48 protein-coding genes, 5 tRNA genes and 1 other annotated feature (1 of these 54 running past the window's edge) are annotated in these 57,671 nt (G+C 51.2%); of the genes, 10 read left to right on the top strand and 43 right to left on the bottom strand.

What is annotated here, in order from left to right:
- Positions 1–232 (bottom strand) — a binding site (T-box leader) (it extends 41 nt beyond the left edge of the window).
- Positions 233–489: 257 nt separating this feature from the next.
- Positions 490–1,248 carry a sulfite exporter TauE/SafE family protein gene (locus tag DXA87_RS08880; protein WP_117469703.1) on the top strand — a complete coding sequence of 253 codons (759 nt, stop codon included), beginning with the start codon at positions 490–492 and terminating at the stop codon, positions 1,246–1,248.
- A gap of 343 nt (positions 1,249–1,591) precedes the next feature.
- Here DXA87_RS08880 and DXA87_RS08870 read toward each other — a convergent pair whose 3' ends face one another.
- Entirely contained in the window at positions 1,592–2,611 is a 1,020-nt protein-coding gene (locus tag DXA87_RS08870) for a glycosyltransferase family 2 protein (RefSeq protein WP_117503982.1), read from the bottom strand.
- A 545-nt stretch (positions 2,612–3,156) separates the two neighbouring features.
- Between DXA87_RS08870 and arcC the strand changes: the two genes are divergently transcribed.
- Positions 3,157–4,086, top strand: a complete 930-nt coding sequence (gene arcC / locus DXA87_RS08865) for a carbamate kinase (protein ID WP_117469705.1) — start codon at positions 3,157–3,159, stop codon at positions 4,084–4,086.
- Positions 4,087–4,426: 340 nt separating this feature from the next.
- Here the strand turns inward: arcC and DXA87_RS08860 are convergent, their stop codons facing one another.
- The 10 genes from DXA87_RS08860 to DXA87_RS08815 all read right to left on the bottom strand — a co-directional run bounded on the left by DXA87_RS08860 (position 4,427) and on the right by DXA87_RS08815 (position 16,166).
- Complete coding sequence (locus DXA87_RS08860; protein WP_117469706.1) at positions 4,427–5,221, bottom strand: RnfABCDGE type electron transport complex subunit B; 795 nt, start codon at positions 5,219–5,221, stop codon at positions 4,427–4,429.
- A gap of 13 nt (positions 5,222–5,234) precedes the next feature.
- Complete coding sequence (gene rsxA, locus DXA87_RS08855; RefSeq protein ID WP_117469707.1) at positions 5,235–5,810, bottom strand: electron transport complex subunit RsxA; 576 nt, start codon at positions 5,808–5,810, stop codon at positions 5,235–5,237.
- Positions 5,811–5,825: 15 nt separating this feature from the next.
- Positions 5,826–6,659, bottom strand: a complete 834-nt coding sequence (locus DXA87_RS08850) for an electron transport complex subunit E (protein ID WP_117469708.1) — start codon at positions 6,657–6,659, stop codon at positions 5,826–5,828.
- A gap of 13 nt (positions 6,660–6,672) precedes the next feature.
- Positions 6,673–7,290, bottom strand: a complete 618-nt coding sequence (locus DXA87_RS08845; protein ID WP_117469709.1) for an RnfABCDGE type electron transport complex subunit G — start codon at positions 7,288–7,290, stop codon at positions 6,673–6,675.
- Positions 7,277–8,221, bottom strand: coding sequence for an RnfABCDGE type electron transport complex subunit D (locus DXA87_RS08840; RefSeq protein WP_117469710.1), 945 nt, complete (start codon positions 8,219–8,221; stop codon positions 7,277–7,279). Before DXA87_RS08840 ends, DXA87_RS08845 begins: the two co-directional genes overlap by 14 nt.
- A gap of 12 nt (positions 8,222–8,233) precedes the next feature.
- Positions 8,234–9,562, bottom strand: coding sequence for an electron transport complex subunit RsxC (gene rsxC / locus DXA87_RS08835; RefSeq protein ID WP_117469711.1), 1,329 nt, complete (start codon positions 9,560–9,562; stop codon positions 8,234–8,236).
- A gap of 364 nt (positions 9,563–9,926) precedes the next feature.
- Complete coding sequence (locus DXA87_RS08830; protein ID WP_117503980.1) at positions 9,927–11,807, bottom strand: ABC transporter ATP-binding protein; 1,881 nt, start codon at positions 11,805–11,807, stop codon at positions 9,927–9,929.
- Positions 11,804–13,564, bottom strand: coding sequence for an ABC transporter ATP-binding protein (locus DXA87_RS08825; protein ID WP_117503993.1), 1,761 nt, complete (start codon positions 13,562–13,564; stop codon positions 11,804–11,806). The genes DXA87_RS08830 and DXA87_RS08825 overlap by 4 nt, the downstream gene beginning before the upstream one ends.
- A 58-nt stretch (positions 13,565–13,622) precedes the next feature.
- On the bottom strand, positions 13,623–14,972 hold the full coding sequence (locus tag DXA87_RS08820; protein ID WP_117484141.1) for an MATE family efflux transporter: 1,350 nt from the start codon (positions 14,970–14,972) through the stop codon (positions 13,623–13,625).
- Between the two features lie 201 nt (positions 14,973–15,173).
- Positions 15,174–16,166, bottom strand: a complete 993-nt coding sequence (locus DXA87_RS08815) for a DUF4397 domain-containing protein (protein WP_117503978.1) — start codon at positions 16,164–16,166, stop codon at positions 15,174–15,176.
- A 256-nt stretch (positions 16,167–16,422) separates the two neighbouring features.
- Here DXA87_RS08815 and DXA87_RS08810 point away from each other — a divergent pair.
- Positions 16,423–16,495: transfer RNA gene (locus DXA87_RS08810), tRNA-Thr, on the top strand.
- A gap of 219 nt (positions 16,496–16,714) precedes the next feature.
- On the opposite strand, the gene rlmB is transcribed toward DXA87_RS08810, so the two are convergent.
- From rlmB to DXA87_RS08785, 5 genes are all read right to left on the bottom strand, one after another.
- On the bottom strand, positions 16,715–17,461 hold the full coding sequence (gene rlmB / locus DXA87_RS08805) for a 23S rRNA (guanosine(2251)-2'-O)-methyltransferase RlmB (protein ID WP_015554667.1): 747 nt from the start codon (positions 17,459–17,461) through the stop codon (positions 16,715–16,717).
- Entirely contained in the window at positions 17,451–17,927 is a 477-nt protein-coding gene (locus DXA87_RS08800; protein ID WP_117503976.1) for a ribonuclease III domain-containing protein, read from the bottom strand. Before DXA87_RS08800 ends, rlmB begins: the two co-directional genes overlap by 11 nt.
- Positions 17,912–19,321, bottom strand: coding sequence for a cysteine--tRNA ligase (gene cysS / locus DXA87_RS08795; protein ID WP_117503974.1), 1,410 nt, complete (start codon positions 19,319–19,321; stop codon positions 17,912–17,914). Before cysS ends, DXA87_RS08800 begins: the two co-directional genes overlap by 16 nt.
- A 109-nt stretch (positions 19,322–19,430) precedes the next feature.
- Positions 19,431–19,982, bottom strand: a complete 552-nt coding sequence (gene ispF / locus DXA87_RS08790) for a 2-C-methyl-D-erythritol 2,4-cyclodiphosphate synthase (protein WP_117469717.1) — start codon at positions 19,980–19,982, stop codon at positions 19,431–19,433.
- A 20-nt stretch (positions 19,983–20,002) separates the two neighbouring features.
- Positions 20,003–20,926 carry a diacylglycerol kinase family protein gene (locus DXA87_RS08785; protein ID WP_117469718.1) on the bottom strand — a complete coding sequence of 308 codons (924 nt, stop codon included), beginning with the start codon at positions 20,924–20,926 and terminating at the stop codon, positions 20,003–20,005.
- A 388-nt stretch (positions 20,927–21,314) separates the two neighbouring features.
- On the opposite strand from DXA87_RS08785, the gene DXA87_RS08780 reads away from it, so the two are divergent.
- A complete protein-coding gene (locus DXA87_RS08780) occupies positions 21,315–22,226 on the top strand; it encodes a hypothetical protein (protein ID WP_117503972.1) in 912 nt (303 codons plus the stop codon).
- Positions 22,227–22,376: 150 nt separating this feature from the next.
- On the opposite strand, the gene DXA87_RS08775 is transcribed toward DXA87_RS08780, so the two are convergent.
- The 3 genes from DXA87_RS08775 to DXA87_RS08765 all read right to left on the bottom strand — a co-directional run bounded on the left by DXA87_RS08775 (position 22,377) and on the right by DXA87_RS08765 (position 22,625).
- Positions 22,377–22,450, bottom strand: a tRNA-Met gene (locus tag DXA87_RS08775).
- 4 nt (positions 22,451–22,454) lie between these two features.
- Positions 22,455–22,528, bottom strand: a tRNA-Met gene (locus DXA87_RS08770).
- A gap of 24 nt (positions 22,529–22,552) precedes the next feature.
- Positions 22,553–22,625 (bottom strand) — tRNA-Val (locus tag DXA87_RS08765).
- Positions 22,626–22,876: 251 nt separating this feature from the next.
- Here DXA87_RS08765 and DXA87_RS08760 point away from each other — a divergent pair.
- Positions 22,877–23,098 (top strand): hypothetical protein, encoded by a 222-nt coding sequence (locus DXA87_RS08760; RefSeq protein WP_015554672.1) that lies wholly within the window; start codon positions 22,877–22,879, stop codon positions 23,096–23,098.
- A 135-nt stretch (positions 23,099–23,233) separates the two neighbouring features.
- Here DXA87_RS08760 and DXA87_RS08755 read toward each other — a convergent pair whose 3' ends face one another.
- From DXA87_RS08755 to cdd, 3 genes are read right to left on the bottom strand one after another with little or no spacing between them, the layout of a single operon-like run.
- Positions 23,234–24,427, bottom strand: coding sequence for a phosphopentomutase (locus DXA87_RS08755; RefSeq protein ID WP_117503970.1), 1,194 nt, complete (start codon positions 24,425–24,427; stop codon positions 23,234–23,236).
- Entirely contained in the window at positions 24,414–25,088 is a 675-nt protein-coding gene (deoC, locus tag DXA87_RS08750; protein WP_015554674.1) for a deoxyribose-phosphate aldolase, read from the bottom strand. Before deoC ends, DXA87_RS08755 begins: the two co-directional genes overlap by 14 nt.
- A 31-nt stretch (positions 25,089–25,119) precedes the next feature.
- Entirely contained in the window at positions 25,120–25,536 is a 417-nt protein-coding gene (gene cdd / locus DXA87_RS08745) for a cytidine deaminase (RefSeq protein WP_015554675.1), read from the bottom strand.
- Between the two features lie 261 nt (positions 25,537–25,797).
- Between cdd and DXA87_RS08740 the strand changes: the two genes are divergently transcribed.
- Positions 25,798–26,445: a phosphatase PAP2 family protein gene (locus DXA87_RS08740; protein WP_345941803.1), complete on the top strand. Its 648-nt coding sequence runs from the start codon at positions 25,798–25,800 to the stop codon at positions 26,443–26,445.
- Between the two features lie 194 nt (positions 26,446–26,639).
- Here the strand turns inward: DXA87_RS08740 and DXA87_RS08735 are convergent, their stop codons facing one another.
- The 3 genes from DXA87_RS08735 to asnA form a co-directional block, all read right to left on the bottom strand.
- A complete protein-coding gene (locus DXA87_RS08735; protein WP_117503968.1) occupies positions 26,640–27,620 on the bottom strand; it encodes a D-2-hydroxyacid dehydrogenase in 981 nt (326 codons plus the stop codon).
- A complete protein-coding gene (locus DXA87_RS08730; protein ID WP_117503966.1) occupies positions 27,608–29,419 on the bottom strand; it encodes an aminopeptidase P family protein in 1,812 nt (603 codons plus the stop codon). Before DXA87_RS08730 ends, DXA87_RS08735 begins: the two co-directional genes overlap by 13 nt.
- A gap of 143 nt (positions 29,420–29,562) precedes the next feature.
- On the bottom strand, positions 29,563–30,567 hold the full coding sequence (asnA, locus tag DXA87_RS08725; RefSeq protein WP_117484152.1) for an aspartate--ammonia ligase: 1,005 nt from the start codon (positions 30,565–30,567) through the stop codon (positions 29,563–29,565).
- A 217-nt stretch (positions 30,568–30,784) separates the two neighbouring features.
- On the opposite strand from asnA, the gene DXA87_RS08720 reads away from it, so the two are divergent.
- Together DXA87_RS08720 and DXA87_RS08715 are read left to right on the top strand one after the other, a co-directional pair.
- A complete protein-coding gene (locus DXA87_RS08720) occupies positions 30,785–31,531 on the top strand; it encodes a LytTR family DNA-binding domain-containing protein (protein ID WP_015554680.1) in 747 nt (248 codons plus the stop codon).
- On the top strand, positions 31,512–32,810 hold the full coding sequence (locus tag DXA87_RS08715; RefSeq protein ID WP_158553058.1) for an ATP-binding protein: 1,299 nt from the start codon (positions 31,512–31,514) through the stop codon (positions 32,808–32,810). Before DXA87_RS08720 ends, DXA87_RS08715 begins: the two co-directional genes overlap by 20 nt.
- 102 nt (positions 32,811–32,912) lie before the next feature.
- Here the strand turns inward: DXA87_RS08715 and DXA87_RS08710 are convergent, their stop codons facing one another.
- The 4 genes from DXA87_RS08710 to DXA87_RS08695 all read right to left on the bottom strand — a co-directional run bounded on the left by DXA87_RS08710 (position 32,913) and on the right by DXA87_RS08695 (position 39,228).
- Positions 32,913–33,911, bottom strand: coding sequence for a hypothetical protein (locus tag DXA87_RS08710; protein WP_117503991.1), 999 nt, complete (start codon positions 33,909–33,911; stop codon positions 32,913–32,915).
- 135 nt (positions 33,912–34,046) lie between these two features.
- Positions 34,047–36,086, bottom strand: coding sequence for a hypothetical protein (locus tag DXA87_RS08705; RefSeq protein ID WP_117469725.1), 2,040 nt, complete (start codon positions 36,084–36,086; stop codon positions 34,047–34,049).
- Positions 36,070–38,400, bottom strand: coding sequence for an efflux RND transporter permease subunit (locus DXA87_RS08700; protein ID WP_015554682.1), 2,331 nt, complete (start codon positions 38,398–38,400; stop codon positions 36,070–36,072). The genes DXA87_RS08705 and DXA87_RS08700 overlap by 17 nt, the downstream gene beginning before the upstream one ends.
- Positions 38,401–38,475: 75 nt before the next feature.
- Positions 38,476–39,228: a hypothetical protein gene (locus DXA87_RS08695; protein ID WP_117503962.1), complete on the bottom strand. Its 753-nt coding sequence runs from the start codon at positions 39,226–39,228 to the stop codon at positions 38,476–38,478.
- Between the two features lie 153 nt (positions 39,229–39,381).
- Here DXA87_RS08695 and DXA87_RS08690 point away from each other — a divergent pair, with 153 nt between their 5' ends.
- Positions 39,382–39,975 carry a TetR family transcriptional regulator gene (locus tag DXA87_RS08690; RefSeq protein WP_117484129.1) on the top strand — a complete coding sequence of 198 codons (594 nt, stop codon included), beginning with the start codon at positions 39,382–39,384 and terminating at the stop codon, positions 39,973–39,975.
- A gap of 172 nt (positions 39,976–40,147) precedes the next feature.
- Here DXA87_RS08690 and DXA87_RS08685 read toward each other — a convergent pair whose 3' ends face one another.
- The 13 genes from DXA87_RS08685 to DXA87_RS08625 all read right to left on the bottom strand — a co-directional run bounded on the left by DXA87_RS08685 (position 40,148) and on the right by DXA87_RS08625 (position 56,045).
- Positions 40,148–41,686, bottom strand: a complete 1,539-nt coding sequence (locus DXA87_RS08685; RefSeq protein ID WP_165859970.1) for an amino acid carrier protein — start codon at positions 41,684–41,686, stop codon at positions 40,148–40,150.
- Between the two features lie 212 nt (positions 41,687–41,898).
- A complete protein-coding gene (locus DXA87_RS08680; protein WP_117503960.1) occupies positions 41,899–43,608 on the bottom strand; it encodes a S8 family peptidase in 1,710 nt (569 codons plus the stop codon).
- A 187-nt stretch (positions 43,609–43,795) separates the two neighbouring features.
- Positions 43,796–44,596, bottom strand: coding sequence for a hypothetical protein (locus DXA87_RS08675; RefSeq protein WP_117484126.1), 801 nt, complete (start codon positions 44,594–44,596; stop codon positions 43,796–43,798).
- A gap of 130 nt (positions 44,597–44,726) precedes the next feature.
- Complete coding sequence (locus tag DXA87_RS08670; RefSeq protein ID WP_117503958.1) at positions 44,727–45,758, bottom strand: alpha/beta hydrolase; 1,032 nt, start codon at positions 45,756–45,758, stop codon at positions 44,727–44,729.
- A gap of 61 nt (positions 45,759–45,819) precedes the next feature.
- Complete coding sequence (locus DXA87_RS08665; RefSeq protein WP_117503956.1) at positions 45,820–47,697, bottom strand: DUF6320 domain-containing protein; 1,878 nt, start codon at positions 47,695–47,697, stop codon at positions 45,820–45,822.
- A 67-nt stretch (positions 47,698–47,764) separates the two neighbouring features.
- Positions 47,765–47,835 (bottom strand) — tRNA-Trp (locus DXA87_RS08660).
- 160 nt (positions 47,836–47,995) lie between these two features.
- A complete protein-coding gene (radA, locus tag DXA87_RS08655) occupies positions 47,996–49,369 on the bottom strand; it encodes a DNA repair protein RadA (RefSeq protein ID WP_117503954.1) in 1,374 nt (457 codons plus the stop codon).
- 226 nt (positions 49,370–49,595) lie between these two features.
- Positions 49,596–50,009, bottom strand: coding sequence for a hypothetical protein (locus DXA87_RS08650; RefSeq protein WP_015554690.1), 414 nt, complete (start codon positions 50,007–50,009; stop codon positions 49,596–49,598).
- 114 nt (positions 50,010–50,123) lie between these two features.
- Entirely contained in the window at positions 50,124–52,613 is a 2,490-nt protein-coding gene (locus tag DXA87_RS08645) for an ATP-dependent Clp protease ATP-binding subunit (protein ID WP_117469789.1), read from the bottom strand.
- 170 nt (positions 52,614–52,783) lie between these two features.
- The gene (locus DXA87_RS08640) at positions 52,784–53,830 is read right to left on the bottom strand and encodes an ATP--guanido phosphotransferase (RefSeq protein WP_117503952.1); all 1,047 of its coding nucleotides are present in this window, start codon (positions 53,828–53,830) and stop codon (positions 52,784–52,786) included.
- A complete protein-coding gene (locus DXA87_RS08635; RefSeq protein ID WP_117469791.1) occupies positions 53,823–54,398 on the bottom strand; it encodes a UvrB/UvrC motif-containing protein in 576 nt (191 codons plus the stop codon). Before DXA87_RS08635 ends, DXA87_RS08640 begins: the two co-directional genes overlap by 8 nt.
- Positions 54,399–54,410: 12 nt before the next feature.
- On the bottom strand, positions 54,411–54,788 hold the full coding sequence (locus DXA87_RS08630) for a GntR family transcriptional regulator (RefSeq protein ID WP_015554694.1): 378 nt from the start codon (positions 54,786–54,788) through the stop codon (positions 54,411–54,413).
- Positions 54,789–54,986: 198 nt separating this feature from the next.
- Complete coding sequence (locus tag DXA87_RS08625; RefSeq protein ID WP_117503950.1) at positions 54,987–56,045, bottom strand: hypothetical protein; 1,059 nt, start codon at positions 56,043–56,045, stop codon at positions 54,987–54,989.
- Positions 56,046–56,346: 301 nt separating this feature from the next.
- Between DXA87_RS08625 and DXA87_RS08620 the strand changes: the two genes are divergently transcribed.
- The gene (locus DXA87_RS08620; RefSeq protein WP_015554695.1) at positions 56,347–56,544 is read left to right on the top strand and encodes a hypothetical protein; all 198 of its coding nucleotides are present in this window, start codon (positions 56,347–56,349) and stop codon (positions 56,542–56,544) included.
- Here DXA87_RS08620 and DXA87_RS08615 read toward each other — a convergent pair.
- Positions 56,541–57,665, bottom strand: a complete 1,125-nt coding sequence (locus DXA87_RS08615; protein ID WP_117503989.1) for a pyridoxal phosphate-dependent aminotransferase — start codon at positions 57,663–57,665, stop codon at positions 56,541–56,543. The two genes, DXA87_RS08620 and DXA87_RS08615, sit on opposite strands and share 4 nt — an antisense overlap.
- Between the last annotated feature and the right edge of the window lie 6 nt (positions 57,666–57,671).

Raw genomic sequence — 57,671 nt, 5'->3', positions numbered from 1 at the left:
CTATTTCATACAGGGCTTCACCCGTATGCACTCATTTTCCGATAACGGCGGAAACCGGCAATGCCTATCTGAGGATATCCGCAGACAGCGTTTCGTTTTCCCGCTGCTCTGCCTGCTCTTTCAGCATGCTGCTCCGAGGCGAGTTCGGAAAGCTTCTGGACTCTGCCTCGCACCGCCCGGCAGTTCTCTGTACCCCGTCTTCTCTCTTACTGTTCCTCTTCGACGCATTTTAACTCAATAAATTTACCATAGAATCCCGGTTCTGTCAAGGTGTCTTGTACGGTTCAATTCTGCCAGAAATGCGTTCATCGCACCGACAGGCAGGCTGCAGTGTGCAGCGCAAAGAAGCGCTCCTGCCGGAAAACCGGTTGACTTTTTGAGAGTTCTTATATAGTATGGAAGGACAGGTCTCAACCTGAATTTTATCAGAAAAAGCGGCATTGCAGCATTTTTTCATCTGCCCGCCGCAAAAATACAAGGGGGATATCCATGGAATACATCCATAATCTGATCTGGCTCTGCCCGCTCCTCTTCATTGCGGGATTTATCGACTCTATCGCCGGAGGAGGCGGCCTGATCGCGCTTCCGGCTTATATGATGTGCGGAATGCCGATCTACTATGTTTACGGCTGCAACAAGTTCCAGTGCGCCTTCGGAAGCACCGTGGCGGCATGGAAATACTTTAAAAATGGCTGTCTCGACCTTAAGATCACACTGATCAGCGCAGTGACCTCGTTCCTCTGCTCCATGCTCGGAACAAGGATCATCTTTTACCTCAAAGAGGAACAGATCCGCTCGATGTTAATGGTACTGCTTCCACTCACCGCGGTCCTCGTGGTCTTTATGAAGAATGCCTGGAACTATACCGATACGAAAAAACCGCTGATTCTGCCGAATGTGCTCCGCGCCCTCTTTATCGGAATGACCATCGGCCTTTACGACAGCCTCTACGGACCAGGCGGCGGCACAATCGCCATGCTGCTCTTCACGTTTCTTTTAAAATATGATGTCCGCACTGCCTCCGGAAACGCGAAGCTCACGTTGATCGTTTCCAACTACACAGCGCTTCTCTCCTATATCCTTTCCGGAAATGTGTTCTACATGATCGCGATCCCGTGTGCCGTAAGCAACGTTCTCGGAAACTATATCGGTGCCGGCTTCGCCATCAAAAACGGCGCGAAGATCATCCGGCCGGTGATGATCTGCGTAGTGACGGTGCTGATCGTGAAAATTGTTCTTGGAAAGTAAAACAAGTGAAAACACGTTTCGCGAGTTTCCCCTTGTCATCGCAATAGTCGCCACGGTCTCACGCATGCGCGGACTTTGGATCGTTCTTCGCGTAAATTATACGAGCGTGCTTATTTTACATAGGCACGCTCGTGTACTATCATCAATTCAGCCGTATCTTTTTCCCCTCTGTTTCCTTCTTACCACACCGGAAACTACCTGCTCTTTCCGTACCGGTTTCCGTCCTCTGTCACAAACCAGCCGTCCGGAGTCCTGCGGTTTGCGTAGAGGATGCCTTTTGTTCCGTCCGGGATCGGGTTGAAGTAGTACCACTTTCCATTGATCTCGATCCATCTCCCGGCATTTAGTTAAATCCGAAAAACTTCTGCGCGATCTTATATCCCGCGATGGAGAGGGATCTTCCGCCTTTTCCCGGAAGGTTCATGCCCTGTCCCAGGAAGCCCCAGCGGAGTCGCAGATAGAGCGCCGGATTGGATTTTTTCAGTTCTTCCCACAACGCTTTTTTCTTTTCCATATTCTCCTCACTGCCGGACTTGATCGCAAGGATCGAGCAGACGACCATCATGATCTCCAGATAGCGGACCATATAGTGGCGGAGCTTCCGGTTCTGGATCTTTGTCACATCGTAGTAGCCAAGCATCAGCTTCGTCACACGGATCTGCTGATCGATCCTTCCGATCATGACCTGTTCGTTGACAGACTGGTCCGAGCGGCCGATAAAGTAGCGGTAGAAGTTCACATCAAGATAGTACATCGTATGTACATGCGGGAGCGGCTCGTAGACAAAGATATTGTCCACATAGAACGTGTGCTCCGGGAGTTCCAGCTTACAGTCCCTTAAGAGCTCGGTGCGGTAGATCACGGAATGCATCAGGATATACTGTCCTGCTACGAACACCTTCACATCGTTCCAGCTAAAGAGCTCATCTTTCGGAAGCGCTAACTTGTAGCTCATGACCTTCTTGTGTCTTGCGCCCTGTTTCTCATAGACAAAGTTTGTGATCAGCATATCGAGGGTGTCTTTTCCGTAGACGAAGCGGCGCAGGGTGTCAAGCACCTGTCTGTATGCCTGCTCATTGACCCAGTCATCACTGTCCACGACCTTGAAAAAGATTCCGGAAGCGGCCTTTAAACCGGCATTGACGGCAGCTCCGTGGCCGCCGTTCTCCTGATGGATCGCCTTGCAGATCCCCGGATATTCTTTCTCATAGCGGTCAGCGATCTCGGCCGTATTGTCTTTTGTGGAACCGTCGTCCACGATCAGGATCTCCACTTCATTTCCGCCCGGAAGCAGAGACTTGATACAATTTTCCATATACGCCGCTGAATTATAGCACGGAATTGCTATCGATAACAGCTTCAAAATTGTTTCCTCCTTACGTTCCCCAGATGGGAAGTTTTTCGTTACCGGCTGTGTGGAACACGGACGGCAGCGATTTTCGACTCAGTTGTTCTTATTTTAGCATAAATTATCTGAAAAAGCAAAAAATTATTTCTTTCGATTCTCTTTCATTCCGGTACAGAGGTTACTGTACACGCATGCGTGTACAGTAACGTGATTTTGCCGATGCTTCGCATTCCAAATCGGCAAAATCTGCTACCAGAAGTGTATCGTACGGAATTTTCAGTGCAGAAAATTCCTACCCGTGTACAGTAACGTACAGAGTACATTCGGCTGCTGCCACCGTGGTGTCATGCAAAATTTTCAGTTCGGAAAATTTTTATATGTGTCAAACCATAAAACTTTGAGTTTTTTCTTCCCTAATTCCTCAATATATGGTAAAATATCTGAAAATACGTGGGCGCAGACCGTTTTGTACCGGTCCGCGGAGAAAACTTATCCGCGGCTCCCCTTTAAGCAGATCTGCCCCAACGATATCGGTATGTAATAGAAATGAGGGATTCGATATGGCAAAGAAAAGACTTGTTTTAGCACTTGGACATGACGCTCTCGGAACGAACCTTCCGGAGCAGAAGACAGCCGTTACAAAAACAGCGAAAGCCATCGCTGATTTTATTCAGGACGGCTGGCAGGTTGTGATCACCCACGGAAATACTCCGCAGCTCGGTATGATCCACACCGCGTTAAATGAATTTGCGAAAAATCATGAAGGTTACACTCCGGCTCCGATGTCCGTCTGCTCCGCAATGAGCCAGGGATATATCGGCTACGATCTCCAGAACGCTCTCCGCTCCGAGCTTATCAAACGTGGCATTTACAAGGCTGTATCTACGATCTTAACACAGGTTACAGTTGACCCGTACGATGAGTCCTCCTACACTCCGCTGAAGGTGGTTGGACGTGTGATGAACGCCGAGGAGGCAAAAGAGGAAGAGGCAAAGGGTAACTTCGTTGTGAAGGAAGGCGACGGCTACCGCCGTATCGTTGCGGCTCCGAAGCCGGTCGCAATCGTTGAGATCGACGCGATCCGCGCTCTCGCTGATGCTGACCAGCCGGTGATCGCTGCAGGCGGCGGCGGAATCCCGGTTATGGAACAGGGCTCCCACTTAAAGGGTGCCAGCGCTGTGATCGAGAAAGACCGCGCAGCCGGACTTCTCGCGAAGGAACTTGACGCTGATGTCCTGATGTTCATCACAGGTGTTTCGAATGTCGTATTAAATTACGGCAGTGATCACCCGATCAACATCGATAAGATGACAACGGCTGACGCAGCCCGCTATGCCGAGGAAGGCCATTTTAAGACAGGTTCCATGCTGCCGAAGGTTGAAAGCTCCATCGACTTCATCAACGCAGGAAAAGGACGGCGCGCGATCATCACTTCCCTTGACGGTGCAAAGAGCGCTTTAGCCGGTAAAGGCGGCACAACGATCCAGTAGGCAATATATTCTGATTTGACCCCGGTCAATCTGATTTAAACCCAGAACAAACAAAAGCATAATCCCAGGGAATTCTATATGAGAACTTCTCTGGGATCTTTTTTCAAATACTCCTCTCCCAACTGTCCTGATCATACAAATCTCTTTAGCGAAAATAATAAAGAATGCGCCAAGGTGCAGTCTCCTACGACAATCTACATCTTCACGCGAGTGTGTATCATTGGCTCGTTAGTGCCTTTTGTGTAATAGGAAATTCCGCGTAATCTCCTATTACACAAAAAAAGACCCGCCGGAAAGCATTTCTGCCTTCCGCGGGTCTTTTCTATATGTTGTTACCCAATCAGATAATAACATGTGCCGGGCACTTCGCCGCGCACTTGCCGCAGCCGGTACACTTTGTGTAATCGATCACAGCAACGTTGTTATCCATATGAATCGCATCGAATTCACACTGCTTTGTGCAGAGCGTACATCCGATACAGCCTGCCTCGCAGACCTTCTTGACAGCCGGTCCTTTGTCGTGGGAGCTGCACTGTACAAGGTGGTTTGCCTTATACGGAACGAGCTCGATCAGGTGACGCGGACAAGCCTCTGCGCACTTACCACAGGCAACGCACTTCTCCTTGTCGACAACGGCAACACCGTTTACAACATGGATCGCGTCAAACTGACATGCCTTTACACAGCTTCCGGAACCGAGACATCCAAAGGTACATCCCTTGGAGCCGCCGCCCGGAACTGCATCTGCGATTTTATGGCAGTCGTCAATACCATAGTAGTTGTATTTCACAGTTGCCTTATCGCAGGTACCTTTACATTTTACGAATGCAACCTTCTTCTCAGCGGAACCAGCTTCAACGCCCATGATCGCAGCGATCTTTTCTCCTACCGGAGCGCCGCCGACCGGACACTGGTCAACCTTTGCCTTGCCCTCTGCAATTGCTTTTGCAAGAGCGTCACAGCCTGCGTAACCGCAGCCGCCGCAGTTGTTGCCCGGAAGCTCTGCACGAACCAGAATTTCCTTCTCGTCTACTTCTACTTTAAACTTCTCGCTGGCGATTCCAAGGAGTACGCCGATGACGATACCGACGATACCGACAACCGCAGCAGCGATGATAATGCCTGTCATGTTCATCTCTCGTTCCTCCTTAAATCATTCCGGAAAATCCGAAGAGAGCGATCGACATTAAGCTTGCTGTGATCAGAACGATCGGAGATCCCTGAAAAGCGTGCGGCACATCATTGTGCTCGATCTTCTCACGGATACCTGCAAGCAGGACGATGGCGATCAGGAATCCAACGGAAATACCGATACCGTTTACGACACTCTGAATGAAGTTGTAGCTCTTCTGTACGTTTGTCAGCGCAACACCGAGAACCGCACAGTTTGTTGTAATTAACGGAAGGTATACGCCGAGTGCCTCATAAAGGCTCACCATGTTCTTCTTTAAGAACATCTCAACGAACTGAACCAGAGCCGCGATTACAAGGATAAATACGATCGTCTGTAAATACTCGATATGGAGCTTTACGAGAACGAAATCATAAACAAGGCTTGTGCAGGCAGACGCGATCGTAATAACGAATACGACTGCAGCGCCCATACCAGCTGCTGTCTCTGTTTTCTTGGATACACCAAGGAACGGGCAAAGACCGAGGAACTGGCTTAAAACAACGTTATTCACCAGGGCAGAACCGATGGCGATCAATAAAAGTTCTTTCATTTCTCCATTTCCTCCTTAATTTTCTTTGCCGGCGTCTGCTGCTTCAGTCTTAGCTGCCTCTGCCGCTTTTGCAGCCTCAGCTGCCTTCTTAGCTGCGAGAGCCTTCTCTGCTGCTGCCTTCTTTGCTGCCGCTGCAGCTGCTGCTTCCTCTGCCTTCTTCTCAGCGAGAGCAGCATGGTTTGTCATGCTGACACAGCCTGCACAGCTTGCGCAGTTACCGCCGCATACAAGGTCAGACTTCGGTGCGTCGCCGTTTGTCGCGCATGGAAGACGGAGCTTGTTCTGGATCGCGGAAAGCATAGCCAGAGTGAACAGAGCACCCGGTGCAAGGATGATGATGGAAATGTGGTAAGCTTCCGGAATAACGGTGTGTCCGAAGATCGCACCTGCACCGAAGAGCTCACGGCACATACCGATGACGGTAAGGGAAAGGGAGAATCCAAGTCCCATACCAAGACCATCGAAGAAAGATTCAACCGGACCGTTCTTGCAGGCATATGACTCTGCACGGCCAAGGATGATACAGTTAACAACGATAAGCGGGATATAAATACCCAAAGATGCATACAGGGACGGAACGTAGCCCTGCATTAAGAGCTGTACGACTGTAACCAGGCTGGCTACGACTACGATGAAGGCCGGAATACGGACTCTGTCCGGAATGATCTTACGCAGTGCAGAGATCAGCAGGTTGGAAAACATCAGTACGGCTGTTGTGGAAAGTCCCATGCCGAGACCATTGATGGCAGATGTTGTCGTCGCAAGAGTCGGACACATACCTAACATCAGGATGAAGGTTGGGTTTTCCTTGATAATACCGTTATATAAACGTTCTACGCATTTATTCATGAATGCCCACCTCCTAGTTTAAGCAGTTATGCAGATAGTATAAAGCTGCATTGACTGCGTTTGTTGTAGCGTTTGATGTGATGGTGGCACCGCTGATGGCATTGATCTCAGTGTCGGACGCGGAACCGGACTTTGTTACGCTTAAGCTCTCGCAGTTCTTGCCAACGTACTGATTTCTATAGTCATCATCTTTCGCCTTTAAGCCAAGACCAGGAGTATCGCTTGTCTCACGGATACCAACACCTGTGATGGCGCCGTCTGCATCAAAGCCGATAGAGAGCTTGACAGCTCCGCCATAGGAGTCGTTAGACAGGGAGTTGATCACATGTCCTACGACTGCTCCGCTTGCGTCCTTTGCCTCGAGAACGGACTCGATCGCAACGCCGCCGAAGCCGAGATTTGCGATCTCATCTGCTGTCTCAGCGATCTTTTCTGTGGAACCTTCCACATCATCGAAGCTCTCTGCCTCCGGAAGGACCTGTTTGTAGGTTGCGTTGTTGGCTGCGATGGTAGCCGCCTCGATCGGAGCTTTTGTCACATCATAGACAACGCCGAGACATAAACCGGAAACCAGGGTGATCGCACAAAGGATCAGGGCATCTTTCATAAATCCAGACTTACTTGCTGCCATTTTTCTTACCCCCTTTTCCGAATGCTGTCGGGAGAGTTACCTTCTCAATCAACGGAACAAGCATGTTGCAGAAGATGATCGCGTAAGAAACGCCCTCTGCACCGCTTCCGAAGATACGGAACAGTCCTGTTAAAATACCAAGGCAGATACCAAATACGATCTGTCCTTTTGCAGTGATCGGGCTTGTTACATAGTCGGTAGCCATGAAGAATGCACCGAAGATCAGTCCGCCGCCGCAGATCTCAGCAAGCACGTAGTTGATATTGTGCTGGCCAAAGATAAATGCGAATACTGCAAAGGAAAGGATATATGCTGCCGGGATGCGGATCGTAATTACTTTCTTAACGAGCAGGTATGCTGCACCGATTAAAAGGGCAATTACGGAAACCTCACCGATAGTTCCCGGGATCTTACCGATAAACATTGCTGCAAGATCATATGTATCACCGGCTTTGATCGCCGCAAGAGGAGTTGCGCTTGCAACTGCATCTGTTACCGGGTCTGTGAACTTTGTCATAGCCTGTGCAAAGGAGATCAGCATAAAGCATCTTGCCGCCAGAGCCGGGTTCATCCAGTTCTGACCAAGTCCGCCGTAAAGCTGTTTTACGACAATGATCGCGAATACACCGCCAAGGATCGGCATCCATAACGGAATTGCCGGCGGCATGTTTAATCCAAGGATCATACCTGTGACAAGGGCACTGCCATCACTGATGGTAACCGGCTTGTGCATCAGGGTTTCAAAAATGTACTCACTGAGTACGCAGGAAAGAACCGTTGCTACTACAACGATCAGGGAACGGATACCGAACTGCATCACACCCCAGATCGTAGCCGGCAGCATTGCGATCGCTACATCGTACATCAGGTTCTTTGTGGAAACACCGCAGCGTACATGAGGGGATGATGATACGTTTAATAATTTACTCATTTGTCACACCTCCTACGCTTTCTTTCTTCTGGCTGCCATGACTGCCTTACGCATCTCTTTGAATGCCTGGGTCAGCGGTCTGTGGGCAGGGCAGATGAAAGTACAGGAGCCGCATTCGCAGCACTCCATACCATTTAATTTTTCGAACAGGGCAAGATCATTTCTTTCTGCTGCCGCCATCATCATCTGCGGGACAACATGACCAGGACATACCTCGATACAGCGTCCACAGCGAATACACGGAGATTCCAGATTTGCCGCAACCGGATCTTTTATGAAGCAGGTCAGGGCAGAAGAGTTCTTCATGACCGGAATATCCAGAGAGAATAATGCCTGTCCCATCATCGGACCACCGGAGATCATCTTTTCCGGCTCTTCCTTAAATCCACCTGCAGCCTCGAGGATCTCCCGGTAGCACATACCGAGCGGAACCTGGAAGTTCTGCGGATTCTTAACCGCATCACCGGTAACGGTAATGATCTTACGAATTAACGGTGTGCTCTCGCAGACAGCGTTATAAATAGAAATAACAGTGTCTACGTTATCTACGATACATCCTGCATCCGCCGGAAGCATAGTGGAGTTGATCTCGCGTCCGCCCGTAACCGCATAGATCAGGAAACGCTCGCCGCCCTGCGGATACTTTGTCTTTAACGGACATACCGTGATCTTTGGCTCGTCTTTTACGAGACCTTCCAGAAGCTTGATCGCCTCCGGCTTGTTCTCCTCGATTCCGATCACGCCCTTCGCGTTCGGGAACATGCTTAACATGACTTTGATGCCGCCGATCAGTCTCTCCGGCTGCTCCATCATCAGGCGATAGTCACTTGTCAGATACGGCTCACACTCGGCCGCATTTACGATAATGTGATCGATCGCGTTGTCATCCTTCGGTGCAAGTTTTACGTTGGTCGGGAAACCTGCGCCGCCGAGACCTACGATACCGGCTTCTTTTACGATATTCCGGATCTCTTCCTTGGAAAGTTTTGTGTAATCGCGTTTTTCGCCAAAACCTTCGATTGCTGTGTACTCGTTATCGTTCTCAACGATAATGGACTGTACGATTGCTCCGTTCGCAACCAGACGCGGTTCGATTCCCTTTACTGTACCGGATACGGAACAGATAACATTTGCGGAAATGAAGCCGCCTGCTTCAGCGATCTTCTGGCCAACCAGGACCTTGTCACCCTTGGCAACAAGTGGTTTCGCCGGAGCACCGATATGCTGGGAGAGAGGATAAACCAGCTCACCCTTCGGCTGGATCACCTGAATCGGCTTATCTGCGGACAGTTCTTTTCCCTCATAAGGATGAACGCCGCCTATAAATGTGCTCAGACCCATTTAACAAACCTTCTTTCTATAAAATTTCATAGTACCCATCACACCGTAGTATAGCATATTTGGAATTTTTCTACAATTGGAAATCGGTTAACTTTTTAACAGAAATGGCCGTTTTCGGCGTTTGTATCAAAAAAAGAACAAAAACAGACATCTGATTTCTTTAAAAAATGAAGTTTTTACCAACTAACTCCCGCGCTTTTCTGCTCTCTCTTATGGAATTGCTACAAAATTTGAAAAAGCTTGTCTGGGTGCGTATGATCGATACGCAGTGCCTTTTTATGTAACAGGAAATTCCCCGGAATTTCCTGTTACATAAAAAACGGGCAGATTTCTTCATCTGCCCGTTTTTTCTTCTGTGATCGTCCTAACTCAGCTCCGCCATTCCCGTATATAACCGATAATAACGTCCTTTTTCTTTCAGGAGGTCTTCATGATCACCGCGCTCAATGATCTCTCCGTTCTCCAGAACCATGATGGCGTTGGCGTTCCGCACTGTGGAGAGGCGGTGGGCGATCACGAAGGTAGTCCGTTCTGCCATCAGACGGTCCATGCCCTGCTCGATGTGCTTTTCCGTTCTCGTATCGACGGAGCTCGTCGCTTCATCGAGGATCAGGATCGGTGCCCTGGATACCGCCGCTCTCGCGATATTAAGAAGCTGTCTCTGGCCCTGGCTCAAGTTCGCGCCGTCGCTCTCCAGAACCGTGTCATAGCCCCTGGGAAGCCGCATGATAAAGGAATGGGCAGATGCCATCTTCGCCGCCTGAACGACCTCCTCGTCGGTGGCATCAAGCCTTCCGTAGCGGATATTTTCCATGACCGTTCCCGTAAACAGATGCGTATCCTGAAGCACCATGGCAATGTGGCGGCGCAGCTCGTCCCGCTTAATATGGCAGATATCAACGCCGTCGATGGTGATGGTCCCGCTCTGGATATCGTAAAAACGGTTGATAAGGTTCGTGATCGTAGTCTTTCCGGCTCCCGTGGAGCCCACGAAGGCGATCTTCTGTCCCGGCTTCGCGTAGAGGCTGATATTCTTTAAGATGACCTTGTCCGAGTTGTAGCCAAAGGTCACATGATCTAATACCACTTCCCCGCGCATGCCGTCCATGGACACTGCGTCCTTATCATCCGCCGCCTCCGGCTCCTCATCCATCACGGAGAACACGCGCTCCGCTCCGGCGAGAGCTGAGAACACGTTGGAGACCTGCATGGAGATCTCGTTGATCGGCCTTGAGAACTGTCTCGAAAAGTTCAGGAATACCGTGAGCCCGCCGACATCGAAGTTTTTCACCACACAGAGGATCCCGCCGATGCACGCCGTCAGGGAATAGTTTACCTGACTTAAGTTGTTCATCACAGGTCCCATCATGCCCCCAAGGAATTGGGCGCGGATCTGTTTTTCGCGGAGATCCCTGTTTAATATATCAAATTCTTCCTCCGCGATCTCCTCATGACAGAAGACCTTTACCACCTTCTGTCCGGTGATGGTCTCCTCGATGTATCCGTTTAAAGCACCGAGAGCCGACTGCTGGGCACTGAAGTATTTCTGGCTCCGCTTCGCGACCTCTCCACCGGCCCGCAGCATGAGCGGGATCATGATCAGGGTCACGGCTGTCAGCCAGATGTTCGTGTAGAGCATGAGGAACAAGGTCCCGATGATGCTTAAGGTTCCGGAAAAGAGCTGCACAAGAGTACTGCTCAGCATATTTCCGATGGTGTCCACATCGTTTGTGAAGCGGCTCATCAGATCCCCGTTGGAATTTGTATCATAAAATCTCACCGGAAGCTTCTGCATCTTTGTAAAGAGGTCTGTCCGGATCCGCACAAGGGCGCTCTGGGCAACCTCTAACATCAGTCTTGACTGGAGATAATTTGCGATAACCCCCAGAAGATAGACGCATGCCATCATGGTCAGCCCTTTAAAAAGTCCTGCCACATTGCCGGGACTTCCGTCCGGCGGTGCAATAAATCGGTTGATGATCGGGCGCAGCAGATAGGAACCGGTCAGTGTCGCCACCGTATTTACAATGACACAGAAAAATGCGATCCCCATCCGGAGCCTGTCCGCTTCCAGATAGGACAGCAGGCGCTTTAAGGCCGCTCCCGTGCTCTTGGGGCGTCCTCCGCCTCTCGGAGCCCCCGGTCCCGGTCCTCTTCCCATCCCTCTCCTTTTCGGTGCGGCTGCCACGCGTCCGGCATATCGTTTTTTCAGACTCGCTTCGCGGTCTGCCCTCGTGACACTCATACTGCCGCCTCCTCTCCTGCCCTGATGGACTGATTTCCGATCTGGGTCGTATAGATCTCGCTGTATGCCTCACAGGTCTTTAAAAGTTCCTCGTGGGTTCCGTGACCAATGATCTTTCCGTCCTCCAGTACCAGAATCTGATCCGTCTCCTGAACGGAGGAGATTCTTTGGGCGATGATGATCTTTGTGGTATCCTTGAGATCATGGTAGAGACTCTCCCGGATCTTCGCTTCCGTTGCCGTGTCAACAGCGCTGGTGGAGTCATCCAGGATCAGAATCTTCGGGTGCTTTAAAAGTGCTCTCGCAATACAGAGACGCTGCTTCTGACCTCCTGAGACGTTGACGCCGCCCTGCCCCATCTCGGTATCATATCCGTTTTTGAAGGTCTTAACGAAGGGATCTGCCTGGGCGCTCTCCGAGAACCGGATGACATCCTCCATCGGCGCGTCCTCATTTCCCCATCGGAGATTTTCCTCGATCGTTCCCGAGAAGAGGATATTTTTCTGGAGGACCATGCCGACGCCCTCCCGCAGGTGTTTTAAAGAGTATTCTTTGACGTTCACGCCGTCGACAAGGACTTCGCCTCCGGTCACATCATAGAGTCTCGGGATCAGCTGCACGAGGGAGGTCTTTCCGCTTCCCGTGGAGCCGATGATCCCGATCGTTTGTCCCGGTTCTGCCGTAAAGGAGATTCCTTCCAGAACGAGATCCTTTCTCCCGTTCTCTCCGCCGTAGCCAAAGCTTACATCCTTGAACTCCACACAGCCTTCCGTGACTTTTTTATCCTTATTTTTCGCATGATCATCATTTAAGCCGATCTCTGTGTCGAAGATCTCATTGATCCGTTTCATAGACGCGCTGGCGCGGGAGCTCTGTAAGAATACCATGGAAAGCATCATGAGGGACATCAGGATCTGCACGATATACGTCGTAAACGCAGTGAGATCCCCCACCGGCATCTTTCCGGCAATGATGATATTTCCTCCATACCAGACGACAGCCAGTGTCGTCACGTTCATGGCAAACATCATCACCGGCATCGTGGCGATCACGATCCGGAGCGCACGGAGGCTGCTCTCCTTTAAGTCGTCATTTAATTTACTGAATTTTTCGATCTCATGGTCCTCCCGGACGAAGGATTTCACTACCCGGACATTCGTCAGGGATTCCTGAATTCCAGAATTCAAACGATCCAGTCTCCTCTGCATCTCCCCAAAGCGTGGGAATGCGGTCTTTAAGATCAGAAGGATCGCCGCGAGAAGAAGCGGGATCACGATGAGGATGATGACCGCAAGCTGACGATTCATCATAAACGCCATGATCAGGGCACCGAGGAACATTCCGGGCGCTCTAAGCGCCATACGAAGCCCCATCATCAGGACATTCTGAACCTGCTGGACATCGTTCGTGAGCCTCGTGACGAGAGAACCGGTGCTGTAGTCGTCGATATTCTCAAAGGAGAACTGCTGGACCTTCCTGAAGAGGTCGTTTCTCATGTCACTGGTAAAGGAGATGGACGCCTTCGCGGAAAAGTAGGCGCCGAGAATCCCACCCACCGCCATAAAAAGGACAGTCAGGACCATCAGCGTCCCCATCTTTCCGATATAGGCAACATTTCGACTCGCGACACCGTTGTTGATGATCATGGACATAAATTTCGGGAGCATGACCTCTCCCGCCACCTCGGTGAGCATCATCAGCGGACCGATCACGAAGGCGCTGAGATACGGGGTGATGTATTTTTTGTATCGTTTCAATTCTGTTGTTTCCTTTCTGATCAGATCTGCATTCGTTGGATTCTTCCGTTGCTGTTTATCACGCATCTTCCCTCGGAAGTTTTCTCCTCACGATATAGAAGCAGATCATATGGGCCGTCGCCGTGACGATCCAGGTAAACGGATAGGATAAGTATAACACTGTCAGGTTATGGTATACCTGAAACACCGTAAAGATCCAGACGATCCGGAGTCCACACGCTCCCAGAAGGGAGACGCACATCGGCATAACGGAGTATCCGAGACCGCGGATGCTGCCCACCATCGTATCCATGATCCCACAGAGGAAATATGTCGTTCCAAAGACCACAAGTCTTCTCATTCCGTATACAATGACCTCCGGGTCTGAGGAATAGATCCGGATCAGGGCATGTCCGCAAAGATAAGCCGGGATTCCCATCCCGAGTCCCACTGCCGTCACAACGCCGAGGCAGGTAACCATGATCCGGTTGATCCTCGAATACTTTTTGCCGCCGAAGTTCTGGCTCGTGAAGCTTAAGTTTGCCTGATAAACCGCATTCATGGCGTTATAGATGAATCCCTCAATATTCTGGGATGTCGTATTTCCTGCCATTGCGACAGAACCGAAGGAATTGACAGAGGACTGGATCAGAACATTGGAAATAGAAAATACTGCGCCCTGCATCCCCGCCGGAAGGCCTACCTGAATGATCTGACGGAATTTTGAGCGGTGGATCTTCAGATCTTTTAAATGAAGCTTCAGACCGCCCTCGCTCTCCATCAGGCAAAGGATCACCAGACACGCCGAGATCGCCTGAGAGATCGCGGTCGCCAGAGCAACTCCCGCCACATCCATCTGGAACATGATCACAAAAAAGAGGTTTAAGACCACATTGATCACGCCCGCCGCCGTAAGGAAATACAGCGGGCGCTTCGTGTCTCCCACCGCGCGGAGGATCGCGCTTCCAAAGTTGTAGATCATATTCGCAGGCATGCCGATAAAGATGATCCGCATATAAATCGTAGATTTATCGATCACATCGTCCGGAGTTCCCATGAGTTCCAGCATTGGCCTCGAGAGAAGCTGACCCACAATGATCAGAAAAAGACCGCTAACGATGCTGAGTGCCATGGCCGTGTGGATCGTATCCTGCACGTCTTTTTCCCGCTTCGCTCCATAATATCTCGCCACGATGACATTGACACCCACGGACAGTCCGATAAAGATATTGATCATCAGGTTGATCAGCGCCGTTGTGGAACCCACCGCCGCCAGAGACTGGCTACCCGCGAAACGTCCCACAACGATCACATCCGCAGCGTTGAACAGAAGCTGCAGGATTCCGGAAAAGATCAGCGGAATCGTAAAGGTGAGCAGTTTTCCGAGGATCGGACCGCTGCACATGTCCATTTCGTAATTTTTCTTCATAATACTCCTTTTTCCCGTACCTGTATTTTCTTTCCGGCAGCATCCGGAAAGAAAAGCAGACTGGCATTTCCCGCCCCTGTCCGTCTGCTCATTCTATCCACGGCTGCTCCCGGTGCCGGAATGCGTAAGGCACATTCCTTTTATCTATTACGCAAATTATAGACGATTTTTACAAATAATGCAATCCTGCCGCAACACGCTTCAGTCCTCGAGGACATACGCCCGGAAGAGACCGGACCACGGATTTCCGATAATATAGCAGGTGTAGGCTCTTCCAGCACGGACGTTGACGTTGAAGGTGAGAAGCGGATTCGCCACAGTGCAGGTCGGACAGGAAACGCCGACGATGGAGGAAAGGACAAGGACCGGAAGCTCGCCTAAGGCTGAAACTGCATACTGGGAACCTGTCACAAAGAAGGTATAGGTTCCGCTGGATGTCTGTTTATAGCTCGTCACTTCCTTGTATCCGATCCCCGCAAATGCTGTCTGGTTGTTGAAGGTCCGCACATCGTAGCTGGATCCCGCGTAGGACATGTTCGCTACACGGAGACAGCCGTAACCTGCCGGAACGTTCGTGCAGCCCATGTCGGAAACACGGGTCAGGGACACTCCGGAAACCGTGTCTAAGATCACCATCGTGAGTCTCTCACCGGACACAAAGGCAATCGTCTGCTGATAATAGATCTGACCGTTGGTCCTGCGCACAGTGACGGTGTGGAATCCGTCCGTCACGCGGATATAAGAAGAAATCGTGGCAAATTCAGAACCGGAGAAGATATTCCGGCCATCGATATAGACGTCCAGAGTTCGGCCTGATGTGCTGGCATTTAAAAACCGGACTCTGCTGTAGTAATTTTCTCCTGAGACCGTCGGATATGTGACCGGAAAAGAAATCGTCGGAAAGCCCGGGCGTCCGATGGTATTGTCGGGATAGACGGGGCGTCCGCCAGACGGCGCGACCGGTGTCGTCGGGATTCCAGCGAGATCGTCATCTCCGGGATAAACAGGTCTTCCGCCCGGTGAAGCGATGGGCGGCACAGGGATCCCCGCAAGATCATCGTCTCCCGGATAAACAAAAACTCCTCCTAATGGCTCGGCCGGTGTCTCCGGTACATTTGCGTCATTCTTCCCGGCTACGACCTCCGCCGTATTCTCTCCCGACGGTTCCGGCATTGATGTTGGATTCTCTGGCATATTAACACCTCAATATCTTTTTTACTACAAAATATGAAAGCAGAACGGAAAGTGTTCCCTGCACGTGTTTGAACGCAGATAAGCATTCCCCCGCTTCAAGTGCGCGGAGCACTAACCGCTTTACCCTCCATGGGCTTTCCGAGGAATTGATCTTTTTGTATGAAAAATTTATTCAAATTTTTTTGTTTTTATCGTTGACAAACCTGTTGATCCATGATACTATATTGGAGGTTCGAAAAACACAGTAAATGTGTTCGCTGCCTTGGCTCAGCTGGTAGAGCGTCGCCTTGGTAAGGCGGAGGTCGGCAGTTCAAATCTGCTAGGCAGCTTAAACCATGAGGCTTTCCGGAATATCCGGGAAGCCTTTTTTCGTGTTACAGGAAATTCCTGTTACGAAAAAGACGTGAACGCGACAATGATGCTCACTCACTCAGGACGACCGGGCTGACCGGAACAAATGTTTATTATGAAGGAAATCCTCCTCGAATAAAAAAGACCTACGGAACTCCTCTCCGCAGGTCTTTTTATCATAAGTAAAATTATAAATCCTATGCCTTCGCCAGTCTCTGTCTCACGATCTCATACGCGAGAACACCTGTCGCAACGGACGCGTTCAGGGAATCGATATCGCCCTTCATCGGGATCGACGCGATCATATCGCATTTCTCCTTCACGAGACGACTCACGCCCTCCCCCTCATTTCCAATCACAAGACCGATCGGTCCGGTGAGGTTTAAACGGTACATGCTCTCTCCGCCCATATCGGCGCAGACGAACCAGATGCCGCGTTTCTTTAAATCCTCGATCGTTGCCGCCATGTTGGTGACCTTTGCGACCGGCGTATAGTTTAACGCACCTGCGGAGGTTCTCGCAACCGTCGCGGTAAGTCCCACCGCGCGGCGTTTCGGAATGATCACTCCGTGAGCGCCCGCAAGGTTCGCGGTACGGATGATCGCTCCAAGGTTGTGCGGATCCTCAATTCCGTCAAGCAGGAATAAAAACGGCGGCTCGCCCTTCTCTTCCGCGATCTTTAAGATATCTTCCACCTCCGCGTACTCGTAAGCAGCGGCATACGCCATCACACCCTGATGATGTCCCGTCTCAGACATGGAATCCAGGCGTTCCTTCGGGACAAAATTTACGATCGTATCATGCTTTTTCGCCTCTCTCACGATCGTGCGCACCGGACCGTCCTGGCAGCCGTCAAGGACAAACAGCCGGTCGATGGTCTTTCCGGAGCGGAACGCCTCCAAAACAGCGTTGCGCCCTTCTATCGTCAGTTCTTCATATCTCATCGGAGTTCTCCTCTTTCTGTTTTTCCGTATCTCCGGACACTGCTTTTCCGGTCTTTGTCATCGCCAGTGCCACAAGATCCACCATTCGCTCCGTTCTTCCGGACAGGTAAAGATATCCCATCAGAGCCTCAAAGCCTGTCGCCATCCGGTAGTCCTTCATCGTTGCATTCTTGGCCATAGAGAAAGACTTCGCGTTTCTTCCCCGTTTGTAGACCGCATGCTCCTCCTCGGTAAGGTCACCCTCAATGGCCATCAGGAATTCTGCCTGGGCTGCAGCCTTCACAAGAGCCGAAGACTTCCTGTGAAGCTTATTCACCTGCATATTTCCCTCGCTGACCACGATGGTACGGATCAGGATCTCGTAAGCCGCATCACCGAGATAGGCGAGCACAAGCGGAGAGTACTGACCTGCATCCGTATCCTTTAAGTGGAATTTTTCCTTTAAAAGCATTAAGCTCTCTTCCATTTTACGCCCTCTCTTGTGTCCTCGAGGACGATTCCCATGTCGAGAAGTTTTCCTCTGATCTCATCGGCAAGGGCAAAGTTCTTTGCCTTTCTCGCTGCCTGTCTCTGGGCGATCAGGTCCTCCACCTCAGAGTCAAGGACTTCCGCCTTCTTTTCTGTAATAATCCCCATTACGTCGCAGAGTCTCTGGATCTCATTCTTCATCCAGGAAACATACTCCTTTGTGCTTGCCCCGGAGACTGTGGAGTTGGAGAGCTTGATGAGCTCGAAGATCGCGGAGATCGCGTCCGCGGTGTTGAAATCATCATCCATCGCCGCCTCATACTTTGCGACAAGCTCCATTGCCTTCTTCTGGTTTTCCAGTTCTTCCGCTGTCATTGTGCCGCCGGTTGCCTTTGCCTCCGCCTCACGGAGCTTTTCCATACCGGTGAGGATTCTCTCAAGACCGTTCTTGGAGGCTTCCATTAGGTCCGCACTGAAGTTTAACGGACTTCTGTAATGTGCGCTCAGCATAAAGAAACGGAGCACCTGAAGATCGTATTTTTCGCTGATCTCACGGACGGTAAAGAAGTTTCCGAGAGATTTTGACATTTTCTTATTATCAATATTTAAGAACGCGTTGTGCATCCAGTATTTCGCGAAGGGCTTTCCGTTTGCAGCCTCACTCTGGGCGATCTCGTTCTCATGATGCGGGAAAATTAAGTCCTCACCGCCTGCATGGATATCGATCTCGTCGCCGAGGTATCTCTTTGCCATAACGGAACACTCGATGTGCCAGCCCGGACGGCCCTCGCACCACGGAGACTCCCAGTACGGCTCTCCCTCTTTTTTCGGTTTCCAGAGAACGAAGTCGTTCGGATCCTGCTTGCCCTCCTCACCGGTTACCTTGATCTCACGGAATCCGGACTGGAGATCGTCAAGATTCTTATGGGAAAGCTTTCCGTAATCTTTAAATTTCCGGACACTGTAATAAACCGTTCCGTCAGCAGCCACATAGGCGTAACCTTTTTCGATCAGAGTGCTGATCATATTCAGCATGCCGCAGATCTCTTCTGTCGCCAGCGGGTTCTTTGTTGCCGGCTCGATATTCATGCCTTCCATATCCTTTTTGCACTCGGCGATGTAGCGCTTGGAGATCGTCTCTGCATCAACGCTCTCCTCGATGGCTTTTTTGATGATCTTATCATCGACATCCGTAAAGTTGGATACATAATTTACATCGTATCCTTTATATTCAAAGTACCGTCTTACCGTATCAAATACGATCATCGGTCTCGCGTTTCCGATGTGGATAAAGTTGTAGACGGTCGGTCCGCACACATACATTTTTACTTTTCCCGGCTCCACCGGAACGAACTCTTCTTTTCTCTTTGTGAGTGTATTGTAGATCTTCATAACTTAAGCTCCTTCATATATCTTTCTGTCCGAATTTTTCTGCCATGCAGCTTTGCGTAATGCACTTTTACTATCATCAAAGTAAACAGGCGCTTACTTCCGCATTCATTTATTGCTGCTGTCTACAGCCCGGACAGCCCCCGCATCCACCGGAAATAATTCCAACGCGGTCCTCCGGCGCGTAATCCGCCACCGAACTTAAAAGGGCGATCGCCTGAGCGGAGATCCCCTCCCCGGTACCGGTAAATCCAAGCCCTTCTTCCGTCGTCGCTTTCACGCTTACCTGTTCTTTTTCGATTCCTAACGCCGCCGCGATATTTTCCGCCATCTGCGGGCGGTACGGCAAAAGCTTCGGCCTCTGGGCGATCACGGTGGAATCGATATTTTCGATCATATATCCGTTTTCCTGCAGGATCTTCCCGACTTCCTTTAAAAGCGCGATACTGGAAATCCCTTTATATCTCTCGTCCGAATCCGGGAAGTGCTGGCCGATATCGCCGAGGGCGGCGGCCCCCAAAAGTGCGTCCATCACAGCATGAAGAAGGACATCTGCGTCAGAATGACCCAAAAGTCCTTTTTCATAGGGAATGTCCACGCCTCCAATAATCAGCTTTCTTCCTTCTACGAGACGATGTACATCATATCCCTGTCCGATTCTCATAGAATCTCCTCCTGTTTCTATTATGAGCCGATCACGCGCATCCGTTTCGGGATACAGCGCACCGCCAGATTCTCCTGACACATACAGCTCTCACCGTCCACGTGGACCGCCAACGGGCGCGCAAGGTGGATCTCCGCCTCACTGCACTCAAAGACACGGATCCCCCGCTCTTTTCTCCGGACCCCCATCACAAGGTCTCTTAAGATCGGGATCATCTTCGTCTTTCTCGCACTGTTTCCAACGTAAACGGTCATTTTTCCGTCATCATTTAAAATCCCGCCGTTCTTCTTTTTCTTCTCTTCCCGGCGTACCATAAACGTGATGAAATATATATGATTAAACTCCACTTTCTGCGTCCCGTCAAGCAAAATATATCCTTTTGTCGGCTTTGCAAGAAAAAGCTGCTTTAATCCGATCCCAAAACGAAGGATTTTTGTCAGATGAAGCCTCGTCATCTGGTTTCTCACAGGGCAGCATAAGAGATTGTGGCACAGTGCCGCGTCGAGTCCGATCCCACAGCGTCCGGCAAATCTGCGGCTCACGATCTCCTCGTTTCCGAACGTGATAACGCCATAGTCCAGCATCCTGTAATATTTCGGGTGAAGGATCCGCCTCGCCTGACGGTCCACCTTCCAGAAAGACTGGAATCCCTTCGAGAGTGCATTCCGGAATCCCACCGGGACATAGCCGAAGGTCAGGAGTCCCTTAAAGGAGACACCGTTTAAGACCTCATTGTAGGTACCTTCGCCGCCGACGATCACGATCACCTTCGCTTCATCCTTTTCCGCCGTCAGTACTCTCGCGATCTCCGCCGCATCCCCTTGATGTTCCGTAAAAAAGACACGGTATTCCTGACTGTTCATTTCCAGCTGATGTTCCAGTCGTTTCCAGATCCGGTATCCTCTTCCAGCACCGGCACCGGGATTTACGATAAACTGATACATAACGTCCTCCGAATCTTATATGTTCAGAATTTTCCGTGCAGCCATATGCATTCTGACCATGTCAGTGCCATATGGCATACGATATAGATTATAGTATATCACATAACCGCTAAAAAAAGGCTAAATTTTTTCTAAACTTCATGCATGTGCACTGCGATACATTCCTGTTCATGCCATGCGCAGACAACAGCTGATTTTGCCGATGCTTCGCATTCCAAATCAGCAAAATCCCTACCCGTGTACCGGACACATCCGCGCCAAAACGTAAGAAAATAGTAAACATCTCTTTCTTGTCAGACAATATTGGGGTCAATTATAATAAAAGCAGATACAAAGGGCAAAGATAATTGATTTTTATGAATCCAAGCTCTGAAAGGAGGTTCCTGGTATGAAAAAAAGAATGTATGTCGGGCTTTTCATGCTGCTGTTCTGCATGATCTTTGCAGTCACAGCACTTCCGATCACCGCGAAAGCTGATATGGGTCCAAAGCCCTCGGTGCGCATCCAGTTCAAAAATATGAGCGATGATCTGTGCTATGGCACGCTGCTTTCAAAGGAGAAATGTACAGGACCTGCACAAGTCTGGGACGGCACCGCCAGAAATGAGCAGCTCTATGATCTTGACCGGAACATCTGGAAAGCTTTTGTAGATTACAAGGATCCTGACGGATATTATTTCCTTCAGAGGGGCTGGACGGTAAGCGAAACCGGTGAGATCGCCTGGACCTATTATCCACCGGAGGATTTTAAGATCCTCCTGTATTATCCGGAAACCGGGACCTTTGTATCAAGCGGAAGCTATGAGCGTTATGCATTTGATACTTATTACACCGTTGACATGGAGGGCGTCTGGATCGGATCCGTGGAATACAATGAGGACCTGAGCACAAACGAGCGGATCAACGCGTATCGTTCCTATAATTATCGGATGGAGCTTTTATCGCTCGCGGTCCGTATCCTTCTTACGATCGCAATTGAAATGGTCGTCGGGCTGTTATTCGGCTTCCGGCAGAAAAAGCAGCTGCAGATCCTTGCGCTTGTAAATATCACGACGCAGCTTCTCTTAAATCTGCTTCTCAATATCATTCATTACAATGCCGGTCCGTTGGCCTTTATCACAAGCTATGTCTTTTTCGAGGTCATAGTCTTTGCGCTGGAGGCAGGTCTGTATTGCAGGTTTTTGAAGAGAGTGTCCCCCAAAAAGGAAAACGGTGACTTTGTTCTCTATTCGTTTATCGCGAATTCAGCATCATTCTGGGTCGGATATTATCTTGCGACAGTATTACCGGGAATCTTTTAAGTGAAAATCCAGACACCAACAGAGCCTTTCATATGTTTGCAGGATCATTGCAGATGTTCTTTTCTGTTTGGTACAGCAGAAAATTTCAGAAAAATTATTATAATCGAAAAAGTCCCGGGAACCTTCTCAGATTCCCGGGATTTTCAATCGTAGCGGAAGGGAGATTTGAACTCTCGACACCACGGGTATGAACCGTGTGCTCTAGCCAACTGAGCTATTCCGCCATAGTAGCGGAAGGGAGATTTGAACTCTCGACACCACGGGTATGAACCGTGTGCTCTAGCCAACTGAGCTATTCCGCCATAACATATGTATTTTCATATAAATGGGGCCTATAGGGCTCGAACCTATGACCCTCTGCTTGTAAGGCAGATGCTCTCCCAGCTGAGCTAAGACCCCATTGCTTCCGTCTGACGTTTCCGTCAAGCGCGATTGCTTTGACAGTTTAACCTATTTTTTCGAAATTGTCAACAGTTTTTTGAAATTTTTTTGTAATGGATTTTTCCTGTTCTATCTACACGATTTAAAAAAAAGACTGACATCTCCTATTTTTCTCTTGCATTCCCAATACATCTTGTTTATAGTATAGTGTATAAGAATCCGATTCGCGGATTCCAATAATATGAACCTGCACAGGAGGGATTGTAATTATGCCAAGAGGAAGAAAGAAGACTGACGTTGCTCCGCAGGATCTTTTAAATGAGGTCCTTGCTTCTATCGAAGAGACAGAGCAGAAATTAAAAGCATTAAGAACTCAGAAAAAGGACATTGAAAAACAGATCGAGGCCAAAGAAATGGCTGAATTATACGCGATCGTAAAAGAGAAGAACATGTCCATCGAGGATGTAAAAACGAAACTCGGCGCAGAATAAGTCTCGCACTTCTGTCTGAACATAAAAGGAAGATCCACATTTCCCGGATACCGGGGATGCGGATCTTCCTTTTTTATTCTATTTTACCTGCTCCACGAAACTATCGGATCCACGCAGATCTCAGGCAGATCCCGATCATTCTAATTCTTTTAAGATCGACTCCCCGATCATATTCTCCGCTTTTTTAAGCCCGAAGTTATCGAGCACCGTCGCGCCGATGACACCAAAGGTCTTCTGTTCCTCAAACATTCCCTTCTCTTTCATAGACGGGGAGTAGGCAATAAACGGAACCTTTTCTCTCGTATGGTCTGTTCCCGTGTAAGTCGGATCATTTCCATGATCCGCCGTGATCATCAAAAGATCACCTTCCCGGAGGTTTTCAAGGAGTTCGCCAAGCTTCGCATCAAAGCGCTCCAGCTCTTCCCCATATCCCACCGGATTTCTCCTGTGGCCCCAGAGGGCATCGAAATCCACGAGATTCACAAAGCAGAGTCCCTTGAAATCCTTATCTTTGCAGATCTCGATGGTCTGTTCCATTCCATGGACGGAGCTCTTGGATCGGAATGCCTCCGTGATGCCCTGTCCGTCGAAGATATCACGGATCTTTCCGACGGAAATCACATCGTACCCGTTGTCCTTTAAGATATCGAGCGCCGTCGTTCCTGTCGGCTTTAACGCATAATCGTGGCGGTTGCTGGTGCGGACAAATTCGCCTTTCTTCTTTCCGACATAAGGTCTCGCGATGACGCGGCCCACACGCCACTCTTCCTTCATCGTGATCTCCCTAGCGATCTCACAGCAGCGGTACAGCTCGTCAAGTCCGAATGTCTCCTCATTTCCGCAGATCTGAAGGACGGAATCGGCAGATGTGTACACGATCATGTGACCGGTAGCGATCTCTTCCTCTCCCAGTTCGTCCAGGATCGCGGTTCCGCTGGCGCTCTTATTTCCTATTACTTTGTGACCGGTGCGTTTTTCCAGCTCGTCGATCAGCTCCTCCGGGAAACCGTGATCCGTGAAGGTCTTGAACGGTTTCGTCGTGTAGATCCCCATCATCTCCCAGTGTCCGGTCATGGTGTCCTTGCCGTTGCTGGCCTCGGAGAACTTTGTGAAGCGGCCCGTCGGCTTTTCCACCGGGGCAACCCCCTTTAATGGTCTTAAGTTCGCGATTCCAAGCTTCTGGAGATTCGGGATATGAAACCCCTTCATGTGTTCCGCGATATGTCCCAAGGTATCCACACCCATGTCACCAAACTTTTCGGAATCCGGCATAGCGCCGGTTCCCAAGGAATCTATGACGATCGTAAAAATCCGATTATATTTCGGCATCTAAATCTCCCCCTTTCTTTTTCGCCTGTTCCACAAGGCGGCTCGTTCCGAGACGGTCAGCGCCGAGGAGGACAAACTCCCTCGCGTCGTTGAAATCGGCGATTCCTCCTGCTGCCTTGATCTTCTTTCCGGCAGTCATATGGGCCTTCATAAGCGCCACATCCGGCTTTGTAGCCCCTGCGGCAGAAAATCCAGTGGACGTCTTGATAAAGTCCGCTCCAGAAGCAGCTACAGTCTCACACATCTTTATCTTCTCCTCATCCGTGAGAAGGCAGGTCTCGATGATGACCTTTAAAATGTGATCTCCGCAGGCCTCTTTTAAGGCATTGATCTCCGCCAGGACCTTATCGTACTGTCCCATCCTGACCCAGCCGATGTTGATCACCATGTCAATCTCTTCCGCTCCGTCTTTTAATGCCTCTTTCGTCTCAAAGACTTTCACAGCCGTCGTGTTGTACCCGTTCGGGAATCCGATGACGGTACAGACGGGCATCTTCCCATCCAGATATTCTGCCGCCTGCTTTACGTAGGACGGCGGGATGCAGACGGATGCGGTTCCATATTTTACCGCGTCATCGCAGATCTCCCTGATCTGTTCCCAGGTGGACGGCTGTTTTAACAGTGTATGATCAACTTTCTTCAATATATCTCTGTATGTCATATTTTCTCTTACATCCTTTCCAGTGTGCCTTCTATTTTTCCAGTGCTTTCCCCGTAAAGCCTAACGGTAGCAACTCTTTCAGGAGGTAATCCCGGATCTCCCCGTCCCCATTCATAAGGACGATTCGAAAGGTCTCCGGGTCGCAAAACTCTGCCATCACCTGGCGGCAGACGCCGCAGGGCGCGCAGAAATCCTTCGGTTCTTTTCCCTTCGGACCTCCCACGATGGCGATCGCCCGAAAGTCCGTATTTCCCTCGCTGACAGCCTTAAACATCGCCGTCCGCTCCGCACAGTTTGTCGCCGGATACGCCGCGTTTTCAATATTGCAGCCGCGAAAAACTGTTCCGTCCCCGCATAGAAGCGCTGCTCCCACCGCAAAGCCGGAATATGGGCAGTAGGACTGTTTTCTTGCTTCCAAAGCTTCCCTTACCAGTTCCTTATTTCTCATGAATTTCCTCCCTCCCGGTTTGAAAATCCGAATATATTTTCTTCCTTTAACATACCATAAAGCCGAAACAATGTCAAAAGTCTTACCGCCTTCTTACATTTCTAACGTCTTCCTTACTTTTCGATAAAAATTTACCACTGGGGGTTGAAACCCCACTTTTAAAGTGATATAATTTGGCAACGCAAGGGAAATGTGACAAAAGTATTACAAAGCAGGACTTTAATGATGATGCCTGTTCAGAAAGGAAAGGAGGTCATCCTTTTGAAAAAGCTGATAAGAAAATATGGGCACGTATGGATGCTATCCTATGCATTCATCTATATCCCCTGGTTTACAAGACTTCAGGAGAACATAAACAAACCTTACCACGTCATGCACACGGCACTCGATGATATGATTCCTTTCGAAGAGATCTTTATCGTACCTTATCTGATGTGGTTTTTATATGTAGCAGCCACCATCGCATTTTTCTTCTTTCGGAATCGTGATGATTATTACAGGCTCTGCACCTTCCTTTTCACAGGAATGACGATCAGTCTTCTCGTCTGCTCCCTGTTCCCGAATGGAACGGACTTCCGTCCAGCAATCGATCCGGATAAAAATATTTTCTGTTACCTGGTATCGAGACTCTGGAGCATTGATCCGTGCATCAACGTCTTCCCGAGCATCCATGTATACAACTCCGTCGGTGTCCACATCGCGGTCTGCCGCAGTGAGGAGTTAAAGAAACATCCGATGATCGTCCGGGCATCCGGCATTCTGATGGTTCTGATCTGCCTGGCAACAATGTTCTTAAAGCAGCACTCCGTGATCGATGTGGTCGGCGCGCTTCTCATGGCATCCGTTATTTACCCGATCGCTTATGCGCCGGAGGCGGAAAAGAAGAAAAAGTACGAGACGAGCTTCTAAATATAATAACTTCAAGCCTATGCAGGACGGTTTTTACGACCGTCCTGTTTTTTGCTGTTTTCTCTAATTTCTATATTCACAGGAGCCCTTCACCGCCTGCCTTTTTTGAATGTGCGACAGCAAAAACAGCCGTCCTCTTTACCTGCCATATAAGCATGCAAAAGAACAACTGTCTTTACTTGTTTATCTTACTGTCACTTTCTATATCCTGTCGTAAAATCCACTACATTCCGGTACGGCGTCCCGTTCGCCCAGGCCGCAAGGTTTTCTCCCGCGATCCGGACGATCCGTTCAAAGGTCTCCGGAAGGAAAAAATTTCCTGCCACATGAGGCGTGATCACAAGGTTCTCAAGATCCCACAACGGGCTGTCCGCCGGAAGCGGTTCAGGCTCCGTCACATCGAGGCCACAGCCGCCTAGATGACCATCTTTTAAGGCTTTATAGAGTCCATCCGGATCGATGGCATTTCCGCGGCCCACATTGATGAGGTACGCGCCCTTTTTCATCAGGCGGAGTCTTCTCTCGTCCATGATGTGGTTTGTAGCGCTTCCGCCCGGAAGGACCATGGCAACAATATCTGCCCGGCCTAAGAGCATATCCAGATCATCCATCGTGTGCTGCTCATCCAGGTAATCCGGCTTATTCCGGTTCGTGCGGCGGACACCGATCACATGGGCGCCCAACGCGTGGACCTTTCTCGCGTAATCCCCGCCGATATCGCCCAGACCCAGGACAAGGATCGTGGAACCTTCCACGGAAATGATGTTTCCCATGGCTTTCCATACATGCTCTGCCTGGTTCGCGTGGTACTGGTTTAAACGTCTGATCAGGTCGAACGTAAGACCCAGCATATGCTCGGAGACCGCGAGTCCGTAAGCGCCTGTGGCGTTTGCGAGCACTGCTCCCTCCGGCATCACACCGGCCTTGATATAGAGATCTGCCCCAGCAGAGTTTAACTGGAGCAGCTCCAGGTTCTTCGCGCCGGAGATCAGGGATGGATCCACGTTTCCGACGATAACATCTGCCTGTTCCACGTCCTCCTTTGTGACTTCCCCGCCGTTCACATATCGGATGCAGCAGTTCTTGTCACCTGAGGCGGCTTTTTCTTCAAGGAACTTCTTGTGATCCTCGTTTACCGGGATCACCACCAGAATGTTTTTCTCTAAATCCGCCATGTGTAATCCTCTCCAATCGGTCTTGTCGCTTCTTTTAACCACTCGTTCTCTTCCTCAGTCATATACGGGGAAAGCTTCTCGCAGACTTCTTTATGGTACGCGTTCAGCATTCTCACATCAGACGGCTCCATCACGGAAATATCCACCGCATCGAGATCGATGGGCGCGAATGTCATGTTCTCGAAGCACATGAACTGACCGTACTCATTCTTCTCCGCCTTTCTGCAGAGGGACAGGTTCTCAGTACGGATTCCGTGGCTGCCCTCGATGTAAAGACCCGGCTCGTCGGATGTGAGCATGCCCTCCTCCAGAACGCAGGAATCCTGACGCTCCGGAACGATGCGCCAGCGGATGCCGTTCGGTCGCTCATGGACAGCGGATAAGAAGCCAACGCCATGTCCGGTACCGTGGTTGAAGTCGAACCCCCGCTCCCAGAGCGGTCCTCTCGCAAGGTAATCCACATTGAGACCCCGGCAGCCGTATAAGAATTTCGCGTTCATCAGGCGGAGCATTCCCATCATGACAAGTGTAAAGTGTCCCTTCATCTCGTCTGTCACATGACCGACCGCGATGGTTCTTGTGACGTCCGTGGTTCCCTCATAGTACTGTCCGCCAGAGTCTACCAAATAGAAGCCATCTGTTCCCACCGGGCTCTCCTGCTCCTTTGTCGCATGGTAGTGGCACATCGCCGCGTTGGAGCCGAATGCGGAGATCGTCGTGAAGCTCGGTCCGAGGTAACCTTCCTGGGCCTTGCGGTAATCCTCCAGGCGCTCTGCAGCCTCTGTCTCTGTGAGTTCCACTTTTCCCGCGTTCTTCTTCATCCAGCACAGGAATTTCGTCAACGCCACGCCGTCCTTTAAATGAGCTTTGCGAAGGTTTTCCATCTCCACCGGGTTCTTCACTGCCTTCATCCGGGAAGTCGGGTTCATAGCCTCCACAATGCGGTTGGAGGCATCGATTTTCTTATAGAGGGCAAAGTTTACCTTACCCGGCTCCAAGAGGACCGTCTCGTTTCTGATCCCTGCCACCGCGTCGTAGATCGCGTCGTATTTTTCGATGGCGACATGATTCTCCTCAAAATAAGCGCGGAGCTCCGGGGAGAATTTGCGACTGTTAATAAAAAGTCTCGCCTCATTCTCTGTGATCAGGGTGAATGCCGGTGCCAGTACATTTCCGTCGTCGGAATTTTTGCGGATATTAAAGAGCCATGCCACATCGTCAAGGCTTGACAGGATGTGCACGGTCGCGTGTTCCTTCTTCATCGCGGTTCTGAGGCGGGCAAGCTTCTCCGCAACGGTCTCGCCTGCGTACTTCACGTCGAGGACCCACACCTCCGGTGCCGGAAGGATCGGGCGTTCTTCCCAGACCTCACCCGCAAGGTCATCGCCGACGGAAAGTGTGGCATGTTTCTCTGCCATCATGGTCTCAAATTTTCTTCCTTGGGCAGCATTTACCACGCGGCCGTCAAAGCCTAAAACGCCGCCTTCCGGCATATGGTCCATCAGGTATTCCTCAATGGTCGGGACGCCCTCCTCGCCCATCGCCATCAGACGTGTGTCCTGGCCTTCCAGCTCTTTCTTCGCCTGGACAAAATATCTTCCGTCTGTCCACATGCCGGAAAAAGCCTGGGTGATCACCATGGTCCCCGCGGAACCTGTGAATCCGGACAGGAATGCGCGGCATTTGAAATAATCCTCCACATACTCAGAATCGTGGAAATCGGAAGACGGAACATAGTACGCGTCCACATTTCTCACTTTCATCAGGGTCCTGAGTTCCCTCAAACGTTCATTTGCCATTTTTTTACCTCCATAAGCAGGAAAAGTTACCGCACACACCTTTGTGGACCGTAACTGTTTTCCTGAATATTTAATACCGGTCAGGCTTGCGCCGCCGGGTCGTTCTCATAATAAGTCTGTGCAGATCCGCATCCGCCTGCTGCTTACAGCAGCGGAATTCCCGCCTTCTTCGCCTCCTCGCGGACCTCATCCGGCCACAAGGAAGACTGGATCTCACCGATATGGGCTTTCCTTAAGAAGAACATACAGATACGGGACTGTCCGATACCTCCGCCGATGGTGTATGGAAGCTCTCCGTTTAACAATGCCTTCTGGAATGCAAGCTTCTCGCGCTCCTCACAGCCTGCCGCCTTTAACTGCTCGTGCAGGGAGATCTCGTCCACACGGATACCCATGGAGCTTAACTCAAGGGCAATGTCGAGAACCGGATAGTAGACGATAATATCGCCGTTTAATTTCCAGTCATCATAGTCCGGAGCACGTCCATCGTGGGGCTCTCCGGATTTTAACTTTCCGCCGATCTGCTCGATAAACACAGCGCCGTGAAGCTTCACGATCTCATACTCTCTCTGCTTCGGGGTGAGATCCGGGTAGCGGTCCTCAAGCTCCTGGGATGTGATAAACTCGATGTGCTCCGGGAGAACACGGCCGATATAGTCGTACTCGTATGCCATATAGTCCTCTGTGATCTTTAATGCCTTATATACGGCACGGACAGTCTCTTCCAGTGTCTCGCGTGTTCTCTCCTCCTTCGTGATCACCTTTTCCCAGTCCCACTGGTCCACATAGATGGAGTGGATGTTATCGGTGTCCTCATCGCGGCGGATGGCGTTCATATCGGTGTATAAACCTTCACCCGGCTGGAAGCCGTACTGTTTCAACGCGTAACGTTTCCATTTTGCCAGGGAGTGGACAATCTCTGCCTTTCTTCCGCCTTCCTTGATATCAAAGGCAACCGGGCGCTCCACACCGTTCAAGTTATCATTTAATCCGGATTCCGGCGTTACAAATAACGGAGCGGAAACTCGGGTCAGATTTAACTGTTTTGTAAGTTCCTTCTGGAAGAAATCCTTCACGACCTTGATAGCGATCTGGGTCTCTTTTAAGTCAATATCCGGAGTATAACCGGCTGGTACAATAAAATTCATTGTCGTGCTCACCTTTCTATGCAGCATCCAATTTTCTGTCTTTTCCGCCGCCATAAAATGCCAAAACAGCGGCATTTTTCCTTTGCGCTTTATGCTGCCGGTATCCATCATATCATTATTTGGCGGAAAATGGAAGAAAAGTTTCATTCTTCCACACATTTCCCCAAAAACATGTTAAAATAGCTTTAACAGTTTAACATCAAAGGAGCGACCGAACATGAACATAGCGATCGTCGATGACCGAAAGACGGATTCTGACCGGCTTGTCGGATTTATTGATACATATGCGGAACAGCACAGGCTTCAGTGGGGGGCAATGGACCGTTTTTCCAGCGGGGAAGAGTTTTTGGGCGCGTTTACGGCCGGAAAGTATGATCTCATCTTCCTTGATATCTACATGGATGGCATCACCGGGATGGAGACGGCGAAGCGGATCCGGCGGGCGGATCATGGCTGCAGGATCATCTTTATCACCACCTCCCCTGAATTTGCCGTGGAGAGCTACGACGTGAGCGCATCCTTCTATCTCCTGAAACCTATTGAAAAGAACGGTGTGTTCGCTGCCCTCGACCGGTGCGGGCTCCAGGATGCTGAACGCACCAGGGCGGTGGAGGTTGCAACACATTTTGGAAAGACAGTTCTCCCGGTCCACGATATCTCCTACACCGAGTATGTCAGACGGCAGGTTCTCATACACCTTAAGAACGGGCAGGATATGGAAGTCTCCATGAGCCAGAAGGATTTCTCCGCCCTTCTGCTCCAGTATCCGTGGTTCTGCGACTGCATCAAGGGGATCCTCGTAAACTTTGAGGACGTGGATAAGCTTTTAGAAGACCGTTTTCTCTTAAAAAGCGGGATCCAGATCCCTATCAGCCGTCTGAAATACCGGAATGTGCGGGAGCAATTTCTTGAGTATTCCTATTCGAAAGTCCGGGGAGGTCAGTATGGCGGAACTGCTTATTAATGAATTTTTCAGCACTTATCCGTTCCACATATTCGCGTATCTTCCGTTTCACACGAATCTGCGTTATCCGGGAAAAATAACGATCCTGCTCTCTGCCCTTGCGGAGATCATATATCTGGCAGTCTTCGCGATACTGGTCCATGCGGGGTTTCCAGCCGTATCTGTACAGTATCTTGCGATTCCCATTCTGGGATTTTTTCTCTACCATCTGGTTCAGGCAAACATCGGAATCGTCACATTCCAGTACACCTTTGTCCTTGACTACCTCATGGTGATCCGCGCCTCCTCCTTTTTTATCTGCAGACAGTTTCTGCACTGCGGATTCTACACCTGGCAGTCCGGCGTCACTACGTTACTCCTGGTGCTCCTCACCACCCGGTTTATGATAAAGCGGCTCACAGAGATCATCGACAGTCTCTCCGCGATCCAGGCGCCTGCAATCTGGAAAACCGCATGGCTTCTTCCATTTTCCGCCACGATGATCATCTTCCTTCTCACCGGCAATATCCGGGATGGGAATTTTGATCAGGCAGACCTTTTCGCCAGAGTCCTGCTGCTCGTCTGCATGTTCCTCATCAGCCACACGCTGATCATGCTCCTGCGCTTCTTTAAGGACCAGGCAGAAGCCGCGGCAAAATCGGAGACCATGGAAAAGCTCCTGGAGATCCAGTCAGACCAATACAGCCTTCTCACCGCCAGGATCCAGGACAACCGCCGGGCAAGGCACGATTTCCGCCAGCATCTGGCCGTCATCAGGGACTGCGCCGACCGCGGGGATCTCGCCTCCCTGAAAAATTATCTGAACGATTACGAAAACATGTTCCCGATCCAGGAGGTCCGCACCTACTGCAAAAACTACGCAGTCAACGCGATCCTCTCCTTCTACGCGGAAAAGGCAGAAAAAAACGGGATCTCCATGCAGGTCACCATCCAGATGGCTGACCCGCCGGTGATCCCGGAAACGGAATTCTGTGTTCTAGTCGGAAATTTACTGGAAAACGCAGTGGACGCCTGCGCGGATACCGATGCGGAGATCCAGTCTTTCATCCGACTCCATGTAGTCCAGACCGGCTCCTCCATGCTCTCCATCACCGCCGACAACACCAGCTCCGGAAGTCCGAACTGGTCCGGAGATAAGCTGCTTTCCACAAAACACTCCGGCTACGGCATTGGAACGGAGTCTATCCGCATGATCGCAGAGCGGTACAGCGGGGACGCGAGATTTAGGTGGAAAGACGGAATATTCTACGCGTCTGTGATGTTAAATCCGCAGGTTTGACCGCTGAGACCGGATTTTCGACCTCTGTTATCTCCTGATGACAATTTCATATCAGTACCTTCAGCTTTTATATGCCCTGAACGGATCATCCCGATTTTGGTCTTACATCCCCGGCACATACACGCCGCTCTCATTCACATAGAGCCCGTCCGGCGTCCTCCCGCTCTTATACATGGCCCCGCTCACCGGATCCAGATAGTAGGACTTGTTGTACAGGCTGATCCATCCTGTGGCCATATATCCGTCCTCCCGGAAATAGTACCACTTTCCGCTGATGTAGAGCCACTCTGCCGCCGCCCATGTGCCATCACCGTAGTCCCACCACCATCTGCCGTCAGCGCTCTGCTTCCAGGAGCCTGCGGCGTAGGATCCGATCTCCCCTGAGCGGACCCAGGCGCTCTTCGTGTTGTTTGTGGACTTCACGGAGCGGACCTCAAAGCTGTAGGATCCAGAGGTTCCCATCAGTCTCGAAAAATCGTACTTCGTTCCGTAGATCGTAAACTCGTCCCCCGTGAGACTGCCGTCCTTTAAGAGGCGGAGCTGGTAATATTTCGCCCCGCTGACCGCTGACCATGTTCCCGTTCCGTAGGCGTTCGGAGACCAGGCCACACCTGTGGGCGCCTTGACGGTACTTGTGGTGGATGCGGTGGTTTTCTTATCGAATGTCAGGCGGAACGTCAGCTCGACGGTACTTCTGTCATTTTTCTTTACCGCCTTCACGTACTCCGCTTTTCCGTATCCGTTTTTTGCGGAATCGGACAGTGTCAGGCGGAAGTCCTTTGAGGCTGTCCCGGAGAAATAATAATGATCCTCGTCTGCTACCTCCAGCGTCACCGTGATCTTCGGTGGATTGGACTCCGTATAGCCGTTTCCGTCGTTATTTTCGATATAAATGTTATCTACATAGTAAAGATCTGTATTATCCCCGTAGGGCGTCACTGTGACGTCCTCAGAGTCATTTTTAAGTCCCACAGTGCTGTCGATGGTCAGGTATATCTTTCCGACCGCTGTCTTGCTGGCTGCAAAAGCCGGAAACGCCGCAGTCACTGCCAGAACCGCCGCCAGCAGAAATCCCGCAATCTTCTTTCCAAATTTTTTCATGTCTTCTCCTTCCCGTAAGAAGTTCTTCCACTCGCTTCTCTTTATCCCCTCATATACCAGTTTGTGCAGAAAAACGTCCATGCAGAACAATTCTGCCGTACATCCTCCTGCACAAATCCGTCAGATATTCTTTCATTATCTGTTCTTAAAGATCTCAATGATCGCCCTGACCATCTGGACCAGCATGTTCCACATTCTCTCAAGCGGGTTCACATCCGCCTTCGCTGTCTCCGCATCGAGAAGCTCCGCGTCATCGTCCACGCTGATCTCCTCGGTTCTCATGATGATCTGCAGGGTGTTCGGCTCCGCGTTCTCATCGGAAGTGAAGGAAACCTTCTCCGCGTTTGGATCCATATTTAAGAAATTGTTGTCGTCCTCCATGTCGTTCCACTCATTGTCCATGGTGTCCTTCATAGTCCGGCCGGCCTTTCTCATGGAGCTGGTGCTGTCGAGGACGCTTAAACTCTTGTCGAGGACATTCAAACTTCCCTTGATGGAGTCCTTCGCCGCCGCGTCAAGGCTGTCCGCGCTGGCACGGACGGTATTCTGTACCAGAGTCAGGGAATCCGTGCTCTTATTAAGGGCATCCGTGGTTCGGTTTACGAGCTCCCCGGAATCATCCAGGGCTGACTGGAGATCCGGGTAATACACATCCAGGGAGTCCTTTAACGCCTTCACATCCTCGATCAGATAGTCCATCTGGTCTGTGGTCTGTGCCAGGTATTTTGATGTATTGGATACATCGTCGAGCATATCTGCTGTATCTGCCACAAGGGCATTGCTGGAGGAAGCCACCTGGCGGAGCGCTTTCTCCTTCTGCTTTAAGATTCCGATAAGTTCCTGGGCATTCAGCATTCCCGCATGTCCGGCGGAGGTGTCTGCTCCCGCTGCTGCCGCTGCCAGTGCCTGGGTATCTTCATCCCCTGCCTCACCGTTGCAGTAATCTGCGATCGCGTCCTGCATGGACTCCTGGGCAGAAGCCAGGTTTTTGATAAACTCCAGAACGCTCTGCTGAAGCTGTGTGTCAAGCTTTTTGATCAGCTGAACGGAAGCGACTACGTTTCCAATACTGCCGGACGCGCCCTCAGAGCTATCCCTTAAGCCCCGTAAGCTCGTGTCCAGTCTGCGGATCGGCTCCTGCATGTTTCCGAGTGTGTTGACAACGTCTGTCATGCTGTTGTGGGCAACCTCGGAGGCATCCTTTGCAGTCTGGATATACGGAACGATGGTTCCAAGCTGCTCGGAGAGCGCCGTCAGGGAAGCCAGTGTCTGGTCATTGCTGTCCAGGATCTCGTCCTTGGAACCGCTGATGACGCCTCTCGCGCTCTCCGCCTCATTTAAGCCCTGGCGCAGCTCGTTGACGCCGCTTCTCATGGCCTCGACGGAAGCCGCCATCTGGTCCATGCTGTCGTATAACTGGTCACCGGCATCCTTCCAGGTGTCCTTGGCGTCCTTCAGGTCAACGATGTGCTCTAAGTCTTTTACCGTTCCCGGAACCATCGCCATGATGACACCGGAGGTCTCAAACTTGTCGCTGCCAATGCGGATCGTGTAATCGCCCTCCTCGCCCGGAAGCGCCGTGTACATGATCGCGGTCTGGGAACCGAGGCTCTGGGTCTGGGAATCTTCCGCTTCCACACTGTAGCACTTGCTCATATCAACAAGCATCGCTACCACTAACATCATATTGTTCTTATAGTAATCTCTCGCCGCCTCATTCGGTGTCGCTGTCACATGTACCTCCACCAGACCGGAAGCACCCGCAAGCTTCTCAGCGTCCGTCGGGACGCCGTTTAATTTGTAGGACACATCCATGGTCCACGGAAGTGTCACCGCGTCCTTATCGATCGCTCCCTTATAGTAGAAATATCCCTTGGTGTCCGCCGGGAGATTCCATGTGACCTTTCCGTCACTGATCTCCGGAGCTGTGTTGTTGGTCATATTTGTCACATCAAGATAATTTCCATAATCCGTAAAGCTTGTGAGACCATTTAAGCTCACACCCTTCACGACATTCACCTTATCAACGGAACCATAGTAATCCAGGTTCACGTACATCGCTTCATCGACGCTCACAGACGCCTCTGCCGCATAGACCGGCGCAGAAACAAGGCTGGTGCAGAGTGTGACAGCCGCCATGCCCGCTGCCATGATCCTTCTATTTTTCTGTCTCATCACCGTTCTCCTCCATTTCTTCTCTATCTGTCAATTCCGGCTCCGATTCCCTGCTGGCCGCCGCCTCGTTCTCATCGTCCTCGTAGGGATCTCCGCCTTCATCTGTACTCTCTTCTGTCTCGTCCCCGTTCTTTCCGGAACGTCTCTTCTCTCTCTGGTTCTTCACACGGCGGTGCAGGCGTCTCGCAAGAGCTGCCGCCGGTTTCTCGCCGACGATAAAATTGTCAAATAATGTTAACAGCAGCGGAAGCACCGTCAGTACCAGCACAAGGCTGAACAGTCCGCCTCGTCCGATCAGGTGTCCCAGGTCCGCGATGGCCGTTGTGGACGAGATCATATACACGATATATCCGGCCAGCGTGATGATGGATCCGGAAGTAAAAATCGAGGAACAGGACGCTGCGATGGCCTCCACACATGCCTTTTTCTTCGGCAGCGTCTTTCTCTTCGCCAGGTAGTTGTTTGCAAGCAGGATCGAGTAATCGACCGTGGCACCCAGCTGGATACTGCTGACGATGATATAACCCATGTACACCATCTCGACACCCTGGAAATACGGCATCGCCATGTTGATGAAGATCGCCACCTCGATGGGAATGATGACGAGGATCGGCATGACAGCCGACTTGAAGCTCATCATGACGACGAGGAATACGCCCGCCAGGGACAGAACATTTACATTCTCATAGTCCTTTACGATGAAGGACTTGATATCCTGGGTGGACGGAGTCTCACCGACGAGATAGCTTCCTTCCGGGTAATACTTCTTTACGATCTCCTGGATCGCGTCGGAGTCCTTGAATGCCTCGGCACTCTCGGTCTTCGTTCTCGTGTAGATCAGCATCCGGCAATAGCCGTCTTTATGTAAGAGCTCCACCGTGGACTTCGGGAGAAACTCTTCCGGGATCCCCTCCGGCAGCGTATCCGCTAAAGCTGTAACGTTCTTTACATAGGATAGATCCTTGATCTCCTTCGCCATGGCCCGCTCATTGACCTCCGATGTGTTCGGATAGAGGGCGAGCAGCATGTTGCTTCGGCCGAAGATCTTCGTGATCTGCTGGTCATCTTCATAAACCTGTGTTCCCTCCGAGGCACCCATGGAGTCGTTTCCGTAAAGGAAATCGTTCAGGCCCTGGGCCGTGTATGCAAGCGGTGTCACGAGGACGATCACCGCGAACACGATGGGACGGATCCGGTAGATCGCTTTTCCAAGTCCGTGGAAATCCGGCATAAAGGAACGGTGCTTTGTCTTCTCATTGAGCTTCGCGAACTTCAGGATCATCGCCGGCATGAAGAAGACGACTGTCAGCAAGCTGAATACGATACCTTTCGCCAGGACAAGACCCAAGTCAAATCCGATGGAGAACTTCATCGTCACAAGGGCCAAGAAGCCGACGACTGTCGTCAGGCTGCTGGCGAAGATGGAATTGATCGCCTCCTGAACGGCGTTGATGATCGCGTCCTCCTCGTTCATTCCCTGCTTTCTGTAGTTCATGAACGCGTCAAGCAGGAAGATCGAGTAGTCCATGGATGTTGCCAGCTGCAGGATGATCGACACGTTTTCCGTCAGGAACGAGACGGTTCCGATAAAGATGTTCGTTCCCTTATTAAGCAGGACAGCGACGCCCATAACCAACAGGAATAATATCGGTTCCGTCCATGCCGTTGTCGTCACGGAAAGCACAGCGAAGATCATGATCACCGCCACAACGAGGATCTTGCTCATCTCGCTTGCCATGGACTCTGTCATGGATTTGTTCTGGACCGCCATGCCGACGTAGCATCCTTTGTCCCCTAAGAGATCCTTGATCTCGTCGATGGCAGTGGAGGTTCGGGTGGAATCACTCTCCTCCACAAATGTGATATCGTAGACCGCATTCCGGTCTTTGTAATAATCCTTGATCTCACTCTCATCAATGAAGTCTTCACCGGCATAGATATTTACCGTGCTGTCGCACCATAAGACCTGGTCCACGCCATCGATATCGGCAATCTCATCTTTATATTGCTTCGCCTCGTACAGCGAGACGTCCTTCACCATGACCCGCGCCGTTCCGGGATAACCGAACTTATCACGCATAACGTCAAGTCCGATAGCGGATTCCGCCGTTTCCGGAAGATATTTCGTCAGGTCATAGTTTACATTTACAAAGTTCATCGTCAAAAGCGAGAGCAGGCAGCCGATCACGAAGACCGACTCGATCCAGCCGCGTTTATGGATGATAAATGACGCGAGCATGTAGGAAAAGCCGCCGTTCTGGTTCTTTTTCTTTTCTTTATGCCCGCGGAACATGTTTTTTATTTTCTCTCCCATGTCTTCTCTCCTTATATTCCCTGTCCGTAACTGTTCAGTCCCCACACAGGTCATTTTCCGTCACCGTCCACATTCCTACCGTTCCAGAACCACCATGTAATAGTCCTTTCCATTCTGGTTTTCATGGGCAATTCCCATTCTGCGGTAGTATTCCAGGGAATATTTTTTATCGTCCTTCCGGTCGAATTTTTCCTGCATCCGGATCATGACAGAATCATACGGATCGTATGTCTCCTCAGGGCCCCAGAGGTACATCTCAAAAAATGTGGCACTCTTTCGCTCCGGAAATGCTGTCTTTACGTAATCGCTTACGGTTCCCTCTCCCGGGATCGTATTTTTGCTCTTGGAATATCCCTTTTCCATCGCGGAAGAAAGTCTTGCCTTTGCGATATCGCGGAGATCCATGTCGAGGACAAATGTGGCGCGTCCATCATAAAACTCCACATCCCCGTTGTCGTAATCATCCTCCGCCTCCGGATAAGTGTCAAAAAACAGGTCGCTCTTCTCATCATTCATATCATCAAAGAGTTCCTGTTCCTTCTGATCCAGCACGTATACAGGATACGCGCCGCCCTGCGTATTCGGGGTTTTCCGCGCATAGGACAGCGTCCCGTCCTTTGTAAACGTGTAGCATGTATTCTCATCTTCTATAAAATCTGTGCTCCAGGCACCGTTTTCCATAAGGTAGTACCACTTTCCCGAGATCTGATTCCATCCCGGTACCGCTCCGAATGTCTCCGGAGCTGCCGCATATGCGGGAACTGCTGTCATTCCCGTGATCATGCAGAGGATCGCTGCCATTCTTCGTACTTCTCTTCTTCGGATCATATGATCGCCTCCGCTTTTTTCTTTCCTTTTCACTTGCAATATTATCTATGTTTATGCTAAAATACTCAAGAACCAATTTTTGAAAAGTGTACCAAATGAGACAAATTATCACTTTTTGTCCAATTTGGAATGGATAGAGGAGTTTTGTAGTTTATGATAAAATTACCGATCCAGGAAGAACATGTTTCTGTCCGCAGGACCTACCTGCTTTTGATGAAGGCGCTCCTGGACCTTCTGGCGGAAATGCCTTTTGAGAAGATCTCCCTCACTGATCTCTGCCGGGTCTCCATGATCTCCCGGTCCACGTTCTACCGGTATTTTGAGGACAAATATGATCTTCTGCACTACTGCGTGAACATGTACATTGAGGGACTCCGCCCGGTGGAGGATCTGATCTACTTTAAAAGCACCGATTCCCTGCGTCAGTTTTTAGAATATCTGATCGCTCAGGTGGATGAGAATATCACTCTCTACCGCCGGATCTACCAGACGAACAAAAACGGCTCCCTGATGTTCACGATCCAGGGAGACCTGGCGAAGATCCTCACGGAGAGCGGCTGGCAGGGCGAGAACCAGGGCGTTCGGTTAAAGATCCCGCTCCCACTCTATGTTTCGTTTATGTCCAGCTTTTATCTGACGACGCTAAGATCTTATTTAGAGCTGGCGGATGAATATGACGCGAAGACCTTCGTGGAAAGCGTCTGCCGCTTTGCGCTCAGGGATTTCTGGGAGAAGGCTGACGGCTGATCCGGCAGCCTCTTTTTCCACTGTCCGGAATCCGTTTCTACTTAATATAATATGGAAGCTTCCCGCAGGTCTTTTAACTGCCCTGCTTCCTGTACTTTGGTTCTGTTATTATCCGCATAGTAATGCCGCTCTGCGTTTCTTTCTGAATCCACCGGGCGGCATCTTTTTTCTCTTATTTCATCTTTGCCCGCTCATCCCACACCGTAACATCGATTCCGGCGATCTTTGATGTGAATGCGGTTCCATCGTTCTTTTCGAAGTGTTCCCATGCCCGGAGCACATACTTAAAGCCTATGTACTGTAATGGCAGGTTGCAGTATACCATGAGGATATTCGCGAAATCGCTGAGATCCCACAGGGCACTTAAGTCCATGCCCGCAATGTTCGTGATAACGCCGAAGGAGATGACTACCAGGCAGAGCACGCGGATCGTGTTAATAAAGGCAGGTCTCGTGGAGATCCGGTTCGCGCACATTTCCGTGAAGGACATGAATCCCACAAGGCAGGTAAACGCGAACAGACCGAAGCAGACGCTGACGAGCATCGTCACGAGGTGATAGATCGTTCCGTTCCCGGTGAGCGCTCCGCAGGATGCTAAGAACCTGTCAAGTTTTCCGAGTTCAAACCATGCTGCGCTGTCCTCCGTGAGCCACACTCTTCCCATGACAACGACGAATCCTGTCAGGGTGCAGATCACGATGGTATCTAAGAAAACGCCAAGCGCCTGGACACAGCCCTGGTCACAGGGATGCTTTGCGTCCGCCGCCGCTGCCGGCATGGTGATCGTTCCCTGTCCAGCCTCATTTGACATAAGGCCTCTCTTGATTCCCTGGCTCAGCGCGATACCGAAGGCACCGCCGAAGACTGCTTCCGGCCGGAAAGCCTCGGAGAATACTGCTCCGAAGAACCACGGGATTCTCGGGATATTAAATACGATGAGAAGAATGACTGTCAGGATATAGATCACTGCCATCACAGGAACTAAGAGGTCTGTAACCTTTGTCACCTTCTTGATTCCACCAAAGCTGATGACCGCCGTCGCCGCGATGAGGACCGCGAAGGAGATCCAGTACAGGGCGGAGTTTGTCTCGATGACGGTTCCCGTAAATACGCCCGCGATCGCTCCCACCGCGGAGATCGTGTTGAAGCCCTGGGCCGGGAAGCAGAGGAACGCATAGATAATGTAGAGGACACTGAGCGCCGCTCCTGCCCATGCCGCATTCTTTAAGAGTCTTCTTCCGTAATACGGCAGGCCGCCCACATACTCATCATCTTTTCTCTCCTTAAAGATCTGGGAGAGTGTCGCCTCAACGAAAGCTGTGGACATACCAAAGAAGGCGGAGATCCACATCCAGAGCAGGGCGCCCGGACCGCCGGTGGAGATCGCGCCGGTGACGCCTAAGATATTTCCGGGGCCGACACGCATGGCCGTCGACAGGAGGAATGACGCCAGGGATGAGATTCCTGTGCCGCTGCTCTTCTGTCTCATCAGGACATGGAGTCCGTGGCGGAATTTCCGCACCTGGATAAACCGGAGTCTGAATGTAAAATAGATTCCTGTTCCCACTAAAAGGATGATCGCCAGACTGAAGTTTCCGAGGATCGGGATATTCGCGTACCAGTCAAAGTTCGTCGGGAAATCCCAGAACAGGTTCGAGACGATCTGGATCTTTCCGCATATGACATTTACGGCCTGAAACAACGCTTCCATAGCTTTTTCCTCCTCATGATTCAATTTTTCTGTACTGTCGGAAATTTTTCTGGGATGATTCTCCGCAATGATCCCCGGCATCCCTCATTTGAATTCAGATTTCCATTAAGATTTAAAAGTATTTATGCCTCATCTCTTAAAAATCCAAGTTCTATTTTGTATATGTTTCTATAATATATCTCTTATTAGAAATTTTCAAGAAAATTTACAAATTATTTCGGCAGACTGTCCGCCACGCAGAGCGCTCCATATCCCAGCCTCGGATTCGGATAGGCCAGCTCAGAAGGAAGTCTTCTCGCTCCTTTTCTTAAGTACGCCTTCACCTTCTCCCCATAAAGATACGGATCATTCTCCCTGACGATCCCCCACTCCATGAGAAGCGCCGCGGCCCCGGTGACAAGGGGCGCCGCGAAGGATGTTCCAGTGACAGGGGAATAGCCGCCGTTCCGGTCCGGGGCCATGATTCCCACCCCTGGGGCGGCGAGGTCCGGCTTCTGGGCGCGATAGACCCTGGTGTCCCCGCGGCCAGAAAACGGGGCATAGATTCCGGTCCCGCTGTCATAGGCGCCCACCGTCACCGGTCGGAACGCCGTGGAGGGAATCGTCAGGGTCGTATCCGGCGACGATTCCAAAAATTCCGTGTCCCGCCCGACTGCCGCCGCGGAGGGAAGCCAGAGATCCGCTGCCGTCTCCTCATCCCCTGTCCCGAGGAATCGGAATGTCCAGATCCCGCTCTCCACATAAGTTCTTTCCGGCACAAACTCAATATAGATCTCCTGGGCCGCATTAAAAGGGGACGGTTCCCCGTAATAGATCAAAAGTTCCGTCTCTCCGACCCGGATCCGGTCCGTTCCCCTCACCGGGACAAGCTCGATCTCCGCACCGCCAAAGGGATCCCTCAGAAAGATCCGCATCCCGTCCTCATAGTTTTTCCAAATCTGCATGCCGAATCCCGTCTCGTATGTCCCAACAGAGAGCCGGATCTCCGTGATCTTCCCGGGTTCGATCACAGGTCTCGCATGTCCCCCGGAGTCCCCCTCATTTCCCGATCCTGTGACGAAGACAAACTGCCCCATCTGTGCAAGAGAATCGAGGTACCGCTCTAAAAGTCCGCCGCCGTCGTGGGATCCATATGTATTTCCAAAGCTCAGATTCACTGCCATGGGGCGTCCCAGTTCCAGAGCTTTCCGCACCGCGAGATCCATCCCCCGCATGAGTTCCGTGGTTCTCGGAAATCCAACTGAATCCGGGATTCCGAGACGGACAATGATAAGTTCACTCTCATAGGCCGCCCCGCGGTACAGTCCGCCGCTTGTTCTCCCGTTTCCAGCCGCGATCCCCGCCACCGCCGTGCCATGGCCGCTGGTATCCAGGGAAAGACCGCCTGTTCCGCCGGATTTATTCTCTCCCCGCAGGATCTCATTGATCTCCCGCCTTTCATATGTTTTCCCACTGATCTGGTCATCCAAATACAGGATTCTCGTGGTTCCGTCCTCATTCCGGAAGTCTTCATGAAAGATGTCGATTCCCGAGTCGATCACCGCCACCAGGACACCTTTTCCCGTAAGCCCATCGGTCCCTGTCTGCACCGGAAGAAAACAGGAGGCCGCCCTCGCCCGGTTCAGGGCAAAAAACAGCCTCTTTGGTTTTTCCGCGTATTCAATTTCAGGAAGTGCGATCACCCCCGGGACATCCCGCTCCGGGACACGCAGGATCGCAAAGCTGCTTAAAAGGTATGTTCCGGAGACACCCGGAAACTGCTCATTCAAAGTGCTCTCCAGGTTCCCATGGTATTTCACGATGATCTCCCATGTCCGCTCCACCCTGTCATATCCCACGTTCAGCTCTTCTGTCCGCTCCCTCGTCTCCTCAGGGACAGAAAGTGCCAGATTCAATAGATTTTCCGCCTTCTGATCTTCCATCTCTGCCGCGCCACATCCATTCTATATTCTGTCTGTCCCGCATTTTTCCATGCCGTTTCTGAAAGACAGATCCCATTCTGAATATTTTATGCGGCATGCTTTATTTAAGACTTTCGTTTTCTCAAAAACAATATTAAAAAGCCCCCAGAGCCATCGGGGCCGGGGGCAAATGTCACGTCTTATTTAATTACTGTGCTGTTGTCATACTCATAACGATGCTGTTGAGAGAAGCTACATCTTTGGTTCTTCCAGTTGTCTGGACAACTACCATATAGCCGTCCTGCTTGCGGCAGTAGTACGTTCTTGATGTCTTCTTTCCGCTTACTGTTACCTTGGAGTACTGCTGGTTTGCGATCGTCACAGTCTCAGCTGTTGTAGCCTGACCTTTCTGACCTTTCTCGATTCCTGCAAGAGTATTTGCAAATGTCTGGGCATCCATATCCTGCTTATTCTTCATATTGAGGTAGTAGACTTCTACGTCGCCGAAGTCTGTACTCATATAGAGATCATGTGTCAGGGACGGGCTTCCGATTGCCGCATACTCGCCGCCTGTGTACTGGTCAGCTGCCTCGAAATCAGACTCTGTTGTTCCGATGATCTGCGGGATGCAGAGGTTAGACCATGTATTATAGTATCTTCCGCCTGTAACGTGTCCCTTCGGCGCTGTCTGAACCGGAGCAACCCAGCTTCCGTCATCGCTGAATGTGTAGGATACGCCGTCGATGGTTCTTGTTGTATTATAGATCATAAGGTTTGTGGACGGATCGATATAATACCACACATCATTTCCGCGTCCATCACCATCTTCAGCCTTGATCCAGCCGCTCTTTAAGTTTCCGTTGGAATCATAGTAGCGCCAAGTATTTCCGCTGCCTTCCCAACCGTACTTTGCCTCTGTCTCGTTCTCATCCGCAAGAGCAGTCACCATATTTACACTGCCAATTGCTGCAGCGAGAGCTGCCATGAGCATAACTTTCTTTAATTTCATTTGAAATCCACTCCTTTATGGGTTTTTATCAGCTAAAGTCATTATACAGGGGTTTTCAGGATAACGCAAGCGCTAAGGGCTGGAAAAAGCACGGCTTCATGAAAACTTAAGAAAGAAGGCTTTTTAATAATCATTTGCTTTTCAGCTCCCGTTTTAAAAATGCCAAAAGATTCATTTTCGCCCGCTCTTCGGTATCTCTTCGCCTCGTCTTCACCTTTTTTACGACTTTTCCCTCCTGGTCGCGGCGGATGTGGTAGACGATGCGCAGGTATTCTCCGACTTCTTCCCAGGCTTCGCGGCTCTCCGGGATCAGGTCGAGGCCCATCTGGAAGACGTGGAACATTCCGTCATAGACGGAGCAGCGGACCTTTACTCCCTCTGCCCTCGCCTTCTTTGCGGCGGCCCTCGTGTCATCTAAGAGGACCTCGTAGGCGCCGACCTGCATCAGTATCGGCGGGAATCCCTCGAAGTTTCCGAAAAGTGGGGAAAGATAAGGGTCTTTCTTGTCCGCGTTCCCGATATAGCTGCACTGGTAGAGCATATTTTCCTTCGAATTTCCGAACAGGGGATCGATCGTGTAATTCTCCTCATAGGACGCTCCGCTGAGGGTCACATCCGTCCACGGGGACATGGTGATGATGCCCGCAGGGAGCGGCAGGGCGTGGTCCTTCGCGTAGAGGCAGAGCGCCAGGGCAAGTCCGCCGCCCGCGGAGTCTCCCGCGATGACGATCTGTTCCGGGTCGTATTTCTTCTCGTTTAAAAGCCATTTGTAAGCGTAAACAGCGTCCTCAAGCGCCGCAGGGAACGGATGTTCCGGCGCGACGCGATAGTCCGGTGTCAGGACATCCGCACCGAGACCCAGTTCCGAGTATTTTACCGCAAACCGGCGATAAATGTTTTTCATCGGACCAATATAGCCGCCACCGTGGAGCTGTAAGACCACACGGCCTGTGACCGCCTGCTTCGGCTTTAAATATTCCATCACAAATTTCTCTGTGGGAACCAGTTCATAAATATAGTCACCCGGACATCTCCAGGCCGGTTCCACCGGATTTTTCCGGAACTCTCCCGTCTGGATCGGCTTCTTTAAGGATGTCTCCATCACATCCCTCATCATGTCCCGGGTCAGATTCCCGATCATGCTGACTTCTTTCCGGCTCATAGTTCATCTCCTTCTTTATTCTGCGTGTTTCTGGAACTGTTCTTTTTCGCTCTGTTCTTTCTCAAACATGAAACCGCCGGCGCAGTTCTCTCTTCACACTTCTATCTCCCAATAGAATCGTAAGCACCAGCGCGCTCACCGAGATTACCACCGATATCACCGTGAGCAGCGGATGCTTCGTCCATCCGATCCTTAGGAACACAAGCGGCACAAAGCTCAAAAACGTAACCGCGATCTGGTACATGAAATAGCATTGCCAGTTCATGCGGTTTACAAGCAGCATGAGCAGGATCGCCGCCACCTCAAACAGCACCACACAAGGGATCGCGTAGTCCACGGACCAGCCGTGCAGCCCCGTCATCGTGTCGACCAGCAGCAGGATCGCCTGGATTCCCAGGCATTGCCGCACCAGGATCCCGGACATACTGGCGTGACGCATGACGGAAAACCGCAGCGTCATCGCCACATAGGCCGCCGCTCCCCAGGTGAGAAATGCCCATTTGAACGGGATCTGCCGGTAAGTGGCGAGATTTACGACCCCCGCAAGGACCGAGACGACAGCCAGGGAAATATAGAAGAGCCTGACAGCCCTCTTTATCTTATTCTTATCGCCGCCGACCACCGGATACCGCCCTTTGTCATGTTCCCGGTCGTAAATCCCGTTGCTCTCGAGTTCCACAGGGATCCCCTGCTTTTCCAGAAACCGGAAGAAATACTCCGGCAGCCGGTTCTCCGCCATAGCGCTGGCAAAGGAGAGGCAGAGTTTTCCATCATAGGCAACCGCCCCGCACTTCATCCTCTGCTTCGGGGACGCGCCCACGAGGAGCTGGAAAGATTCCACTTGATCCCGCAGCTCCTCCCGGACATCCATCCGCCCGATATTTGAAAATGTCATTGTATGGGCGCGGGTGCTATGCAGAAAGATCATCTGCATCGCCAGGTGTTTCACAAACAGTGGGATCGCCCGCACATACCATTTTTTCTCGTTCCCCACATTGTAGGAGATCGTCTTCTCCAGGCGCTCCTTCACGATCTGTTCGTCCATCTGGCGGCTCACCGCCTCCAGGACCTCCGAAAAGCTTTCCGGTGCCCGCCGCTCCGACCAGGAGATATTGATGACCGCAAAGAAATTTGCTAACGTCTCCGACTCGAAAAAACTTCTCAGATTCACCGGAAGATTTAACGCTGCCGGATGCTTCATCTCTTTTCCGTCTGTCTCGGTCTGGATGATGGACCACAAAAGGGCTGCCGCCAGGTATTTCGTGATACTGACTCCCACCTCTTTGCTGCGTTTCTTAAGGTCATCCACATGGAACGTCCCATGGAGCACCGCCATCTGGTCAAAGGGAAGAAACTCCCCGCTCACCTGGATCGCAGGCCGGCTCTCGTAGCGCTTGTGGGGCAGTTTTTTATAATAACGGAGATAATCATCCGCCCTCATCGGAGAAAACTCACGTTTCCTTATCTCCGTTGGAAGACCATTCTTTAATTCCAGATAATGTTCCGTGAGCCGCGAGACAAACCCCACCGCCCCAAGACCGTCTGTAAGGCCATGGAACACCTCAAAGTTGATCCGGCAGCCATAGTAACTCACGCGGAATGGAAACCTCCCGCCCCGGTGGGGATCGATAAAGCGGCAGGGCGCACTCTGCTCCTCCTCCACCACCGGATCCCGGTTATTTGTCTCAAAATAGTACCAGAAAAAGCCCTTTCGAAGCTTTACTCGAAAGTTTTCAAATTCCGGAAGCGTCAGAAGAAGAGCCTTATGCAAAAGCTCCGGCTCCACCGGCTCCTTTAAGACCGCCGCGATCCGGAACACACTGCTCAAGTCCTCCCCGGACACCGCCGCGAAGAGCTTCGCCGTGTTGTCCAGCCGCCGCCATGCGGCACCCTGGATCCGCGGACGCTTTTTTATCAATCCATTAGATAATTTCTCCAAACTGATCTGCCTCTTTTCCGGTATAAAAAAATAACCGGAAAATCGAAATTTTCCGGTACATCAGAAGCAGGGGAAGAGGGGCTCGAACCCCCATCTACGGTTTTGGAGACCGCTGCTCTACCATTGAACTATTCCCCTATATTTTGTTGCTCATCACTTAATGCTCCATTATAATAGCATGAAATGTTTTAATTGTCAACACTAATTTGAAAATTTATTTTGCCAGTTTGAACAGGCGGCATATGCTTCTTGTTTTCATTGCAAATGAAAACAAGAAGATCGCACCACCCAGCCAACATCAGATCAACTGTATCGCCTCTCTCACATTCTCCACCCCGATCAGCCTGATCCGTTTCTCATCCTTCAGCTTCTCCAGATTCGATTTCGGCAGCAGGCAGCTCGTAAAGCCCATCTTGATAGCCTCGGACACTCTCTGGGCAGCCTGGGAGACGCCTCTTACTTCGCCGGAGAGACCTACCTCTCCGAAGATCAGCATTCCAGGATCCACTTCCCGGTTTTTGAAGCTCGACACGAGTGCCATCACCACCGCCAGGTCCAGGGCCGGTTCATTCATCTTCATTCCACCCGCGATATTCACGTAAGCATCATACCGGCTCATGGCGAAGCCGCAGCGTTTCTCCAGGATCGCAAGCAGAATATTGATCCGGTTGTAATCCACTCCGTTCGCCGTCCGTCTCGCCATACCAAAATTTGTTGCGGTCACGAGCGCCTGGACCTCCAGAAGGATCGGCCTCGTTCCCTCTAAGGAGCAGGCAACAACCGCCCCCGACGCCTCCTTCGGCCGCCCGGAGATCAGCATCTCCGACGGATTCAGCACCTCCGAAAGCCCCTTCTCCTCCATCTCAAACACGCCGATCTCGTTCGTGGAACCAAAACGGTTCTTCACCGCCCGGAGGACCCGGTAGGCGTCGTTTCTGTCCCCCTCAAAGTAGAGCACCGTGTCCACCATATGTTCCAGCACCCGGGGACCTGCCACCACGCCCTCTTTCGTCACATGTCCGACAATAAAGATCGTCACCCCGTATCCCTTCGCGATCTGCATCAGAAGGTTCGTGGACTCCCGGACCTGGCTCACGCTGCCCGGTGCAGAAGAAATATCTTCCCGGAACATGGTCTGGATCGAGTCGATGATCACAATGTCCGGCTTCGACCTCTCGATGGCGCCATGGATCGTATCGAGGTTCGTCTCGCAGAGGAATAAAAGGTCTCCTGTGATCATCCCGATGCGGTTTGCGCGCATCTTGATCTGCTTTAAGGATTCCTCACCGGAGATATAGAGGACACGTTTTCCCGCCCCGGCGAGGTTTCTGCAGACCTGTAAAAGCAGCGTCGACTTCCCGATTCCCGGATCACCGCCGACAAGCACGAGACTTCCCTTCACGATCCCGCTTCCGAGGACCCTGTCAAGCTCCCCGAAGCCTGTGGGCGTCCTGTCCTGCTCATCGAGAGAAATCTCCGAGATATGGACCGGGACCGCCGTCTTTCCGGCTCCCACCGCGGCGATCTGCCCCGACGGTGCCTTTTTCGCCTGGGCCACCGGCTCCTCAACAAATGTATTCCATTCCTTGCACACCGGACACTGTCCGAGCCACTTTGCGGACTCATAGCCGCACTCTTTACAGAAAAAAGCTGTGTTTCTTGCTTTTGCCACAATATTCTCCCTTTTTATAGTCAAAATGCCATGATACGTTTAGCTGCCTTACCTGACTGCCTGCGCCAATCGATATTCCTGCGTGAATTCGCACGACCTTTGTGCAATGCTTTCTTGGTGAACAGAAATATTTCATAAAACAGGAAACGCTCCGAAGTTCATCCCTCGGAGCGCCATAAAATACTACCGTCCATACCCCGGCCAGCAGCAATCTTCAATTTCCTGATCACTTGCGAACAATCTTAACTTCTACTTCCTTGCCCTCATTGAGCTCGACAGAAAGACTCAGCTTGCCGCTCATATTTGTCTTCATTCCGCCGACGCCAACGCCGTCCTCGTAAATCTCGTACTCGCAGTCGTCCTCTAACTGTACGGTGATCTGGGCATCCTCAAAGCCCTCAACCTTGAAGGTAACGGTTGTATCGGTCACTGCAAATTCTGTTACTGCAGTTCCTGGAACGGACTCGTAAACGAACATTCCGTTTCTTTCTAACTTTGTGATTTCCTTAAATGTCTTAACTTTATAAAGATCACCTTCGTGCTCGAAGTCTTCTACCTTGGATTTTGCCGCGAGGCTGTAGTTTCCGAAGCTTAAGGTTCCATTTGCCTCTGTGCGGATCAGTTCGTTGATTACTGACATAATGCTTACTCTCCTTTTGTGTGTTTCAACAAGGACTAAATTTTCCCTATTGCTATTGCTATTGTAATAGGTAACGGTCACAGGCATCCGTCCCTTCTAACCGTTACGTCGTGCCTATGATTTTACCACACTGGCGGAAGTTTTTCCAGCAGTTTGTGGATGTCTTGCTGAAAATTTCAGTTCTCCGTCCTTGCAGGTGATCTTCACGGAATCGCCTTCCCGCACTTTTCCTTCCAGGACCAGCTCCGCGAGCTTATCCTCGATGAGGTTCTGGATCGTGCGCTTAAGCGGTCGCGCGCCGTATTTCTCGTCGTATCCCTTTTCCACAAGGTATTCCTTCACGTCATCCCCGGCATTTAAGCGGATGGACATCTGATTCTTTGTCCGCTTTGCGAGGACATTCAAGAGGATCGTCACGATTTCCTTCATGTGATCCTTCGTCAGCGGATGGAACACGATGGTGTCATCAATACGGTTTAAGAACTCTGGCTTGAACATCCGTTTCACTTCGTCCATGACGCCGGTCTTCATTCTCTGGTAGCGGACCTTCTCATCGTCCTGGGACATGAATCCAAGCTGCTTCGGCGCGATGATGTTCTCGGCGCCCGCATTGGAGGTCATGATGATAACGGTATTCTTAAAGTCGATCTTATGGCCCTGGGAGTCCGTGATGTGACCGTCGTCCAGCACCTGTAAAAGAATATTGAAAACATCCGGATGGGCTTTCTCCACCTCATCAAAGAGGATCACAGAATACGGGTTTCTGCGGACTTTTTCACTCAGCTGCCCGCCGCCCTCGTATCCCACATATCCTGGCGGGGATCCGATCATCTTGGAGACGCTGTGCTTCTCCATGTACTCTGACATATCAACGCGGATCAGGGCGTTTTCCGTTCCGAACATGGCCTCCGCAAGGGCTTTGCAGAGCTCCGTCTTTCCGACACCTGTGGGTCCTAAGAATAAGAAGGAACCGATCGGGCGCTTCGGGTCTTTTAAGCCGACTCTTCCGCGGCGGATCGCCTTCGCGACGGCAACCACCGCCTCGTCCTGCCCGACCACGCGCTCATGGAGAATGGATTCCAGCTTTAAGAGACGCTCCGTCTCGCCTTCCGCCAGCTTGCTCACCGGGATCTTTGTCCAGCCGGAGATCACGTCTGCAATGTCATTCTCGTCGACGGTCAGCTCCCGGCTCTCCTTCTCACTCTCCCATTTCTCCTTCAGCTTGCGGATCTTCTCCCGCTTTGAGACCTGTTTCTTCTTGATCTCACCGGCGAGCTCATATGCCTCGTCACGGATCGCGTCCTCTTTCTCTTTCTCGAGCTTCTTGATCTCCTCCTCGAGAGTCTTGATTCCCTTCGGCTCCACATAGACGGTCAGTCTCGTCTTGGAGGCCGCCTCGTCCACCACATCGATGGCCTTGTCCGGCAGGAACCGGTCGTTGATATAGCGGGCGGAGAGGCGCACTGCCGCCTTTAAGGCCGCGTCGGTGATCGTCACATGGTGATGTTCCTCATATTTCGGGCGGAGTCCCTTTAAGATCTGGAACGCCTCGTCCTCCGTCGGCTCCTCCACGGTCACCGGCTGGAACCGGCGCTCTAATGCCGCGTCCTTTTCAATATATTTCCGGTACTCTTCAAGCGTCGTAGCACCGATGAGCTGGATCTCACCGCGGGCCAGGGATGGTTTCAAGATGTTAGACGCGTCTAACGCGCCCTCCGCTCCGCCTGCGCCAATGATCGTGTGGATCTCGTCGATAAATAAGAGGACGTTCTCCGCCTCTGTCACCTCGTTGATCACATTTTTAATGCGCTCCTCGAACTCACCGCGGTACTTGGATCCCGCTACCATGCCGGAGAGGTCAAGGATCACCACGCGTTTTCCGCGGATCGTATCCGGGACGTCGCCGGAAGCGATGAGCTGCGCGAGACCTTCGATCACAGCCGTCTTTCCGACACCTGGTTCTCCGATAAGGCACGGGTTGTTTTTTGTTCTTCTGCTTAAGATCTGGATCACGCGGCGGATCTCCTTCTCCCTGCCGATGACCGGATCCAGTTTTCCTTCTTTTGCGAGGACTGTAAGGTCGCGGCTGTAGGCATCAAGTGTCGGTGTGGCGCTCTGTCCGCCCCGCTGCTGGCGTCCCTGGGCCAGGTCCTCTTTTCCTGCGTTTCCGTCCTCACCCATAGCGGATAAAAGGTCGATGTAGACCTTCTGAATGTTGATATTTAAGGTGTTTAACAGGCGGACTGCCACACAGTCCGATTCCTTTAATAATGCCATCAGAATATGCTCTGTACCGATTAACGGCGCATGAAACCGGACAGCCTCTTTATAGCTGTTTTCCAGCACATGTCTCGCGCTTGGAGTGTAGCCGTCCCGCTCTTTGGTGGCTGTATTCTGATAGGAAGAGACAAGCTGCTCCACAAGAGCCAGCAGTCTGTCGAGCTTCACCTCGTTGGCCTCGAGGACCATGGCAGCGGTACCGCTTCCCTCCTCGATCAGCCCGACCAGGATGTGCTCCGTTCCGATCACAGGGGAACCCATATCCTCCGCCGCTTCACCGGCGAGAACCAGTGCCTCCTGGGCTTTTTCTGTATATTGTGCCATCTGTTCTAATTTCCTCCTGAACTTTTCCGTCAACTGCGCAACCATTCAATCCATTCATAGTTACGAACATAACTCCATTCCAAATCAACTGCGCCGATTAAAATTATGCCTTCCTGCCTATGTTTTCTTTCGGTCGGTGCAGCAAAAGCGCAGATCTGCCGAACAGTCAACTAATTTTCTATCTCTATGATCTCCGGCAGCCGCCTTCTCAGGAACTCTGCCCGGGCGGCATCCAGCTCATCCTTGTCAAGCGGGCGGTCCGCCAGACTCAAAAGGTTCGCAGGCTGGATCCCCAGCATCAGACCGTATACAGAGTACGGTTCCTTCACTTTTAAGATCCCATCCGTGATTCCTGTCATGATCTGGGACAGGAATTCCATTCCGTCTTTTCTCGTCAGCCGTCTCGCGTACTTTAAGACGCCGTAGGATTTATAGCATTCATCGGCCGCCTGCACCGGCTTTCTCTGACGGTATTCCCGGCGTACCCGCCGTTCCTGGGCATCCAGCTCCTGGGCTGCCTTCCTGACGATATCGATGATCTCCCGCTCCGTCTGTCCTAAGGTTTTCTGGTTTGAGATCTGGTACAGGGAGCCGAAGTTCTCCGCGCCCTCACCGTACACGCCCCGGACCTGGGTCCCGAACCGGCCCATATCCGCAACGAGACTGTTGAAATTTTTATTCTTGGACAGCATCGGCAGGTGCAGGACCACCGCTGCCCGAAGTCCTGTGCCCACGTTTGTGGGGAACGAGGTCAGGTAGCCGTATTTTTCATCGAAGGCGTAATCAAAACGCTCGCTGATATAGTCATCGATCTTATCTGCTCTCTCGTAAAGCTGCTCCAGGGTCAGCCCCGTCTGCAGCGTCTGGATTCGCACATGATCATCCCCATTTAGGAGGATCGCCGTTGATTCGTCCTCCGACAGGATCATTCCCGTCGGGTCTTTCTTCTTTATTACACTGCGGTTGATCGCCCGGCGCTCTAAAAGCGCTGTTTTTTCCAGGTCGCCCATCCGCTCTAAGTGTGTAAACCGATACTGCATCTGGTCCATGGACGCGATGCCGGTGAGTCCGCCGAGAAGCTTCTCCGAAAGTTCCGCGCTCTGCTCCTTGGTGAGGCGGCCAGGAAACGGATACTCTTTCAGATTTCGAACCAGACGGACACGGCTGTAGATCACATTTGTACCTGCTTTTCCCGGTACTTCATACCATTTATCCATTCTGTCTCTCCTCTTTCAACGCCCGGATCTCATCCCGGAGCTTCGCGGCCTCCTCGTACTCTTCCCGGCGCACCGCGTCTTTTAATCTCGTCTCCATCAGGCGGATCTTCTCTTCCTTTGAGAGTTCCGGAATATTCACCGGATCCTCTCCAGTAGTTCCCGTCCCGTTCATTTCTTCCATCTCGGACCGGTATCCCGCCGGACGCTTTCCGACGTGCTTTTCGCTGCCCTGAAGATGACGGATATTGTCGCTGATCAGAGGATCAAACACGCTGTAGCAGTCCGGGCATCCGAACCGGCTGTCCTTTACAAATTCCTCATAAGTCGTTCCGCAGGTCGGGCACACGACGCCGGAGTACTTTTCATCTTCTTCCTCCGTCTCCTGGGTTCCAAGAAGTCCGGAGAGAAGTTTTCCTAACGGGAATTCTCCCTCAAAGAGAGCTGAGAACTGTCCAAGGTCCGCATGGGCGGCACACTGGGTACAGAGGTTGTGCTCTGTCTTCACGCCGTTGATCACTTCCACATATTTTACGGTTGCTTCCCGCTTTTTGCAATGTTCACAAAGCATACTGCCCCTCCTTTACGCCTGTCCGCCAAACTCATCATAGATCTGGTCTACAAGGCTGTGGATCTCATCTCTGCCGACATTTTTACAGATTCCCCGGGCAACGATCAGCGCGAGGTCGTTCTTCATCTCTTCCATCGTCCGCAGTTTATCCATATCCAGGGCGATCACGGCCCCGCGTCTGCGGTCCAGGCGCAGAAATCCTTCCTGTTTCAATACAGCATATGCCTTGTTGACTGTATGCATGTTAATTCCGATCTCATCTGCAAGCTGTCTCACCGACGGGAGACTATCCCCATCGTGAAGCACATCCATTGCGATGCCGCAGATGATCTGGTTGCAGAGCTGGGTATAGAGTGCTTCTTCGCTGTCAAAATCGATCTTCAGTACCATTTGATCACCATCTTTTTTCTTAATATTTTTGATGCCGGGACCGTTTATGCGTTTCCGGTATCATAGTATTCCATTTGTTATATGTGTATAGTAACAGATTGTGTGGTGTTCGTCAAGTGAAACCAAAGTTTATTCGTACGTATGTTCTACTTTCATTTTTGCCTGCTTTGCAGTTTCGCCTCAAAGTATTATATTTTCCTACTCTAAGTCCAGACGTCCATCCGCCGACCGGTTATCCGCGATCCGCTCGATAGTCCAAGTAATATCTGAAGCTTTTGCTTTCAGCGCGTTCCAGACATCCGGGTCCTGATATATATGAAACAGCGCTCCAAAGATCACGTCATACTCTCTCTTCGCGCCTTCCGGCAGGCCCGTCGCCTGGGCGATCTCCGCAAACCGGTACCTCGCCGCCTTTGGGAACTGGTCTTTCTTCATCTCATCCCCGGAATTTTCATAGACATACGCCCCGAATCCGCCCTTCACGGCATCCGTTTTCGAAAACCGGAGTTCTTTCTTCTCCTCATCCAGAGAATAATTGCAGGAATAGAGTACGTTTCCCCTCTTATCTTTGAAGGTTCTATATGCCCCGCCCGACGGACAGTACACAAACCTCCATCCGTCATCCCGGAACTTCTTTCTCCAACCATCCGGGAAGGCGTTGATATACACGGCGATCTCATTTTTCTCGGCCTCGCTCACCGTCTTCGCCGTTCCATCCGCGTTGACCGCCAGAATATCCCCCGCCGGATCCGGCTGTCCGTCGTAGTCGGTGTAGGAAAAGCCCGCGTACTCATTTACCCGCATGCTTCCATCCGGGCGGAACGCGTATGTCTTTCCTTTTATTGTGCGGACAGCTTCCTTGTTCATCTTTCCGTCCGAGTCAAACCAGTACCAGTTTCCCTTATCCTGAAACCACTGGATCTTCGCGTTCCCCGCGGAATCATAGTAGTACCAGTTTCCGCCGCCCGGACCGTCGTACTGCCAGCCCTCGGAGAGGGAACCGTCCTGGTTGAAATGGTAACGGATGTTTCCCACCGTCTTCCATCCGGTCTCCATGATTCCGTTTCTGTCAAAATGGTACCACTCGCCGTCGATATCCTCCCAGGTACCCCGGGCTTTGCGCCCATCCGAGTATGTGAAGGTGTAACCGGCATCCGTGAGCGTCCATTTTCCATCCGCAGCGAAAGATGTTATAGTCTGCACAGCAAGCAGGATGCCGACAGCGCCGATCAGGATAAGTGTTCGTTTTTTCTTCATGGTCACTCCTCCTTTCCGTTTTTATCAAATGCTGGTAACTATTCAGTACCTTCATAGTTACGCGCAAAAATCCATTTCAGATCAGCTTTGCTGATGGGATTTTTGTCTTCCGGCCTATGTTTTCTTACGGTCAGCGCAGCAAGTGCGCAGACCTGCTGAATGGTTACGATATATTCTGTTCAAAAATCTTCCTTCCGGAACCGGAATTACATTCTTTATGCCTCATTATCTTGAATCCCGCTTTAAAATACCTTATACTAAGCAGGAACTCAAAGTATGTACATGAAAGGAACCTAAATATATGAAACGATTTTTCGCCTGGGCCGGGATCCTCATCATCGCCGCGGTCTTCCTCGCCCTCATCGTCCTGACCTTCACCGGTGGCCCGGAGAATGTCATCCTGGCGCTCCTGTTCTGCGTCATCGTCATCCCGGTGATGCTCTACGGCTACGCGCTGATCTTAAAGTACGTCCGAAACAGAAACAAAAGGGATAACTAACAAAATCCGTAATCTTTTGCCATCTTTTCCAGACGGTCAGCAGCCGCCTCAAGCGTCTCTTTCCCTCTGGAAAAATGCAGACGGATGTAATTGTTTACCGGCTCCTTAAAGAAGCTGGAACCCGGCACAGCTGCCACACCGTAATTCTTTATCATCCATTCACAGAATTCCAAATCTGTCCAGCCGGTAAACCCCGGCTTCTCAAGAAATCCCGAGATATCCACGAGAACAAAATAGCTGCCCTGAGGTGTCGTGTGGGAAAGTCCCATCTGCTCCAACCTTCCACAGAGATAATCTCTCTTTTCTGTGTAGAGATCCTTTAACCATTGATAGTACTCTGGTCCAAATTTCAGACCAGTGACTGCCGCTTCCTGAAGCGGTGCCGCAGCGCCTACGGTCAGGAAATCATGGACCTTCTTCGCCGCCTCGATCACATGTTCCGGTCCGATCAGATAGCCGAGTCTCCATCCGGTCATGGAGTATGTCTTTGAGAGGGAGCTGCAGGTGATCGTCCGCTCATACATTCCGGGCAAAGCAGCCATGGAGATATGGCGGTTCTCACCGTAGATAATGTACTCGTACACCTCATCCGTGATCACAAAGGCGTCATACCGCTTTGCGAGCTCCGCGATCTCCTCCATCTCTTCCATCGTAAATACTTTTCCACAGGGATTCGACGGATTACATAGGATCAGTGCCTTCGCACCGGCCTGAAACGCCCGTTCCAGAGCTTCGCTGTCATAATGGAAATCCGGCGGCACAAGCGGCACATAGATCGGATCTGCCCCGGAGAGGATCGCGTCCGCCCCATAGTTCTCATAGAACGGGCTGAACACCGCGACCTTATCTCCCGGATTGCACACGGTCATCATCGCCGCCATCATCGCTTCCGTTCCCCCGCAGGTCACAACGATCTCCTTTTCCGGATCGATCTCACGGGCAAATTTCTTTGTATACATTTCTGCCAGCGCGTCCCGGAAATTCTTCGCCCCAAAGGTGATGGAATACTGGTGTGGACCATGCTCCGCCGCTTCCTTTAACGCGTCCAGGATCTCCTGCGGCGGATCAAAATCCGGGAATCCCTGACTTAAGTTAACCTGTTGTGCTAGATAAAATAATATAAAGAA

This window comes from Desulfotomaculum sp. OF05-3, assembly GCF_003435535.1.
GTDB lineage: Bacteria > Bacillota > Clostridia > Lachnospirales > Lachnospiraceae > Pilosibacter > Pilosibacter fragilis.
Note: the sequence above shows the minus strand (reverse complement) of the source record. Positions and strands in the feature narration are given on the sequence as shown.

Coding starts and splice junctions, on each gene's coding strand:
- DXA87_RS08880 (WP_117469703.1), top strand. CDS start 490: ATGGAATACATCCATAATCTGATCTGGCTCTGCCCGCTCCTCTTCATT.
- arcC (WP_117469705.1), top strand. CDS start 3,157: ATGGCAAAGAAAAGACTTGTTTTAGCACTTGGACATGACGCTCTCGGA.
- DXA87_RS08860 (WP_117469706.1), bottom strand. CDS start 5,221: ATGAACATGACAGGCATTATCATCGCTGCTGCGGTTGTCGGTATCGTC.
- rsxA (WP_117469707.1), bottom strand. CDS start 5,810: ATGAAAGAACTTTTATTGATCGCCATCGGTTCTGCCCTGGTGAATAAC.
- DXA87_RS08850 (WP_117469708.1), bottom strand. CDS start 6,659: ATGAATAAATGCGTAGAACGTTTATATAACGGTATTATCAAGGAAAAC.
- DXA87_RS08845 (WP_117469709.1), bottom strand. CDS start 7,290: ATGGCAGCAAGTAAGTCTGGATTTATGAAAGATGCCCTGATCCTTTGT.
- DXA87_RS08840 (WP_117469710.1), bottom strand. CDS start 8,221: ATGAGTAAATTATTAAACGTATCATCATCCCCTCATGTACGCTGCGGT.
- rsxC (WP_117469711.1), bottom strand. CDS start 9,562: ATGGGTCTGAGCACATTTATAGGCGGCGTTCATCCTTATGAGGGAAAA.
- DXA87_RS08830 (WP_117503980.1), bottom strand. CDS start 11,807: ATGAGTGTCACGAGGGCAGACCGCGAAGCGAGTCTGAAAAAACGATAT.
- DXA87_RS08820 (WP_117484141.1), bottom strand. CDS start 14,972: ATGAAGAAAAATTACGAAATGGACATGTGCAGCGGTCCGATCCTCGGA.
- DXA87_RS08815 (WP_117503978.1), bottom strand. CDS start 16,166: ATGCCAGAGAATCCAACATCAATGCCGGAACCGTCGGGAGAGAATACG.
- rlmB (WP_015554667.1), bottom strand. CDS start 17,461: ATGAGATATGAAGAACTGACGATAGAAGGGCGCAACGCTGTTTTGGAG.
- DXA87_RS08800 (WP_117503976.1), bottom strand. CDS start 17,927: ATGGAAGAGAGCTTAATGCTTTTAAAGGAAAAATTCCACTTAAAGGAT.
- cysS (WP_117503974.1), bottom strand. CDS start 19,321: ATGAAGATCTACAATACACTCACAAAGAGAAAAGAAGAGTTCGTTCCG.
- ispF (WP_117469717.1), bottom strand. CDS start 19,982: ATGAGAATCGGACAGGGATATGATGTACATCGTCTCGTAGAAGGAAGA.
- DXA87_RS08785 (WP_117469718.1), bottom strand. CDS start 20,926: ATGTATCAGTTTATCGTAAATCCCGGTGCCGGTGCTGGAAGAGGATAC.
- DXA87_RS08780 (WP_117503972.1), top strand. CDS start 21,315: ATGAAAAAAAGAATGTATGTCGGGCTTTTCATGCTGCTGTTCTGCATG.
- DXA87_RS08760 (WP_015554672.1), top strand. CDS start 22,877: ATGCCAAGAGGAAGAAAGAAGACTGACGTTGCTCCGCAGGATCTTTTA.
- DXA87_RS08755 (WP_117503970.1), bottom strand. CDS start 24,427: ATGCCGAAATATAATCGGATTTTTACGATCGTCATAGATTCCTTGGGA.
- deoC (WP_015554674.1), bottom strand. CDS start 25,088: ATGACATACAGAGATATATTGAAGAAAGTTGATCATACACTGTTAAAA.
- cdd (WP_015554675.1), bottom strand. CDS start 25,536: ATGAGAAATAAGGAACTGGTAAGGGAAGCTTTGGAAGCAAGAAAACAG.
- DXA87_RS08735 (WP_117503968.1), bottom strand. CDS start 27,620: ATGGCGGATTTAGAGAAAAACATTCTGGTGGTGATCCCGGTAAACGAG.
- DXA87_RS08730 (WP_117503966.1), bottom strand. CDS start 29,419: ATGGCAAATGAACGTTTGAGGGAACTCAGGACCCTGATGAAAGTGAGA.
- asnA (WP_117484152.1), bottom strand. CDS start 30,567: ATGAATTTTATTGTACCAGCCGGTTATACTCCGGATATTGACTTAAAA.
- DXA87_RS08720 (WP_015554680.1), top strand. CDS start 30,785: ATGAACATAGCGATCGTCGATGACCGAAAGACGGATTCTGACCGGCTT.
- DXA87_RS08715 (WP_158553058.1), top strand. CDS start 31,512: ATGGCGGAACTGCTTATTAATGAATTTTTCAGCACTTATCCGTTCCAC.
- DXA87_RS08710 (WP_117503991.1), bottom strand. CDS start 33,911: ATGAAAAAATTTGGAAAGAAGATTGCGGGATTTCTGCTGGCGGCGGTT.
- DXA87_RS08705 (WP_117469725.1), bottom strand. CDS start 36,086: ATGAGACAGAAAAATAGAAGGATCATGGCAGCGGGCATGGCGGCTGTC.
- DXA87_RS08700 (WP_015554682.1), bottom strand. CDS start 38,400: ATGGGAGAGAAAATAAAAAACATGTTCCGCGGGCATAAAGAAAAGAAA.
- DXA87_RS08695 (WP_117503962.1), bottom strand. CDS start 39,228: ATGATCCGAAGAAGAGAAGTACGAAGAATGGCAGCGATCCTCTGCATG.
- DXA87_RS08690 (WP_117484129.1), top strand. CDS start 39,382: ATGATAAAATTACCGATCCAGGAAGAACATGTTTCTGTCCGCAGGACC.
- DXA87_RS08685 (WP_165859970.1), bottom strand. CDS start 41,686: ATGGAAGCGTTGTTTCAGGCCGTAAATGTCATATGCGGAAAGATCCAG.
- DXA87_RS08680 (WP_117503960.1), bottom strand. CDS start 43,608: ATGGAAGATCAGAAGGCGGAAAATCTATTGAATCTGGCACTTTCTGTC.
- DXA87_RS08675 (WP_117484126.1), bottom strand. CDS start 44,596: ATGAAATTAAAGAAAGTTATGCTCATGGCAGCTCTCGCTGCAGCAATT.
- DXA87_RS08670 (WP_117503958.1), bottom strand. CDS start 45,758: ATGAGCCGGAAAGAAGTCAGCATGATCGGGAATCTGACCCGGGACATG.
- DXA87_RS08650 (WP_015554690.1), bottom strand. CDS start 50,009: ATGTCAGTAATCAACGAACTGATCCGCACAGAGGCAAATGGAACCTTA.
- DXA87_RS08645 (WP_117469789.1), bottom strand. CDS start 52,613: ATGGCACAATATACAGAAAAAGCCCAGGAGGCACTGGTTCTCGCCGGT.
- DXA87_RS08640 (WP_117503952.1), bottom strand. CDS start 53,830: ATGGATAAATGGTATGAAGTACCGGGAAAAGCAGGTACAAATGTGATC.
- DXA87_RS08635 (WP_117469791.1), bottom strand. CDS start 54,398: ATGCTTTGTGAACATTGCAAAAAGCGGGAAGCAACCGTAAAATATGTG.
- DXA87_RS08630 (WP_015554694.1), bottom strand. CDS start 54,788: ATGGTACTGAAGATCGATTTTGACAGCGAAGAAGCACTCTATACCCAG.
- DXA87_RS08625 (WP_117503950.1), bottom strand. CDS start 56,045: ATGAAGAAAAAACGAACACTTATCCTGATCGGCGCTGTCGGCATCCTG.
- DXA87_RS08620 (WP_015554695.1), top strand. CDS start 56,347: ATGAAACGATTTTTCGCCTGGGCCGGGATCCTCATCATCGCCGCGGTC.